51 protein-coding genes and 1 tRNA gene (2 of these 52 running past the window's edge) are annotated in these 56,083 nt (G+C 68.2%); 15 read left to right on the top strand and 37 right to left on the bottom strand.

Features of this window, described 5'->3' with window-relative positions; genetic code table 11:
- Both V5F66_RS17995 and V5F66_RS17990 read right to left on the bottom strand, forming a co-directional pair.
- Positions 1–157 carry the start of a hypothetical protein gene (locus V5F66_RS17995; protein WP_394094416.1) on the bottom strand. 257 nt of this gene lie to the left of the window's left edge, so the window shows 157 of its 414 coding nt (coding positions 1–157); it begins with the start codon at positions 155–157; its stop codon lies off the left edge, out of view.
- An 11-nt stretch (positions 158–168) separates the two neighbouring features.
- On the bottom strand, positions 169–1,197 hold the full coding sequence (locus V5F66_RS17990) for a winged helix-turn-helix domain-containing protein (protein WP_394094415.1): 1,029 nt from the start codon (positions 1,195–1,197) through the stop codon (positions 169–171).
- A gap of 216 nt (positions 1,198–1,413) precedes the next feature.
- Here V5F66_RS17990 and V5F66_RS17985 point away from each other — a divergent pair, with 216 nt between their 5' ends.
- Positions 1,414–1,647: a hypothetical protein gene (locus tag V5F66_RS17985; RefSeq protein WP_394094414.1), complete on the top strand. Its 234-nt coding sequence runs from the start codon at positions 1,414–1,416 to the stop codon at positions 1,645–1,647.
- A 181-nt stretch (positions 1,648–1,828) separates the two neighbouring features.
- On the opposite strand, the gene V5F66_RS17980 is transcribed toward V5F66_RS17985, so the two are convergent.
- The 8 genes from V5F66_RS17980 to V5F66_RS17945 all read right to left on the bottom strand — a co-directional run bounded on the left by V5F66_RS17980 (position 1,829) and on the right by V5F66_RS17945 (position 7,466).
- Positions 1,829–3,946 (bottom strand): AAA family ATPase, encoded by a 2,118-nt coding sequence (locus V5F66_RS17980; RefSeq protein WP_394094413.1) that lies wholly within the window; start codon positions 3,944–3,946, stop codon positions 1,829–1,831.
- 2 nt (positions 3,947–3,948) lie between these two features.
- On the bottom strand, positions 3,949–4,215 hold the full coding sequence (locus tag V5F66_RS17975; protein WP_394094412.1) for a hypothetical protein: 267 nt from the start codon (positions 4,213–4,215) through the stop codon (positions 3,949–3,951).
- Positions 4,212–4,514 carry a hypothetical protein gene (locus V5F66_RS17970; protein WP_394094411.1) on the bottom strand — a complete coding sequence of 101 codons (303 nt, stop codon included), beginning with the start codon at positions 4,512–4,514 and terminating at the stop codon, positions 4,212–4,214. The genes V5F66_RS17975 and V5F66_RS17970 overlap by 4 nt, the downstream gene beginning before the upstream one ends.
- Positions 4,514–4,708, bottom strand: a complete 195-nt coding sequence (locus tag V5F66_RS17965) for a hypothetical protein (RefSeq protein WP_394094410.1) — start codon at positions 4,706–4,708, stop codon at positions 4,514–4,516. Before V5F66_RS17965 ends, V5F66_RS17970 begins: the two co-directional genes overlap by 1 nt.
- Positions 4,709–4,787: 79 nt before the next feature.
- Positions 4,788–5,027 carry an excisionase family DNA-binding protein gene (locus V5F66_RS17960; RefSeq protein ID WP_394094409.1) on the bottom strand — a complete coding sequence of 80 codons (240 nt, stop codon included), beginning with the start codon at positions 5,025–5,027 and terminating at the stop codon, positions 4,788–4,790.
- A gap of 74 nt (positions 5,028–5,101) precedes the next feature.
- Positions 5,102–5,836: a hypothetical protein gene (locus tag V5F66_RS17955; protein WP_394009125.1), complete on the bottom strand. Its 735-nt coding sequence runs from the start codon at positions 5,834–5,836 to the stop codon at positions 5,102–5,104.
- Positions 5,837–6,010: 174 nt separating this feature from the next.
- Positions 6,011–7,216, bottom strand: coding sequence for a tyrosine-type recombinase/integrase (locus V5F66_RS17950; RefSeq protein ID WP_394094408.1), 1,206 nt, complete (start codon positions 7,214–7,216; stop codon positions 6,011–6,013).
- A 174-nt stretch (positions 7,217–7,390) separates the two neighbouring features.
- Positions 7,391–7,466, bottom strand: a tRNA-Ile gene (locus tag V5F66_RS17945).
- A gap of 226 nt (positions 7,467–7,692) precedes the next feature.
- Here V5F66_RS17945 and V5F66_RS17940 point away from each other — a divergent pair.
- Complete coding sequence (locus tag V5F66_RS17940; protein ID WP_394094407.1) at positions 7,693–8,448, top strand: SIMPL domain-containing protein; 756 nt, start codon at positions 7,693–7,695, stop codon at positions 8,446–8,448.
- A 239-nt stretch (positions 8,449–8,687) separates the two neighbouring features.
- Positions 8,688–10,082, top strand: coding sequence for an NUDIX hydrolase (locus V5F66_RS17935; protein WP_394094406.1), 1,395 nt, complete (start codon positions 8,688–8,690; stop codon positions 10,080–10,082).
- A 181-nt stretch (positions 10,083–10,263) separates the two neighbouring features.
- On the opposite strand, the gene V5F66_RS17930 is transcribed toward V5F66_RS17935, so the two are convergent.
- On the bottom strand, positions 10,264–11,061 hold the full coding sequence (locus V5F66_RS17930) for a DUF2189 domain-containing protein (RefSeq protein ID WP_394094405.1): 798 nt from the start codon (positions 11,059–11,061) through the stop codon (positions 10,264–10,266).
- Positions 11,062–11,172: 111 nt separating this feature from the next.
- A complete protein-coding gene (locus V5F66_RS17925) occupies positions 11,173–11,643 on the bottom strand; it encodes an Lrp/AsnC family transcriptional regulator (RefSeq protein ID WP_394094404.1) in 471 nt (156 codons plus the stop codon).
- A 159-nt stretch (positions 11,644–11,802) separates the two neighbouring features.
- Here V5F66_RS17925 and putA point away from each other — a divergent pair, with 159 nt between their 5' ends.
- A complete protein-coding gene (gene putA, locus V5F66_RS17920; RefSeq protein WP_394094403.1) occupies positions 11,803–15,468 on the top strand; it encodes a bifunctional proline dehydrogenase/L-glutamate gamma-semialdehyde dehydrogenase PutA in 3,666 nt (1,221 codons plus the stop codon).
- 21 nt (positions 15,469–15,489) lie between these two features.
- Here the strand turns inward: putA and V5F66_RS17915 are convergent, their stop codons facing one another.
- The 11 genes from V5F66_RS17915 to V5F66_RS17865 form a co-directional block, all read right to left on the bottom strand.
- Entirely contained in the window at positions 15,490–15,765 is a 276-nt protein-coding gene (locus tag V5F66_RS17915; protein ID WP_012115426.1) for a cysteine rich repeat-containing protein, read from the bottom strand.
- 132 nt (positions 15,766–15,897) lie between these two features.
- Positions 15,898–16,821 (bottom strand): L-threonate dehydrogenase, encoded by a 924-nt coding sequence (gene ltnD, locus V5F66_RS17910; RefSeq protein ID WP_394094402.1) that lies wholly within the window; start codon positions 16,819–16,821, stop codon positions 15,898–15,900.
- Positions 16,822–17,002: 181 nt separating this feature from the next.
- A complete protein-coding gene (locus V5F66_RS17905; protein ID WP_049775981.1) occupies positions 17,003–18,016 on the bottom strand; it encodes a polysaccharide deacetylase family protein in 1,014 nt (337 codons plus the stop codon).
- Positions 18,017–18,188: 172 nt separating this feature from the next.
- Positions 18,189–19,079 (bottom strand): ABC transporter permease, encoded by an 891-nt coding sequence (locus tag V5F66_RS17900; protein ID WP_394094401.1) that lies wholly within the window; start codon positions 19,077–19,079, stop codon positions 18,189–18,191.
- Complete coding sequence (locus V5F66_RS17895; RefSeq protein WP_394094400.1) at positions 19,072–19,920, bottom strand: ABC transporter ATP-binding protein; 849 nt, start codon at positions 19,918–19,920, stop codon at positions 19,072–19,074. Before V5F66_RS17895 ends, V5F66_RS17900 begins: the two co-directional genes overlap by 8 nt.
- Positions 19,921–19,930: 10 nt before the next feature.
- Complete coding sequence (locus V5F66_RS17890) at positions 19,931–20,974, bottom strand: ABC transporter substrate-binding protein (protein ID WP_394094399.1); 1,044 nt, start codon at positions 20,972–20,974, stop codon at positions 19,931–19,933.
- Between the two features lie 17 nt (positions 20,975–20,991).
- Entirely contained in the window at positions 20,992–22,179 is a 1,188-nt protein-coding gene (gene ssuD, locus V5F66_RS17885; RefSeq protein ID WP_394053066.1) for an FMNH2-dependent alkanesulfonate monooxygenase, read from the bottom strand.
- Between the two features lie 114 nt (positions 22,180–22,293).
- Positions 22,294–22,752: a tetratricopeptide repeat protein gene (locus tag V5F66_RS17880; protein ID WP_394094398.1), complete on the bottom strand. Its 459-nt coding sequence runs from the start codon at positions 22,750–22,752 to the stop codon at positions 22,294–22,296.
- Positions 22,749–23,531 carry an ABC transporter ATP-binding protein gene (locus tag V5F66_RS17875; RefSeq protein ID WP_394094397.1) on the bottom strand — a complete coding sequence of 261 codons (783 nt, stop codon included), beginning with the start codon at positions 23,529–23,531 and terminating at the stop codon, positions 22,749–22,751. The genes V5F66_RS17880 and V5F66_RS17875 overlap by 4 nt, the downstream gene beginning before the upstream one ends.
- Positions 23,532–23,555: 24 nt before the next feature.
- On the bottom strand, positions 23,556–24,407 hold the full coding sequence (locus V5F66_RS17870) for an ABC transporter permease (RefSeq protein ID WP_394094396.1): 852 nt from the start codon (positions 24,405–24,407) through the stop codon (positions 23,556–23,558).
- 71 nt (positions 24,408–24,478) lie between these two features.
- Complete coding sequence (locus tag V5F66_RS17865; protein ID WP_394094395.1) at positions 24,479–25,558, bottom strand: ABC transporter substrate-binding protein; 1,080 nt, start codon at positions 25,556–25,558, stop codon at positions 24,479–24,481.
- A 211-nt stretch (positions 25,559–25,769) separates the two neighbouring features.
- Between V5F66_RS17865 and V5F66_RS17860 the strand changes: the two genes are divergently transcribed.
- The 7 genes from V5F66_RS17860 to V5F66_RS17830 all read left to right on the top strand — a co-directional run bounded on the left by V5F66_RS17860 (position 25,770) and on the right by V5F66_RS17830 (position 32,798).
- Entirely contained in the window at positions 25,770–26,627 is an 858-nt protein-coding gene (locus tag V5F66_RS17860; RefSeq protein ID WP_394094394.1) for a transporter substrate-binding domain-containing protein, read from the top strand.
- Entirely contained in the window at positions 26,624–27,703 is a 1,080-nt protein-coding gene (locus tag V5F66_RS17855; RefSeq protein ID WP_394094393.1) for a cytochrome-c peroxidase, read from the top strand. Before V5F66_RS17860 ends, V5F66_RS17855 begins: the two co-directional genes overlap by 4 nt.
- 69 nt (positions 27,704–27,772) lie before the next feature.
- A complete protein-coding gene (locus V5F66_RS17850; RefSeq protein ID WP_394001283.1) occupies positions 27,773–28,858 on the top strand; it encodes an LLM class flavin-dependent oxidoreductase in 1,086 nt (361 codons plus the stop codon).
- 109 nt (positions 28,859–28,967) lie between these two features.
- Entirely contained in the window at positions 28,968–29,774 is an 807-nt protein-coding gene (locus tag V5F66_RS17845; RefSeq protein ID WP_394009240.1) for an ABC transporter permease subunit, read from the top strand.
- Entirely contained in the window at positions 29,771–30,496 is a 726-nt protein-coding gene (locus tag V5F66_RS17840) for an ABC transporter ATP-binding protein (RefSeq protein WP_394094392.1), read from the top strand. The genes V5F66_RS17845 and V5F66_RS17840 overlap by 4 nt, the downstream gene beginning before the upstream one ends.
- 22 nt (positions 30,497–30,518) lie before the next feature.
- On the top strand, positions 30,519–31,511 hold the full coding sequence (locus V5F66_RS17835) for an NrtA/SsuA/CpmA family ABC transporter substrate-binding protein (RefSeq protein ID WP_394009090.1): 993 nt from the start codon (positions 30,519–30,521) through the stop codon (positions 31,509–31,511).
- Positions 31,512–31,568: 57 nt separating this feature from the next.
- Positions 31,569–32,798 (top strand): acyl-CoA dehydrogenase family protein, encoded by a 1,230-nt coding sequence (locus V5F66_RS17830; protein ID WP_394094391.1) that lies wholly within the window; start codon positions 31,569–31,571, stop codon positions 32,796–32,798.
- Positions 32,799–32,840: 42 nt separating this feature from the next.
- Here the strand turns inward: V5F66_RS17830 and V5F66_RS17825 are convergent, their stop codons facing one another.
- The 13 genes from V5F66_RS17825 to V5F66_RS17765 form a co-directional block, all read right to left on the bottom strand.
- Positions 32,841–36,191, bottom strand: a complete 3,351-nt coding sequence (locus V5F66_RS17825) for an error-prone DNA polymerase (RefSeq protein WP_394094390.1) — start codon at positions 36,189–36,191, stop codon at positions 32,841–32,843.
- An 11-nt stretch (positions 36,192–36,202) separates the two neighbouring features.
- Positions 36,203–37,606, bottom strand: a complete 1,404-nt coding sequence (locus V5F66_RS17820) for a DinB/UmuC family translesion DNA polymerase (RefSeq protein WP_394094453.1) — start codon at positions 37,604–37,606, stop codon at positions 36,203–36,205.
- A gap of 52 nt (positions 37,607–37,658) precedes the next feature.
- Complete coding sequence (locus tag V5F66_RS17815) at positions 37,659–38,528, bottom strand: ImuA family protein (protein WP_394094389.1); 870 nt, start codon at positions 38,526–38,528, stop codon at positions 37,659–37,661.
- A gap of 285 nt (positions 38,529–38,813) precedes the next feature.
- The gene (locus V5F66_RS17810) at positions 38,814–40,313 is read right to left on the bottom strand and encodes an ATP-dependent nuclease (RefSeq protein ID WP_394094388.1); all 1,500 of its coding nucleotides are present in this window, start codon (positions 40,311–40,313) and stop codon (positions 38,814–38,816) included.
- A 409-nt stretch (positions 40,314–40,722) separates the two neighbouring features.
- Positions 40,723–41,301, bottom strand: a complete 579-nt coding sequence (locus tag V5F66_RS17805) for a hypothetical protein (protein WP_394094387.1) — start codon at positions 41,299–41,301, stop codon at positions 40,723–40,725.
- Between the two features lie 104 nt (positions 41,302–41,405).
- Positions 41,406–43,007, bottom strand: coding sequence for a GMC family oxidoreductase (locus V5F66_RS17800; protein ID WP_394094386.1), 1,602 nt, complete (start codon positions 43,005–43,007; stop codon positions 41,406–41,408).
- Between the two features lie 38 nt (positions 43,008–43,045).
- Entirely contained in the window at positions 43,046–44,434 is a 1,389-nt protein-coding gene (locus V5F66_RS17795) for an FAD-binding oxidoreductase (protein WP_394094385.1), read from the bottom strand.
- Between the two features lie 163 nt (positions 44,435–44,597).
- A complete protein-coding gene (locus V5F66_RS17790) occupies positions 44,598–45,362 on the bottom strand; it encodes an SDR family NAD(P)-dependent oxidoreductase (RefSeq protein WP_394094384.1) in 765 nt (254 codons plus the stop codon).
- Entirely contained in the window at positions 45,359–46,192 is an 834-nt protein-coding gene (locus V5F66_RS17785; RefSeq protein ID WP_394094383.1) for a shikimate dehydrogenase family protein, read from the bottom strand. Before V5F66_RS17785 ends, V5F66_RS17790 begins: the two co-directional genes overlap by 4 nt.
- Before the next feature lie 29 nt (positions 46,193–46,221).
- Positions 46,222–46,926, bottom strand: coding sequence for an ABC transporter ATP-binding protein (locus tag V5F66_RS17780; RefSeq protein ID WP_012113641.1), 705 nt, complete (start codon positions 46,924–46,926; stop codon positions 46,222–46,224).
- Positions 46,910–48,760 (bottom strand): branched-chain amino acid ABC transporter ATP-binding protein/permease, encoded by a 1,851-nt coding sequence (locus V5F66_RS17775; protein WP_394094382.1) that lies wholly within the window; start codon positions 48,758–48,760, stop codon positions 46,910–46,912. Before V5F66_RS17775 ends, V5F66_RS17780 begins: the two co-directional genes overlap by 17 nt.
- A 4-nt stretch (positions 48,761–48,764) precedes the next feature.
- Positions 48,765–49,637, bottom strand: coding sequence for a branched-chain amino acid ABC transporter permease (locus tag V5F66_RS17770; protein WP_012113643.1), 873 nt, complete (start codon positions 49,635–49,637; stop codon positions 48,765–48,767).
- Positions 49,638–49,903: 266 nt separating this feature from the next.
- Entirely contained in the window at positions 49,904–51,130 is a 1,227-nt protein-coding gene (locus V5F66_RS17765; protein ID WP_012113644.1) for an ABC transporter substrate-binding protein, read from the bottom strand.
- Between the two features lie 296 nt (positions 51,131–51,426).
- Here V5F66_RS17765 and V5F66_RS17760 point away from each other — a divergent pair, with 296 nt between their 5' ends.
- The 4 genes from V5F66_RS17760 to V5F66_RS17745 are packed head-to-tail and all read left to right on the top strand — an operon-like array spanning position 51,427 to position 54,727.
- A complete protein-coding gene (locus tag V5F66_RS17760) occupies positions 51,427–52,437 on the top strand; it encodes an NAD(P)H-quinone oxidoreductase (RefSeq protein ID WP_394094452.1) in 1,011 nt (336 codons plus the stop codon).
- The gene (locus tag V5F66_RS17755; protein ID WP_012113646.1) at positions 52,434–53,204 is read left to right on the top strand and encodes an SDR family oxidoreductase; all 771 of its coding nucleotides are present in this window, start codon (positions 52,434–52,436) and stop codon (positions 53,202–53,204) included. The genes V5F66_RS17760 and V5F66_RS17755 overlap by 4 nt, the downstream gene beginning before the upstream one ends.
- A 17-nt stretch (positions 53,205–53,221) precedes the next feature.
- Positions 53,222–53,962, top strand: a complete 741-nt coding sequence (locus V5F66_RS17750) for an SDR family NAD(P)-dependent oxidoreductase (protein ID WP_394053031.1) — start codon at positions 53,222–53,224, stop codon at positions 53,960–53,962.
- Between the two features lie 48 nt (positions 53,963–54,010).
- On the top strand, positions 54,011–54,727 hold the full coding sequence (locus V5F66_RS17745; protein ID WP_012113648.1) for a FadR/GntR family transcriptional regulator: 717 nt from the start codon (positions 54,011–54,013) through the stop codon (positions 54,725–54,727).
- A 542-nt stretch (positions 54,728–55,269) separates the two neighbouring features.
- Here the strand turns inward: V5F66_RS17745 and V5F66_RS17740 are convergent.
- Positions 55,270–56,083: the 3' portion of a serine hydrolase gene (locus tag V5F66_RS17740; protein WP_394094381.1), read on the bottom strand. 788 nt of this gene lie beyond the right edge of the window; only the last 814 of its 1,602 coding nucleotides appear in the window; the start codon falls outside the window, past its right edge; it ends in the stop codon at positions 55,270–55,272.

The following is a 56,083-nucleotide window of genomic DNA, read 5'->3' as shown; positions in this document are numbered from 1 at the left end:
ACAGGTCGGCCAGCGTCGCGCGGGCTTTCAACCTCTGCCGGGCACGGCGCCGACGTTCGGCGCGAGCTGAAGGCTTCGGCGTCCCATGGGGGGCGCTGGCCCAGTCCGCGACGGTGCGCAGGAGGGAAGCGAAAAGCGAGGTCTTGGTGGTGGGCATGGTTCGGTCTCCTATGCTGCCGGCTTGCGGGTACGCCGATGTGTGTTCACCGTCTGCGGCGACACCCCGGCCCGCCTGGCAATCTCCCGGTCGGACAGATCTGGATGGGTGTCCAACATGGACAACACGTCGGCGCGCTTCTGCGCGTTGGTGCGGCGGGTGGCGGGCTGAGGGGCTGATGCAGCCTGCGAACCGTTGGGGGCGGTGCTTTCCTGCCCGGCGGCCTGAGCACTCGCCTTGAGGAAGGCGAAATCGGCCTCGAGGCGATCAAGAAACGGATCATCGCGCGGGGTGGGATCGATCCAGGTGCGCTCTTCCGTGTACCGCTTCCAGTCGAACCGCGCCTGCAGGTCATCCCAGGACGCCGCGGGCCGGCCGCTCTTCAGTTCGTCTTCCAGAAGCGTCACGCGGCATTCCACCTCGGCATAGTGGCTCCATTCGCCGGGGCGGCAGAACAAACCACGGTCCCAGCGCAGACGGTCCCAATCCTTCACCTCGGAAAGGGCCTCGGCGAGCGTGGCAGGCCATGGGTAAGCGCTGGTGACTACTTCGCGGATTGCCGGCGTGATGTCCTTGACGTTCCAGAAGTCGCTGGCCACGCCGTCCAAGGCTTTTGCAAAGCGGTGCACCGTGCCGGCATCGTCGGTCCATTGATCCCACGTTGCCAACGGCGCAATGGCGGCCTCCAGCAGCGCCTCGCGCTCGGTGCGGATGAATAGGGCGGCTTCCGATCCATAGGCGGCCAGCACCTCGGCGCGGCGCCGGGCGTCCCGCGCATTGCGTTCCGCCTGCTTCGCCGCCTCGCGGGCCTTATACCCCGGCTCCTTCGCCTCCATCGCGTCAGCAAAGTCGTCGAACCAACTGCGAGGTTTCGGCTGAGCCGGGGCGTCCAACTTGGATAAGGCGACCTTCAGCGTCATTCCGGCGGCCTTGGCGATGGCCTCGGCGCGGGAGTGGGCGGCAGCGCGCTCGCCCTCGGTCGCGCCGCCGGTCATCAGGCCACGAACCTTTCGCAGCTTCTCGATATCGAGCGTCGCCATCAGGGCCTCGCGGTGGTGGTGTTGGTGGGCACAGACCAATTCCTGTTGGTCCAAATTGGACGCAGAGGCCGCGGCACGGATGTTGCTCGGTGGTGACGACAAATGACGACCACGGCCGCCTTCCTCGGAATTGTCACATCTCCCCCAAAGTGGGGGCGCGTTTCGCCACCAGAATCGCGATGACGGGGGCGACCGTTCATGCAGGAGAACCGAGCCATGCCGTGCACCGACATCCGCCCCATGCAGGTCGATGCCTTCCGGCCGACCATCGTCCTGAACTCGATGGATGAGGCGGTGGGCTTCTTGCGCACCCTGTCTATCGCCGAGCACACCGAACCGCTGATCGACGTAATGGAGGCCGCGGACGAACCGGAGATGGAGCGCCGTGCCTGGCAGGCGTTCGAGACGTTCGCTTGCGCGATGCAGATCCCGGTGCGGCTGGGGGCGTAAGGCGAGGTCGGAATTCCGACTTTGGCGAGCACCGATTTTGCCACACCTTGAAAATCGATCCTCGGGCGCCCCACCACACCACCCCACCCTCCTATAGAGGGTGTGGTGGGGCAGGTGTGGCGCGCCTTTTTTGCCCCACTTGCCCCACGTTGCCACACCACACGGTTCAAGGTGGGGCAGGTCATGATTCCCACCCCGCTCCGACCACCACAAACTCGCGCATCATTCGTTTGGCATCCGGCCGGCGCTCTTTGCCGAGGGCTTTGGAGGCGAACCACATGGCCAGCGCCCGCTTCACCTTCTCCTTGTCGGCCTTGTCGTCGATGTTGAGGCCCAACACGTCGGCGACGACGTGGCCGATCCAGTTCCCGGCCTGCACGTCCACCCGGTAATCCGGGTTCGCCTTCACGGCCGCTACGACCTTCTCGATATGCTCGGCGCGGACATTCTGGAGCGCGTCCGGCATCTCCCACGCCGTCACCACGCCCACGAAATCCTCGGTGGAGATGAGGCCGTAATCCTCGCCATTGCCGAGCCCGACAGAGGCCAGCCGGCGCCACACGGCGCGTTCCATCGGCGGCGACATGTTGGCCTTGCCGTTGTCCACCCGGAAGTGGAGCCGGCGGTGCTCGGGTTCGATCCCGGCCCGGTCCGCGTCATCCTGCGACATGACGTTGAGCACCCGGGCGGAGCGCACGGCGCCGATGAGCGCCGACGCGCCGCGGGCGTCCTCCACGGTGTAGGTGTGTTCGCCCATCGCCTTGCGGACATGGTGGACCAGCTCGATTGCGCAGTTGCACCGCTCGGCGATGCGGGCCCATTCCTTCGCCACCCGGTCCACCGCGCCGTTGTCGTTCTCGCCCACGCTGTGGGACGACACGAACGGATCGACGATGAAGGTGCCGATGTTGTTGCCGCGGATGGCCTCTTCGACATCCTCCACCACCGGGCGGGCGACGACGACGCGCTCACCCACCTTTTCCGCGATGACGATAGGCACCTCGCGTCCGCTGTCGATGAACAGCCGGTTCGCGATATGGGCGGGCTCGATCCCGTAATGCAGGCAGGCCGCGGCCAGGCGCCGGTCCAGCTCCTCCTTCGGATCCTCGCCGTTCCAGTACCAGACGTTCGTGCGCTCCTGCACCAGCACGTCCAGCAGCGCCCGGCCGGTGGAGATGGCCAGTGCCTCCGCGATAATGAGAGAGGACTTGCCGACGCCGCCCGGCGCTACGGTTCCGGTCACGAAGCGGCGGACATAGTGCTTGTCGTAGATCCAGCGCCGCGGCGGGATGGTCTTCGGATCGACCCATTGCCAGGGCGTCGCCGAGATGCGACGGCGCGGGGCCTCGGGCTGGGCAGGAATTACCCCGTCAGTGCCGGTGCCGCGCATCTCGTGGCGGTGCTCCTGCCTATCCGGAACCTCGCGGGGCTTCAGCCGCCCGGCCGCGATCCCGCTGTCGATGGTGGCGCACGTCGCGCGCTCGCCATCGTCCGCGATGAGACCGCAGGACGCCGCCGCGCTCATGAGCGAGCCGCGCGCGGTGTCTTCGTCCACCATGCCGGCGCCCACGAGCTGCCCGAGGCTGAAAGCAGCTGTGTTGAGCCGGTTGTTGCGCTCGCCGCGCCCGCTCTGAGCCACCGCCCAGCACTCGCCGGCAATGGCGGTCTGCACGTAGCGGTCCGGCGGTGCCTGACGGGAGGCGAAGTCCACGATTTTGGGGCTCTGCCGCGCTTCGGGCGCCGGCTCGGTCAACAGTTCATAGAGCCAGTCCCCGGCCTCGGCGAAATGGAAGAAGTCCATGGGATCTTCGATTTCGTAGCTGCGGCCGTCTGTCAGCCGGGAGCCGGCGGCGATGACATAGCCGCCTTCGCCGCGCACATTGATGCCGTGGATGCCGCGCGCCCGCAGGCCGCGTTCCGTGTTCGTCACCGGCCGGTCTTCGCGCCAGTGGAACAGCAGGTGCTTGCCGCCGCTGGGCGTGAGGTGGGCATGGGTGCGGATCGGCGGATGCTGGCGCGAGATGTTTTCCCATGCCTTGAGGCCGTCCGCGTCGCCCGGTTCCTTGGCCACGTCAGGGTCGATGGCCCAAACTCCATTCTCGCGGCCCATGGGTACGCCGATCAGGGCATCCGGCCATTGCGTCCACCATGCGCGGACCTGGGCGGCGTCCCGGCTCGCCGCCTTGAAGCCGGCGGAGATGAGGGGGCGCTTGGAAACGCCGCGCTCGGGCGAGGGGTTGCAGGGGAACACCTTCCACCCGCGCCGGGCATAGTCGAGAGCCAGGTCGATAGGCGTCATGCTCACCCCCAATCGTCCGTGGTGTCGTGGGAAGCGCCCTGCAGCTCGGCGTCCGGCACCGGCTCTTCGCCGGAGCTCAGGCGCTTCGCCAGCGCGCCGGCCTCGCGCTCGGTCGCGCAGGAGATGCGGCGGATCAGCCAGCCATTGCTGGCGAGGCGCTGCACCACCCACCATGGCCCGCCATCATGTTCGACGGCGAACGTCGTCTCGGCGCTGGCGTGTTCGTGGGAATGGACCGCAGAAGCGGGGAAGCTGACGACGCGGCTCATGCGGCGCCTCCATCGCCCATCTCGGTGATGATCGGAGCGCCGAAAGCCTGATGCTGGGGATCGCGATTGATCCGCAGGGCTGTTGTCAGGGCGCCGCCGAAGCTCGCGTGCTCATCTTCCAGCCAGCCGCCGCTATCTCGCTCGTGGTCCACCACAAGGCACTGGAAATGCGTGAGGCTGTCAGGGATCACATAGATGCGGTAGCGGTGCTGGCGCTCTTCCTTGATCTGGATCCACCCGCCCGGATGGGGGGTGACAACGCGACGAACGCGACCGGGATTGCAAATGCGCGCGGCCATCATTGCACCTCGCGGCCAAGGCCGGCGGCCTCGGCGTGGACGAGGGCGACGCTGAAGGGAACGCCGAGGGCGGACGCGAGCCGATGGGCCGCGAGGTGAAGGGTGTTTGGGAGGATCGAAGGCGCGGGCTTCGCGCTGCTGGTGGGCGGCGGACGCTTGCCCGCACGGCGGGCCTGAGGTATGGATTTGGGCATGATGCTTTTCCGGGAAGAAGGGCGTCAGACAAACGAAATCAGCGCCCCGTTGCTCGCCGGCAGCGGGGCGTTTCGTTTCTCAGGCAGCGGTGCGGGCGGGGAGGGCAGCGAGCCAGGCGTCGGCGTCGGTGCGCACGATCAGCGTGCGGTTTCCCGCCTTCCTCGCCGGGAGGCGGCCGGCCTTAATTTCCGCGAACAGCGTCGTCTTGCCGATGCCGAGGTAGCGGGCCGCACTGGCGGTGTCGAAGGCCGCCACCTCGGGCGTGGTGGAAACGATGGGGGCGGGGGCGGTGGAATTGAGAAGGGCGGCGTGAGCCATCAGCATCCTCGCTCATCTGAACCCGAGCGGATGCGCTCGGTTGATGAAGCGAGGATGGGGTCAGCAAGTGCGTACTAAGAGTAGGGCTTTTTACGCAACGGACGCGCGAGCTTTATCGATTTTTTCTCAATAGCTTGTGCCGGAATTGCTGGCGCTTCGACGACGATGTCGCGCATGAGCGCGTCAACCAAATCGGTGCCGGCGAGGGGGGCATAACGAGCGAACAAGTCCTGTCGTCGGTCGAACATCATCTGCTCTACCGATCCCGGTCTTTTGCGGACCGTTAGCATCCGGTGCCAGTTTTCCACGACAAACGGGTTATTATTTCCAGGCGTCGGAGAAAGTCGCGAAATCAGAGTTGCGTATCGGTCGCTTATAAACTGGCAGGCGGATCTGCGGCTAATTCCCTCTCGGCCCAAATGGTCCACGGCCGCCGCAACAACGGCGCGGGCGCTCCAGATGTCTCCAGGATCGTTAGCTCGCCCATCCAATCGTCCTGGCTTTAGAAAGCTGCGAACAACGCCGTCGCCCAGCTCATCCAGAGCCAAAGCGAGTTCTCGTAGTTCGGCTCCAACAGCCTCACTAAAGCCCGCAGCCTCCATGAAGTCCGTAATTTCTATCAGCGCATCAACATATTGTGCGCGGGTTCGGACAATGGAGTTTTCTCCGATTTCTGTGAGTAGAATTTTAGACAAGCGAGAAGAGCATAATTCAACCAATCCAGGGCGAGCGAATGAGCTGAATTTCGCAGATCCTGTGCCGGAATAACCCCAAATCTCGATCGCCCTATCTTCCACAATTTGCACCACGTCCGCACCAGATGGCGCGTGGGGCAACCGAGGGTGCATCTCGGCATTCGGCTGGCTCGGCCTAGCCCCACGTTTCACACACGCCGCAGATGTTCAGCGTTCGTTCTCACTCTGCCGAGGTTCGTGGGCGTTCGCAAGGGTTCGCCCGCCCACACATCGGGAAGTCCGAGCGACTTACGCCCCCGTGTTGGATCTGCTTCCCTTCAGCCCATCCAGGAAGTCCGCCCAATCGCACATCATCTGCCGCCGGCCGACGAGGTATTGCGCGCTGTTGTAGGCGCCGCGCACTTCGTTGCGTTCGTCATGCGCGAGCTGCCGTTCGATCCAGTCCGGATGGTAGCCAGCCTCATTGAGCCAGGTGGACGCCACGCCGCGAAATCCATGGACCGTCGCGCGGCCGTGGTAGCCCATGCGGTACATGGCGAAGAGCATCGTGTTGTTCGACATGAAGCCCTCCTTGCTGGGGGAGGGGAAAAGCTGAGGGCTGCGGCCAGCGAGGGGACGAAGTTCCTGCAGCACGGCGACGGCCTGCGGCGAAAGTGGCACGAGGTGCTCGAACCTCATTTTCATGCGCTCGGGCGGGATGCGCCACAGCGGCTCCGGCCCCTCCAGTCCTTCGAACTCGGACCAGCGCGCGGCGCGCAGCTCGGTGGTGCGCACGAAAGTGAGGACCATCAGCTTCAGGGCGAGCTTTGTCATGGGCTCGCCGTCGTAGGCGTCCAGGGCTTTGAGGAAGTCCGGCAGATCCTCACGGGGCAGGGCGCGGTGGTGCTTCTGCCGGCCAGGCGATTTCAGGGCGCCGCGCAGGTCCTGCGTGGGGTCCCGTTTGGCCCGGCCGGTCGCGATGGCGAACCGGAAGATCTGGCCGACCACCTGCATCTCGCGCTTGGCAAGCTCGATGGCGCCGCGAGCCTCTACCTTGCGAATGACCTCAAGGAGTTCTGGCGGCTCGATATCGGCGATTGGGCGATGTCCCAAGGTGGGATAAATGTCGGCCTCCAGCCGGCTCAAGAGCCGATCTGAGTATGAGGGAACCCATCCCGGTAGCTTCGCGGCGAACCACTCCTGCGCGACGACCTCGAATATCCGGCTGGAGTGAAGGCGAGCTGCCCGCTTTTCGGCCCTTCGCGCTTCGCTGGGATCGATCCGCGCTGCCAACTGCTCCTTTGCAGTCTCGCGGCCCTTCCTGGCGTCGGCGAGCGACGTGATGGGATAGGTGCCCAGAGCGAGGGTCTTCTGCTTTCCAGCAAAGCGATAATTGAGGCGCCAGTAGCGTGCCCCATCGGGGTTCACGAGTAGATACAGGCCGCCACCGTCCGCGAGTTTGTACGGCTTCTCGCGCCCCTTCGCACTTCTGGCGGCAGTGTCGGTGAGGGGCATGTTGGTATCTCAAAAAGGGTAGGGCAAACCGATCCCCCAAAACTACCAACAAATTTCCCGGATGCCAACGAACCCAAGCGAACTCAGGCGACGGCTTGATGGCTCCAACTGCCCGGTGTCGTTTGATTTTCCTGAACCCCGGCGAACCGGAACGAACCTCGGCGGAGGAGAAAATGGTGGGCCCGGCAGGACTCGAACCTGCAACCAGACCGTTATGAGCGGTCAGCTCTAACCATTGAGCTACAGGCCCACGACAACGGGCGGGCGAGGGGTGCCGCCGGTTGCGCTTCTCGTCTAGCAATCCCGTCGTCGGCGAACAACAGGAGACCGCGCGTGGCGCACACGGGCGGGCGGAAAACGAGTGGATGGCGCACGGGCGCCGATCTGCCTGCCCCATTGGCGCCGCCTTCGCGGCGTCGTCTCCCGCCGAAGGCTCAGGCGGCTCCGAGCCGGTCAACAGTCCGAGGGAAACAACCATGCGTCTTGCTTCGTCTGCTCCGGCGTCCGTCATCCGCGCCCCGCGCCGCGCTGCCGCAGGCGCGGTGGTGGCGGCCATGGCGGCCCTCCTGCTCGCGGGCGGACCCGCCGCGGCGGCGGCGACGCTTACCGTGGTGGGTGAGGCCCGCGTCTCCGCGCCGCCCGACATGGCGGTGCTCACCACAGGCACCCTGACCACCGCCAAGACCGCCGACGACGCCCTCGCCGCCAATTCCAAGGCGGTGAGCGACGTGATCGCCGCGCTCAAGGCCGCCGGCGTCGAGCCGCGCGACATCGCCACCGCGAACTTCTCCATCCAGCCGCAATATTCGGTGCCCCAGCAGAGCTCGCGCGAGGCGCCCAAGCTGATCGGTTTCGAGGTGCGCAACTCGGTGCGCATCACGGTGCGCGATCTCGCCAAGCTCGGCCCGCTGCTCGACAAGGTGGTGCAGTCGGGCGCCAACCAGGCCTCGGGGCTCGCCTTCGCCCTCGCCGAGCCGGGGCAGCTCGACCGTGAGGCACGGGCCGCCGCGGTGAAGGATGCCATGGAGCAGGCCAAGGCGTTGGCCGCCGCCGCCGGCGTCCGGCTCACCCGCATCACCTCGATCCAGCCCGAGACCCAGGGCGGCTTGCCCATGCCGGCGGCGCCCATGATGATGAAGGCCGATGCCAGCCGCATGTCGGTGCCGGTGGAGGCGGGCGAGATCGAGGTGCGTGCCCGCACCGTCATGGTCTATGAAATCGAGCCCATGTAGGGTCGGGACCTTCACAGCCGACGCCCATCGCCCGGCCCCATGATCGGGCCGGGGTAGGGGAGCGCGGAACTGGCGGTTCGGATGCCCCGGCGGGGCATCTGCGGGACGGCCGGAGCTTGTCCGTGTGCCGCGCTGTGATAGATCAGAAATGGTAACCGATTCGGGCGTGCGCCGGGATTCGGGCGCGCGTTTCGCCGTGTTTTCCCTGACCTGCCTTCGGGTCTGCCGCAGGACCGCCCATGTCGCCATCCCCGGTATGGCCAGCGCTTCCGGTCGCAACCGGCGGGTCATCCGGCCGGCGGGTGCAATATGCAGCGTTGCCGTATCGCGTGCGGCGCGACGGCGAAGTGCAGATCCGCCTCATCACCTCCCGCGAGACCCGGCGCTGGGTCATTCCCAAGGGGTGGCCCATGAAGGGCCTGTCCCCACCCAAGGCGGCCGCGCGCGAGGCCTATGAGGAAGCCGGGCTGGTGGGTGTGATCTCGCGCGAGCCGCTGGGCATGTACACCTACGAGAAGCGGCTCGGCACCCGCTCGGTGCTGTGCGATGTGCTGGTGTTTCCCCTCAAGGTCAAGCGATTACTGGAGAAATGGCCCGAGCGTTTCCAGCGCTACGGCTTCTGGTTCTCCATCGACAGTGCCGCCGCGGCGGTCCAGGAGGAGGACCTTTCCGAGCTGATCCGCAGCTTCGGCGAGATCATGGCCCGCAAGTGGGAGGCCGAGCGCCTCGAGGCCGAGCAGAAGACCAAGGCCAAGGCCGCGAAGGACAAGCCGGCGAGCGCCGAGCGCGGCGACGAAGTGCCGACCGGGGAGCGCGAGTCCGCGGCGAATCCGGCCAAGGCAAGGGGCACCCAGGCCAAGCCGGACAAGGCCAGGTCGCAGAAGACAGCGCAGGTTGGGGCCGATGTGGCCACGGGCCCGGCGGTCGAACCGCAAGCCGCGAGCAAGGCCAAGCCGGACAAGATCAAGGCCGATAAATCGAAGCCCGACAAGGTCAAGGCGGAGAAAGCCAATCCGACCAAGGGCGTGAAGGCCAAGTCGGAGAAGGCGGCCAAGGCGAAGGCCCGGGCCGGCGGGGGCGCAACGGTTGCCGCCGCGCCAGCCGGGCATGACGCCGGCATGGCTTCGGAGCCAATCTCTACCGCGAAGAAGGCGGCCAAGGGCAAGGGGGGCAAGGCGGCCCGAAAGGGCGCTCAGGCCAGTCTTCCTGCCACGCCCGATGAGCCGCCGCCTGTCGTCGTGAAGGCGGGCCGGGACGCGGCGACGGTCGCGGTGGCGAAGGCCCGTGGCCGGCCGATCCGCAAGGCGGCCGTGCCGAAAAAGGCGGAGACGGTCACAAAGCCCGGATGGATGCCGGAGAAGCAGGCGCCGTCGGCCAAGAAGGTGACAGCGTCGAAGAAGGCGTCGTCGGTGAAGAAGGGCGCTACTGTGCGCAAAGCGGCGCCGGCAAAGGCTGCTGCGGCCAAGTCCACCGCGAAGGCATCCGCCGCGAAGGCGTCCGCCGCGAAGGCGCCGGCCGGGGAGGCGGCCAAGGGGGGCGCGGCGAAGGGGGGATCGCGCAGCCTCCCGAAGGGCGCGTCAGCCGGCAAGCGCAAGGCGAAAGCGCCGCCCCCGTCGGAGAAGCCCGGGTCCTGAACGATCATGGCGGAACGAGCGGCAAGAGTGGTCCGCAATCGGGCCATACCCAGCTGGGTAAGAGCCAGCTGGGTATGGGAAAAGGCCCGGTCCTAAAGCACCCATCCAGCGCGCAGGCAAAATGCTTCCGGCGCCGGTTGGTGAACCGGCGCCGGAAGTGTCCACTCTGCCTGACTGCGCCCTAGGCGGCGGGGACCACCGCCTTGCGGTAGATGTGCCAGGTGGCGTGGCCGAGCACCGGCAGCACCACGATAAGCCCCAGGAAGAACGGCACCGAGCCGGCGGCGAGCAGGGCCACCACGATCAGCCCCCAGGCGATCATCGGGCCGGGGCTGGCGATCACCGCCTGCACGCTGGTGATCATGGCGGTGACCACGTCGATGTCGCGATCCATCAGCAGCGGGAACGACACCACGGTGAGGGAGAACAGGCCCAGCGCCAGCGCCGCGCCCACCACATGGCCCACCGCCAGGAAGGTCAGGCCGTCCTGGGTGGTGAACACCACGTGCAGGAACTCGTTGAGGGTGCCGAACGAGGAGTAGCCGAGGAACAGCGCCAGCAGCAGGCGCACCTGGTACATCCAGATGATGAAGGCGAAGATGGTGACGAAGGCCATCCAGCCCAGCTCCCTCTGGCGCTGGGCGAACATGGTGGACATCACCCCCTTCAGAGTCGGCTGGCGCCCGGCCTCGATCTCCCGGCTCACGTCATAGAGCCCGGCTGCCACGAACGGGCCGATGAGCACCGAGCCTGCCAGCAGCGGATAGGCGAGATAGCTGAGGTCCAGCGCGAACACACAGGACAAGAGGAAGATGCCGCCGAAGGCGTAGACTGCACCCAGAAGGGCGCCGATGACGGGTGCGCGATTGAAATCCTCGACCCCCGCGAAGAGGGCCTCCTTCACGTCCGTAAAAGAAATGGCCCGGACAACGGGCGCCACGGGCGCCGCTTGCACCGGCCGATCAAGAACAGTGGCCATATGTCACTCCCGGAAGGCCGCGTAGGGCCTCTTATGTTTTGTGGAGAGAGTGAGGTCGCTTCGGCCGGTTGTAAAGGGCAACGAAGGGTCAAGGCGCACGATTGCCGCAGCTCATGCCCCGTCGTCCTTCACCGGTTCCATGACCACGTAGGTGGAGGTGCTCGCCACATGGGGCAAAGCGGAGATCTTTTCCCCCAGCACCTCGCGGTAGCGTCGGATGTCGCGGGTGCGCACCTTCAAGAGATAATCGAACGATCCCGCGATCATGTGGCAGGCCTCCACCTCCTTGATGCGCAGCACCGCCGAGTTGAAGGCCGAGAGCGCCTTCTCCGTGGTCTCGGAGAGCTTCACCTCGGTGAAGGCGATGTGCTCCAGCCTGAGCTTCACCGGATCGAGCACCGCGCGGAAGCCGCGGATATAGCCCTCGTCCATCAGCCGCTTCAGCCGCGCCTGGCACGGGCTGCGCGACAGGCCCACCCGCGCCGCGAGGTCGGTCACGGACATGCGCCCGTCCTCCACCAGAGCGGCGATGATGCGGGCATCGAAGGAGTCGATTTGGCTGTCATTGGCGTCATTTTCCATCAAAGTGATCTCATGATACGATCATTTAAAGTCACTATGATGTGTCATGCGGCGCATGAAAAGCCGGAATGTCTTCCACCTCTGGATTAGGATGTAAGCAGTCGTCGAAACCGTCCCGTGCCGCGGTCATCCGCCGGCCGGGGGACGAGGAAACACATCATGATCCCCGCCGTCGCCGCGCCCCGGTCCGTCCCTGAAACCGCGCCGCTCTTTGCGGAATTTGCGCCGCGGTCCGGCCCGCCCACCCCCCTGCGCGCGGCCTTCGCCGCAGCCCACCGCCGCCCCGAGCGCGCGGCGGTCGCCGATCTCCTGCCCGCCGCCCGCCTGCCGCCGGACCTGCGCGAACGCATCGCCGCGCGGGCGGGGGATCTCGTCACCCGGCTGCGGGCCAGGCCGCGCGGCTCGGTGGTGGCGGCGCTGGTGCAGGAATATGCCCTCTCCAGCCAGGAGGGCGTCGCCCTCATGTGCCTTGCCGAGGCGCTGCTGCGGATTCCCGACAGCGCCACCCGCGACGCCCTGATCCGGGACAAGATCGGCCATGGCGACTGGCAGGCGCATCTGGGCGGCGGGCGCTCCCTGTTCGTGAATGCGGCCACCTGGGGCCTCGTCCTCACCGGCAGGCTCACCGCCACTGCCGACGACGGGCGGCTCTCCTCGGCGCTCACCCGCCTCGTGGCGCGCTGCGGCGAGCCCCTGATCCGGCGGGCGGTGGACATGGCCATCGGGCTGATGGGCGCCGAGTTCGTCATGGGCCGGACCATCGAAGAGGCGCTGCACCGCGCCGGCAGGCGCGAGGCGCAGGGCTTCTCCTATTCCTTCGACATGCTGGGCGAGGCGGCCATGACGGCAGCCGACGCGGAGCGCTATTTCGCGGCCTATGCTGCCGCCATCGAGGCCATCGGCAAGGCTGCGGGCGGGCGGGGCATCCACGCCGGGCCGGGCATCTCGGTGAAGCTCTCCGCGCTCCACCCGCGCTATGCCCGCGCCAAGGCGGGCCGGGTGATGGCGGAGCTGCTGCCGCGCCTTCAACGCCTCGCGCTGCTGGCGCGGCGCTACGACATCGGCCTCAACATCGATGCGGAGGAGCAGGACCGCCTGGAACTCTCCCTCGACCTGCTGGAGGCGCTCGCCGCCCATCCCGGTCTTGCGGGGTGGAACGGCATCGGCTTCGTGGTGCAGACCTATGGCAAGCGCTGCCCGGCGGTGCTGGACTTCATCATCGATCTCGCCCGCCGCACCGGCCGGCGCATCATGGTGCGCCTCGTGAAGGGCGCCTATTGGGATGCCGAGATAAAGCGCGCGCAGGTGGACGGGATGGCGGATTTTCCCGTCTTCACCCGCAAGGTGCACACCGACCTCTGCTACATCGCCTGCGCCCGCAAGCTGCTGGCCGCGCGCGATGCGGTCTTCCCCCAGTTCGCCACCCACAATGCCCAGACGCTGGCGGCCATCCATGAGCTGGCGGGGCCGGATTTCCGGGTCGGCGACTATGAGTTCCAGTGCCTGCACGGCATGGGCGAAGCTTTGTACGAGGAGGTGGTGGGGCCGCTTGCCCGGCCGTGCCGCATCTATGCGCCGGTGGGCACCCACGAGACGCTGCTCGCCTATCTGGTGCGGCGGCTGCTGGAGAACGGGGCCAATTCCTCCTTCGTCCATCGCCTTGCCGATGACAGCGTGCCGCTGGCAGAGTTGATCGCCGATCCGGCCGAGACCGTGGCCGCCATGGCCGACCCCGGCGCCCCCAGCCCCGCCATCGCCGCCCCGCGCGATCTTTATGGAAGCCGGGCCAATTCCGCCGGCCTCGACCTGTCGAGCGACGCCGTGCTGGCCGCCCTGGGCGAGACCCTTGCCGCCAGCAGGGCGACGCCATGGCGGGCGCAGCCTGCGGGGGACGGCGGGCCGGCGCGGGTGGTGCGTAATCCCGGCGATCATCGCGACGTGGTGGGTGAAGTGCGCGAGGCCGGCGCCGAAGACGTGGCGCGGGCGGTGGCTGTGGCGAGGGGCGCTGCGCCCGGCTGGGCGGCGCGGACGCCGGCCGAGCGGGCCGCGCCTCTGCGTGCCGCCGCCGACATGCTGGAAGCCCAGATGCCGCATCTGCTCGGCCTCATCATGCGCGAGGCGGGCAAGTCCGCCGCCAATGCGGTGGCCGAGGTGCGCGAGGCGGTGGATTTCCTGCGTTATTATGCCGACGAGGCCACCGCCCGCCTCACCGGCGCCCATCGCCCGCTCGGGCCGGTGGCCTGCATCAGCCCGTGGAATTTTCCCCTCGCCATCTTCACCGGGCAGGTGGCGGCGGCGCTGGCGGCGGGCAATCCCGTGCTGGCGAAACCAGCGGAGGAAACGCCCCTCATCGCCGCCGAGGCGGTGCGCCTGCTGCACGCCGCCGGCATACCGCAGGACGTGCTTCAACTGCTACCGGGCGACGGAGTGGTGGGTGCGGCGCTGGTCGAGGCGCCGGAGGTGGCGGGCGTCACGTTCACCGGCTCCACGCAGGTGGCGCGGGCCATCGCCGGGGTGCTCGCGCTCCGCCTGTCGCCCGCCGGACGGCCGGTGCCGCTCATCGCCGAGACCGGCGGGCAGAATGCCATGATCGTGGACAGTTCCGCCCTGCCGGAGCAGGTGGTTGCGGACGTGCTCGCCTCCGCCTTCGACAGCGCCGGCCAGCGCTGCTCGGCCCTGCGCGTGCTGTGCCTGCAGGAGGAGGTGGCGGACGCCATGCTCGCCATGCTGAAGGGCGCCATGGCGGAGCTGGAGATCGGCCGCACGGATCGGCTCGCGGTGGATGTGGGGCCGGTGATCACCGCGCAGGCGCAGGCGGGCATCGAGGCCCATGTGGCGGCCATGGCGGCGCGGGGCTGTCCCGTCCATCGCCTGCCGCTGCCGGCGGAGGCGGCCAACGGCACCTTCGTGGCGCCGACGCTGATCGAGATTTCATCCATGGCCGATCTCACCCACGAAGTATTCGGCCCGGTGCTGCATGTGCTGCGCTGGCGGAGGGCCGATCTCGGTCGCCTGGTGGATGACATCAACGCCACCGGCTACGGCCTCACCTTCGGCCTGCACACGCGGCTGGACGAGACCATCGCCGCGGTGACGAGCAAGGTGGAGGCTGGCAACCTCTATGTGAACCGCAACATGATCGGCGCGGTGGTGGGGGTGCAGCCCTTCGGCGGCCACGGCCTCTCCGGTACCGGGCCGAAGGCCGGCGGGCCGCTTTATCTCAGCCGGCTGGTCACCGGGCCGGCCTTCGCGCTGGGCGCGGGCACGGCGGACCACGCGGCGCTGGCCTTCGCCGACTGGCTGGACGAGCGAGGACGCGCGGACGACGGGGCGGCGGTGCGGGCGCTGGCGCAGGCCGTGCCCCTCGGCCTGTCGCTGGACCTGCCCGGCCCGGCAGGCGAGCGCAACACCTGGCGGCTGCGCCCGCGCGGCTCGCTGCTGCTGCTCCCGGCGAGCGAGAGGGGGCTGATGCGCCAGATCGGCATGGCGCTGGCCACCGGCAACCGGGCGGTGGTCGAGGCCGAGGCGGGGCTCTTGAGCCAGCTCGCGGACCTGCCGCCGGCGGTAGCCGCGCGCATCCGCACCGAAGGCGGGGACGGACCCTTCGCGGCGGCGCTGGCAGAGGGGGAGGGGCCGCGGCTCGTGGCCGTGGCGCAGCGTCTTGCCGCCCTGCCGGGGCCGATCGTGCCGCTCCATGGGGCGACGGGGGAGGAGATCGCCGCCTCTCCCTTCGCCTTCCCGGCGCACCTACTGCTGGAAGAGGTCTCGCTGAGCGTGAACAGCGCGGCGGCCGGCGGCAATGCCAGCCTCCTCGCCGTGGCCTGAGGCAGGGTCGCCCGGACCGGCCTATTGCTTGCGCAGGCTGGCCGCCAGGGCGCCGAGGGTCGCCTGGCAGGGGGGCGTCACCTCTTCCTTGTGCTCCTTGAGGCACTGGACGAGGCGCCCACCGCCCGGCTGCACACCTGCGCACAGCTTCTGCACGTCAGCCTCGCAGGCGGTGCGCAGGGCCTTGGCCTGTTCTGGCGACACAGTCTGCGCACGGGCACCGGGGGCGAGGCCCAAAGCGAGGCCGAACGCAAGGAGCGGCAGGGTGAGGACGCGGGCGAGACGGGCTCGGGACATGATCTTTCTCCACATCTTCCGGGCGTCCTTGCCTTCGGACGGCCGCTGGATGGCGCGACCCTCGCGCGTGCAGGTTACGGCGGCATGCCGGACGCGTGACGATCTGTTACGAAATATATCGGGCCGTCGGCCTCATACACCCGGCAGCTTCGTCCCGGTGATCTGCGCGTAGAGCCGGGCCACGGAGGCGTCGTCGTCTCGCCCCATGCCGGAGGCGGAGGCGGCGAGGAACATCTGCAGCGCGGCGGCGGACACCGGCACCGGGAACTTGGCGCTGCGGGCCATGTCCTGGACGATGCCGAGGTCCTTCACGAAGATGTCGACCGCGCTTTTCGGGCTGTAGTCGCCGGAGAGCACGTGGGGCATGCGGTTTTCGAACATCCAGCTGTTGCCGGCGGAGGCGGTGATGACCTCATAGACTTTCTTGAGGTCGAGCCCCTGCCGCGCGGCAAAGGCCATGGCCTCGCAGGCGGCGGCGATGTGCACGCCGGCGAGCAGCTGGTTGATCATCTTGAAGGCCGCGCCGGCGCCCGCCGCATCGCCCAGGGTGTAGAGCTTGGCCGCCATGGCGTCCAAGGCCGGCCGCGCCCTGGCGAAGGCCTCCGGGCTGCCGGAGGCGAGGACGGTGAGCGCGCCCTCCGCCGCGCGCTGGGCGCCGCCGGAGATGGGTGCGTCGAGATAGAGCCGCCCGGTGGCTTCGAGACGCGCGGCAAGGGTGCGGGCCACGTCCGGGTCCATGGTGGCGCAGGAGATGAACACGGCGCCTTCCGGCAACGTCTGCGCCACGCCTTCGGGGCCGAACAGGATGGCCTCGGTCTGCGCGGCATTCACCACCACGCTCACCACCATGTCGGCGCCCTGCGCCACCTCGGCGGGGGACGCGCCGCCGCGCCCGCCCTGCGCGACGAAGCGGGCCACGGCTTCAGGTCCCACATCGCAGCCGGCCACATCGATTCCCGCCCGCAACAGGGACTGCGCCATGCCGAAGCCCATGGAGCCAAGCCCCACGACGCCGGCGCGTTTGGTGGACTGCGGCGTTTCCCCGGTGCTGCTCATGGCCTGCTCCCTTTTCGCGTCGCCGGCCGCGATTGCCGGCGCATCTTGCTTTTGGCCTTTGTAGGAGTGCTGGCTGGAACCTTCAAATCGTTTCAGCCGGGCCGGCGGCCCGCCACACGCACAAATGAAAAGAGCCCGTTCCGGGAGGAACGGGCTCTCAGGTCTGAAACGACTGGCTGCCTCAGTAGACGCCGCCGGCGCGCTGCTGCGGGGCGGCGCTGGCCGCGGGCTTCGCAGGCTTGGCATCCGGCTTGGCGGAGGCCGTGGCGGGCTTCGGCTTCTTGTCCTTCTGGTTGGCCTGCTGCGGCTTGCCGTTGGGCAGGGCCGCCATCAGCTGCACCTTGGGTGTCTTGTCCCGGGCGATGAGCTCGGAAATGGTGCCGAACTTGTAGCCCTTGGCGATCAGCTCATCGAGGATGCGCGGCATGGCCGCCACCGTGGTGGGGTAGATGTCGTGGGAGAGCACGATGGCACCCGGCGTCACCTGGGCCATGATGGCGTCATGCACCTTCTGGCTGTCGCGGAACTTCCAGTCGTTCGGATCCACGGCCCAGTTGACGGTGGTGAGGCCGTACTTTTCCTCGATCATGGCCCGCAGCGACGGCTTCATGGAGCCGTAGGGCGGGCGCAGATACATGGGCCGCTTGCCGGTGACCTGGAAGATGGCCTCCGAGGTATTGCCCAGCTCCTTCTCCACAGCCGCCTGGCTGATGCGCGTCAGCTGCGGGTGGCTCCAGGAGTGGTTGCCGATCTCGTGGCCCTCGTCGGAGATCATCTTCAGCACTTCAGGGTGCTTGGCCACCATGTTGCCGAGCACGAAGAAGGTGGCCTTGATGCCGCGCTCCTTGAGGATGGCGAGCAACTGGGGCGTCGTCTCCGGATTGGGGCCGTCGTCGAACGTCATGGCGATGTAATTGCCATCCACGTTGAACGACTTGTAGGTGTAGTTCTTGCGCGGCGTCACCGCCGGCGCGGGGGCCGGATCCGGCGCCGGGGCGACGGCTTCAGCCTGCTGCGCGGGCTTGCCCTGCGCGCCCTTGGCCTGCCCGCCGGGGCCGTTCTGGGAGATGGACTGCGTGGTGGCAGGTCCATCGTCCCTCACGGCCTTGGCGGACGTGAGCATGGGGGAGATCGCCACGCCTGCGCCAACGGCGCTCGCGACCAGAATACCAGAAACGATCAGGAGCGGCTTCACGGTGGCGGCTTCCCAGCTGTAATTTCCATCTGGGTACAGCCTCACGCGTTTTTGTGGATAAATCGTGAAGCGCAGCCGTCCCGGGCGTCTTTTCCTCTGCGACGGCACTTTATTCCCGCCCGTGACGGTGCGGAATACCGGCAGTGGTATTTTGCTCCGTAATGCCGCAGCGTCAGCGCTGGAGGCCCCAGCGGCGTACGGTCTTCTGCTCCACCGCGCGGAACAGCACTTCCACCGCCAGCCCGATGACGATCACCGTGACCAGCCCGGCGAAGACGCGGTCGGTCAGCAGTTCATTGCGGTTGCGGTAGATGAACCAGCCGAGGCCCCCGGCGCGGGAGGAGACGCCGAACACCAGCTCCGCCGCGATCAGGGTGCGCCAGGCGAAGGCCCAGGCGATCTTCAGCCCCGACAGCAGCGAGGGCAAAGCCGCCGGAATGAGGATGAGTGCCACGTAGGGCAGGCCCTTCAGCCCGTAGTTGCGGCCGACGAGGCGCTGGGTCTCCGGCACCTGCTCGAAGCCGGTGAGGGCCGCGAGGGCGAACGGCCACAGCACCGCGTGCACCATCACCAGCAGCAGGCTGGCCTCGCCCAGGCCCAGCCACAGCATCGCCAGCGGCAGAAGCGCGATGGCGGGCAGGGGATTGAACATGGCGGTCAGCGTCAGCAGCACTTCTTTCAGGAAGGGCACCGCGATGGCCGCCGAGACCAGCACCAAAGCGAGCGCCACCGCCAGCACATATCCCTTGACCAGCACCGCGAGGGAGACAAGCGCAGCGGGCAGGAGGTCGCCCTCGGAGAGGGCCGAGGCGAGCGCCGACATGGTGTCGGTGAAGGTGGGGAACAGCAGCGGGTTGTTCTGCCACACCGCTGCGACCTGCCAGAGGGCCGCCAGCGCCGCGAGCACCACGGCGCGGCGCACCACGGTGAAGCCCCACAGCCAGCCGAGGGCGGCCTTCGGCGACAACCGCGCGGGCGCCGCGGTGCGGGGGCGGACGGTCTCGGCGCTGCGTGCGTGCGCTGTGTCCGCCAGGCCGGTGCCGGACACGGTGGTGTCAGTCATGACGGCCTCCATCGGCGAAGATGAGATCGTGGACATCGCGCACCACCGCCTCGAAGGCCGGGGTGCCGCGCGCCGAGATGCCGAAGGCGGCGGTGTCGAAGGTGGCGAGGGTGCGCCCCGGATGGGCGGCCAGCAGGTGCAGGCGCGTGCCGATGAGCACCGCCTCGTTGATGGCGTGGGTGACGAACACCAGGGTGAAGCCCTGCTCCTCGGCCAGCGCCAGCAGGTCGTCCTGCAGGGTGCGGCGGGTGAGGGCGTCGAGCGCCGCGAACGGCTCGTCCATGAGCAGCACGTCGGGATCGGTGGCGAGCGCGCGGGCGATGGCGGCGCGCTGCTTCATGCCGCCGGAAAGGGTGTGCGGATAGGCATCCAGCGCGCGGGCAAGGCCCACCTTCACCAGCGCCGCCTCGGCGCGGGCGCGGGCCTCCTGCTGCGACATCTTACGGGCGACACGCAGGGGAAAGGCCACGTTGTCGCGCACGCTCTTCCAAGGCAGGAGCTGGTCGAATTCCTGGAACACCACGATGCGGTCCGGCCCTGGCCCGGTGATGGCCTTGCCGCGGATCTGGACCGTTCCCGCCGCCGGCTTCAGGAAGCCGGCCAGCGCCTTGAGGATGGAGGACTTGCCGCAGCCCGAGGGCCCCAGCAGCACCAGCCGCTCGCCCGCCGCGACGGAGAAGCTCACGTCCTCCACCGCCCGGTGCCGGCCCTTGGCGCCGGCATAGTCGAGGGTGAGGCGGCGGGCCTCGAGGACGGGGATGGCCTGAACCGCAGCCTGTGCCGGGTGCGGCGCGGGTTGGAGATGCGGGGGGACTTCGAGACGTGCGACGGCGACGGTCATGGTCGTGCCCTCAGCTGCCGGAGGCCGCGTGCAGCTCTTCGAAGGTAAATTCCTTCCAGCTGGTGGGCTTGTTCTTGATGGCGCCGATCCGGTTCATGAAATCCGCGAACTTCACCGTGCCGAGGGGCACCAGCGTGTAGCTCACCTCGGGATCCGACAGGACTTCGGCGATGAAGGCGGGATCAAGCTTGGACTGCTCCACCTTCACGTAGATCTCGGCCGCTTCCTTCTTATTGTCCTCCACCCATTTGGTGGCCTCGGCGAAGGCGTCCTGGAAGGCCTTGTAGGTCTTGGGATTTTCCTGGCGGAACTTCACAGTGGTGTAGGCCACCGTGGGCGTCGCCGGGCCGCCGAGGATGTCGTAGGAGGAGAACACCTTGTGGACCTTGGGGTCCTTCAGCGCCTGGTTCTGGAACGGCGGGTTGGACAGGTGGGAGGTGATCTCGGTGCCGCCGGCGATCAGCGCGGCGGTGGCGTCCGGGTGGGGCAGGGTGACCATCAGCGGGTCGAGCGTCTTGGCCTTGCCGGGGCCGAAGGCCTGCTCCGCCGCCATCTGCAGGATGCGCGCCTGCACCGAGACGCCGGCCGCTGGCGTCGCGATCTTGTCCTTCTCGGTGAAGTCCTTGATGGTCTTCACGTTCGGGTTGTTGGTGAGCAGGAAGTTGGGCTGCGCCCCGAACGCGCCGACGATCTTCACCTCCTGCGCCGTGCCGCGGGTCTTGTCCCAGATGGTGAGGAACGGCCCGATGCCGGCGGAGGCGATGTCGATGCTGCCGGAGAGCAGGGCATCATTCACCGCGCCGCCGCCGGACAGGCGGATCCATTCCACCTTGATGTCGATGCCCAGCGCCTTGCCGTGCTTCTCGATGAGGCCCTTCTCGCGCAGCACGTGGAAGGGCGTGTAGAGGGTGCCGAACTGCTGGGCGATGCGCAGCACGCCTTCCGCCCGCGCCGGCACGGCGGCGAAGGCGGCGGACAGCACCACGCCGGTGGCGGCGAGACGCGTGAAGGAGCGGCGCGAGAACATGCCGCGCGAGAACTTGAGGGTAGTCATCTTCATCTCCTCGGGGCTCAGGACACGGCGGCGCGACGCCGCTCCGCGAGGTGGGAGCCCACGGCGAATTCATTGACAATGTTGTCGGACACCTTGCGGCGGCGGCCGTCGATGCCAAGCTCGGGGAACAGCAGCTCGGCGACGCGATAGGCCTCTTCCAGGTGCGGATAGCCCGAGCCGATGAAGGTCTCGATGCCGATCTCCTGATATTCGCGGATGCGGGCGGCGACGCTTTTCGGATCGCCCACCAGCGCGGTGCCGGCGCCGCGCCGCACCAGGCCGATGCCGGCCCACAGGTTGGGCGCGATCTCCAGCTTGTTGCGGTCGCCGGGCTGGAGCGCGGCCATGCGCGCCTGCCCCACCGAATCCATCTCCACTTTGAAGCGCTTCTGCGCGCTTTCGATCTGCTCGTCGGAAACCTGGGAAATGAGACGGTCGGCGGCGGCCCAGGCCTCGGCCTCGGTCTCGCGCACGATGAAATGGATCCGCAGGCCGAACTTCAGCTTGCGGCCGCGCCTGGCGGCCCGCGCCTGCACGTCGGCAAGCTTGTCTTTGAGGATATGGGGCGGCTCGCCCCAGGAGAGATAGACGCTGGTGTGCTCGGCCGCGACCTCGTGGCCGGCTTCCGACGAGCCGCCGAACCACAAAGGCGGATGGGGCTGCTGCACCACCGGGAAGTCGAGCCGGCCGTGCTCCACCCGGTAGTATTTGCCCGAGTGATCCACTGTCTTTCCGGCCACCAGATCGCGCCAGATCTTCAGGAATTCATCGGCCTGGGCGTAGCGGGCGTCGTGGTCGAGGAAGATGCCGTCGGCGGCGAGTTCCGCCGGATGGCCGCCCACCACCACGTTGAGCAGCAGCCGGCCGTCGCTGAGCCGGTCGAGGGCCGCCGCCTGCCGCGCGGCGAAGGCCGGCGTGGTGACGCCGGGGCGCAGCGCCACCAGGAATTTCAGCCGCTCAGTGGCGGTGGCAAGGCCGGCAGCGGTGATCCAGCTGTCCTCGCAGCTCTGGCCGGTGGGCAGGAGCACGCCCTTGAAGCCGAGCCGGTCCACCGCCTGCGCCACCTCGCGGAAGTAGGCGAATTCCGGCGGGCGTTGCCGCGTCTCCGAACCCAGATAGGCGCCGTCGCCGTGGGTCGGGATGAACCAGAAGATGTCCGGGCTCTGTGCGGCGGGGGTGGCGGGAAGGGGAACGGGGTGACTCATTGGAAGCTCCGTCATTTCCCTGAAAAGGACCGGCAATTCTGAATAATGTCAATAGAACTTGTTGAATTAGGTGTGATCCGTGCCGTCGCAGCCCTTTGCAGGGCGCGCGGGCCTTCAGGATGCAGGATTCCTTCCGGCCGCGCGCAGGGCGTCGCGCAGCTTGTCGGCCTCCTCGCAACCCTTCGGGTAGCAGAGCAGGCGGATCAGCTCGAGGTTCTTCTCGGCCTTCCTGAAGTCGCCGATGGCGATGAAAAGCTCGCCTTGATATTCCAGCGCCGGGCGATGGGCGGGATCATAGAACAGGGCTTCCTTGTACCAGCGCGCCGCCTCGTCGTAGCGCTTCAAATTGCGGTTGGCGAAGCCGATGAGATTGTAGAGGTCGGCATGGCGCACCGTGGCCGTCAGCGGCATCAGCAGCGCCAGCGCCCGCTCATAGTCGCCGGCATAGATGGCCGCCCGGCTCTGCGACAGGTCGGGCAGGTCGGTGGAGGGGGCGGTGTCCATGGCGGCGGCCGGCAGGGCGGCCAGCAGCATGGTGGCGAAGGCGGCGCCCCGAAATCCAGCGCCGGTCACGCCGCGTCCCGCCCGCTGCCGCCATCCTCGCCCATGGCGGCGAGGATGCGCCGCTTCAGCGCGACGAACTCGCCATCCGCCCGGTCGCGGGGGAAGGACAGGTCGATGGTGAGGTCCTCCACCACCCGGCCGGGATTGGCGCTCATCACCACCACCCGATGGCTGAGATAGACCGCCTCCTCCACGTCGTGGGTGACGAGGATCATGGTGGTGCCCTCGGTCTCCCAGATGCGCTGGATCTCGGCCTGCAGATGCACGCGAGTGAGGGCGTCCAGCGCGCCCAGGGGCTCGTCCAGCAGCAGGATTTCCGGCCGGCTGGCAAGGCCGCGGGCAATGGCGCCGCGCTGGGCCATGCCGCCGGACAATTCGTGGGGATAGGCCTTCTGGAAGCCGGAGAGGCCCACGAGCGCGATATGCTCGGCCACCGTCTCGGCCTTCTCCTTCGCGCTCCAGCCGGAGTTTTCAAGGCTGAGGCCGATGTTCTGCTCCAGCGTCAGCCAGGGCAGCAGGCGATGGTCCTGGAACACGATGCCCCGCGTGAGCGAAGTGCCGGTGATGCGGCGGCCGTTGAGCAGGATGTCGCCGCGATAATCCTCGTCGAGCCCCACCACGAGGCGCAGCAGGGTGGATTTCCCGCACCCGCTTGGCCCCACGATGGTGACGAAGGCGCCGGGCTCGACGTCGAAGCTCACATGGGACAAAACGTTGACGAGGGGCCGACCCGGCAGGGCATAGGTCTTCGACACATTACGGAATTCAAGATGTCCGGGGGTGGCCATGGTCTGGCTCCTGAGGTTCTGGGGTCAGCCGTCGTAGCCCTGCTTCCACTTCAGCACCCGCTTCTGGGCGACATACATGGAGCGGTCGATGGCGAAGCCCACGAGACCGATGATGACCATGCACACCAGCAACTGGTCGGTGAGCAGCAGGCCTTGGGCACGGAAGATGAGGAAGCCGAGGCCCTCCAGCCCGGAGAGGCCTTCCGCCACCACTACCAGCGCCCAGGCAAGGCCCGCCGCATAGCGCAGCGAGACCATGATGGAGGGCATGGCGGCGGGCAGGATCACCTTGCGCACCAACTGCCAGCGGGTGAGGGTCAGGACCTTGGCAAGCTCGATATAGTTCTTTTCCACGTTGCGGATGCCCTGCAAGGTATTCAGGAACACCGGGAAGAAGACCGACTTGGCGATGACCAGCACCTTCGCCGGCGCGCCGATACCGAGCCACAGCACGATCAGGGGCAGCCACGCGATGCCGGGAATGTGGCGGATGGTGTCGAAGGTGGGCCCAAAGAACTGCTCCACCTTCCGCGAGAGCCCGGCCGCGATGCCGAGCACGATCGCCGCCACCGAGCCGTAGAGGAAGGCTTGCCCCACGATCTTGATGGAGGCGAGGAAGTCGAGGGCAAGGTGTTGCTTGGTCAGCATCTTCCAGAAGGCGGTGACCACCGTGACCGGTGCCGGCAGGAACACCGGGTCGATCCACCTGTTCGCCGCCGCGGTCTGCCACAGCACCAATATGGCGAAGGGCAGGATGAAGCCGATGAGATTGGGCCGCCGCGCGCCGAACAGGCCACCGGCAAACCGCGGCGCCGGGCGATCGACCGTGCCGGCCTCGACCGCCGCGGCTTCGATGGTGTCCGATGTATTGGCCATGTGCTGTGTGTCCAGATCGCGCAGAAAAGCTTCAACGAAGAGCGTCGGGAGCGTGTCCCGGCGCCATTTCGTCAGTTGTAGATGGAGTATTGGCCGCCGACGAAGAAGCGCCCGTCGATGAAGGCATCGATCTGCGCGCTGGTGAGGCTGCGCTCGGCGAGGATGTCATCGCCGTTTTCCACGTACCAGGCCTGGAAGGTCTTGATGGCATTGCGGGCGCGGTCGGCATTGGGCTCGCCGGCCATGAACTCCCACTCGCCCGCATGGGTGATCTGGAACTTGGCCACTTCCAGAGGCACGCGGGTCTTGTCGGCGACGATCTCGGCGGCCTCGTCCACGTGGTCGGAGGTCCATTCGCGGGTGCGCTCACGGGCGGCGAGGAAGGCTTTGACCACCTGCGGATACTTGTTCACGAAATCGCGGCGGGCGAAGTAGGTGACGCGGCCGGCGTTGTTCACATAGACGCCGTCGTCCGGCGAGCGGCCCACCACCTTGAGCTTGCCGGAGAGCCACGCCCCGGCAAAGGCGCCGGCGGCCAGATGCGCCGTGGTGGCATCCGTCGCGCCCGAGAGCACGGAGGAGATGGCCACCGCCGCATTGTCGATGGAGGTGTAGCGGATGCGGCCCGGCTTATCTCTGGAATCGAAGGGCAGGCCGGCCTTGGTGGTCACCTCGAACGGCGAGGACCAGTAGCAGGAGATGCGGCTCGAGCCGAACTTCTTGCCGTCGAGATCGGCCACCGAATTGATCTTGTCGTTGTCGGCGCGGGCGAGGATGGGCGCGCGGTAGCGGTTGGAAGGCTCGGACGCCCAGATGATGACGCCGTCGAGGCCGTTGGCCCGGTGCACGGTGGCCGGATAGATCATGCGCTGGGCGATGGCGATGGCCCCGCCGTTCACCGCCGCCGCCTCGGCGCCGAGGAGATCCGCCGCACCGGAGGCAATGAGGTTCACCTTGGTGGTGCCGATCTTGTCGAAGGCGTCTTTGAAGAAGCCCTTCTCCTGCGCGATCACGGTCCATGGCGTGAGCTGGAGATTGATGGAGGGCAGCGCCTCCTCCGCCCGCGCCGGGGTGAGGGTGAGCGCGAGTGCCAGGGTTGCGGAGATGAGGCCGGGCCGGACGGCGCGGGCAAGGGAGGGCTGGTGGGGCATGGGCGTCTCTCGGGGATGAAATGAGGCGGGCAGGCCAAGAATGGCTTGCAATGTACATATAATCGACAGATTTTATATAAAATAGCAATCCGGCTTTCAAGCCCTGATCTGCCCCCGCGTCCATCATGGCGCCGGGGCGGTGGACGGGTCGGGGAGGCGGTTCGCAATCTCTTCTGTCGCTTGGCGAATTTCCGCTTCGGGTGCCGTGCCCATGTCCTTGATCCTGTTTCCGCGCCGGTCTGCCTTCCGTCTGCTGCTCGGCGGCGTCGCACTGGTTTTTCTCGTCGCGGCGGCCCTGGTGGCGGCGGGACTTGCGGTGGTCTCGGCTGGGGCGCGGGGACCTGCGCCGGATTTTTCCAGCCGGCCGCTGCGGGTGGGCGTCGGCTGGCTGCCGCCGCCGGACACGCCCGACATGCGGCTCTACGTGGAGGAGGGATTCGAGCTGGATCTGGCCGCCGCGCTCGCCAGCGCCCTCGCCGCCGAACTTCGGCTGGTGCGCGTCGCGCCCGAGGCAGCCGAGCAGGCGCTGAAGGCCGGTGAGGTGGATCTGATGGTGACCCGCGCCGGCGCCGAGGATCCCCTGCGCCGCCGCGCCCGGGTGGTGGAGACGGGCTTCTCCTCCGGCCTCAGCCTCGCCATGCGCGCGGACCGGCCGCTCACGGCGTGGAGCCGGCTTCAGGGCCGCACCGTCTGCGTGACCGAGGCCAATGCCCACGGCCTTGCCCTCGCGGTGCGGCTGGGGGCGCAGGTGCGGGTGCTGCGTGCTCCGGCGCAGGCGCTGATGTTAGTGCGCACCGGCGAATGCGACGCCGCCCTGCATGACCGGGCGCTGCTCGATCCTCTGTTCGGCAGGATGTCGTGGCAGAAATTCTCCGCCACCCTGCCGCCGGTGGAGCCGACGGATCTGGTGGTGGCCGTGGCGCCGGACGATCCTGGCCTTGCCGAGGCGGTGGAAGGCGCGCTGCGTCCGCTTTCGAGCCCGCAGACCTGGCAGGCGCGGCGCGAGAAATGGGCTGCCACTGTATCGTTCGAGGTCTATCGCGATCAGGTGGCGGCGGATTGCCATTGAGCCGACGGCTGACCCGCGCGGCGGCCATCGCGGCGGCGCTTGTGGCGCTGGCCGGTCTTCTCCTCGCGCTGGCGCAAGAGCGCGCGCCGGATCTGCGCGCCGCGTATGCCGGGCCGCCGCAGACATGGCCGGCACCGTGGATCGATCCCGGCGTCGCCTTCGTGGAACTTGCCGCCGCGCCGCCGCCACCGCCGTCCTCCCCGGAGGCGGAACTGGGCCAACGGCTGTTCCGCGATCCGATGCTCTCCGCCGACGGGCGCATCGCCTGCGCCTCCTGCCATGATCTTGCCCATGGCTTCAGCGTGCCGGAGGCGGTGGGGCGGGGCATCGGCGGGGCGGAGGGGCGACGCAATCCGCCGGCGCTGTTTGCCGTCGCCGGCCGTGCGCGCCTCGATTGGGACGGCGGCGGCGGGACCCTGTCCGCTCGCGTGCTCGCTCCTCTCACCGCCGCCGACGAAATGGGAAACGCCGGCCTTGTCCCGGTGATGGCGCGCCTGTCCGTCAGCGCCCATGCCGCCGATTTCACGCGTCTTTTCGGGACGGAGGGCGCTTCCCCGCGCACGCTTGCAGCGGTGCTGGTCGCCTATCTGGAGACGCTGGATACGCCCACCCGATTCGACCGCTTCATGGCCGGCGACCGGGCGGCGTTGAGCGAAACGGAAGTGGCCGGCCTGCACCTGTTCCGCACGAGGGCGCGCTGCGCCAATTGCCATTTCGGCCCGCGCCTCACCGACGAGAAATTCCACAACCTGCGCCTCTCCTCCTTCGGCGAGCCGGCGCAGGACCTCGGCCGCTTCGCCATCACCGGCTCTGCCGATGATGCGGGGTGCTTCCGCACCGCGTCTTTGCGCCATGCGCGCGAGAGCCCGCCCTTCATGCACAACGGCCTGTTCCCCACGCTGGAGGGGGTGGTGAACCTTTATGACCGGGGCGGCGGCGAAGTGTGGGCGCGCAATGCGCGGGAGGCCGCGCGCCCGCTGTACCGCGAGGCCGCCCGGCGCTCCCCGCACCTGCGCCCGTTGGGCCTCACCACTGGGGAAAAGGCGGCGTTGGTGGCCTTCCTGAAGGCGCTGTAACGCCGATGCGGCTTGACAATCACATTATATCAATCTTTTTTATCAAAATAATTGACTAAAGGGTAAGCCATGTCCGTTCCTCCCCTCCGTATCGGCGTCTGGGCGCCTGTCCACGGGCCGCGCGCGGCGCTGCAGGATCCGGCCGAGCCGTTCAATGCATCGTGGGAGCACAATCGCGACACCGTGCTTCAGGCCGAGGCGCTGGGATATGACGCGACGCTGGTGGCCCAGCACACGGTGAACCCGCACCTGCCGGACCACGACCAGCTTGAGGCCTGGACCGCCTCCGCCGCGCTGGCGGCGCTCACCAGCCGCATCGAGATCATCGCCGCCATCAAGCCCTATCTCTACCACCCGGTGGTGCTGGCGAAGATGGCGCTGCAGATCGAGAACATCTCGCGCGGGCGGTTCGCCTTCAATCTCGTCAATGCGTGGAACCGCGCGGAATTCGAGAAGGCCGGCATCCCCTTCGGCGAGCACGACGAACGCTATGCCTATGGCCGCGAGTGGATCACCGTGGTGGAGAAGCTCATCCGCGGCGAGAGCGTGACCCACACCGGCGAGAACTTCGCCCTCACCGATTATCAGCTGACCCCGAAGGACCTCCACCGCGCTCGCCCGCGCATCTATCTCGGCGGGGAATCCGAGCCCGCCCGCGCGCTGGCGGCGGATGCGGCGGACGTGTTCTTCATCAACGGCCAGCCGCTGGAGGACGTGACCACCTTCATCGCCGACCTGCGGCGCCGCCCGCGCACGCTTGCGCCTTTGTCGTTCGGACTTGCCGCCTTCGTCATCGCCCGCGACACCGAGCGGGAGGCGCGGGAGGAATACCAGCGGCTCGCGGCGCTGGCCGCCCGGGATGCGGGCGTGCGCGCCGCCCAGGCCGCCCGCACCGATCCCAACGTGGTCATGGTGAAGACCTTCGCCAAGTCGGAGCGCGTGGGCACCAATGGCGGCACGGCGGCGGGGCTGGTGGGCAGCTACGACCAGGTGGCCGAGCGCATCCGTGCCTTCCATGCCGCCGGCATCGAATTGTTCATGCTGCAGTTCCAGCCGCTCACCGTCGAGCTTGCCCGCTTCGCGCGGGAGGTGTTCCCGCGCCTCGGCCGCGCCGCGCCGCCGCGCGTGGACCTGCGCCAGTCGCAGGCCGGCTGAGCTCTCTCCATTCCTTCGCCCCGAGGTCATCGTGAGCCAAGCCGACCACACCGCAATTCTCGCCCTGCCGGGCCTCGCCTCAAGGGAGCCCGCGGCGTCCTCCGCGCCCGTGCGCGGCCCCCGCGTGTTCGCACCTCGCGTCTTCGGGCCGCGCGCTCTGCTGGCTTTGTCCTGGCTGGCGCCGGTGCTGCTGGTGCTGGTGTGGGAAATCCTCGCCCAGACCGGCTATGTCACCCCGCAGGTGCTGCCGGCACCCAGCAAGGTGGTGCGCACGGCGTGGCGGCTCGCCACCACCGGCTCGCTGCTGACCGATCTCGGCACCAGCCTGCTGCGCGCGGCGGTGGGCTTCGTCCTCGGCGGCAGCATCGCTTTCGGGCTGGGCATTCTGGTGGGCTTCTCCCGCCTGGCCGAGGCGCTCATCGACCGCAGCGTGCAGATGGTGCGGGCCATTCCCTTCCTTGCGCTGCTGCCGCTGGTCATCGTGTGGTTCGGCGTGGGCGAGGGGCAGAAGATCTTCCTGGTGGCGCTGGGCGTCGCCTTTCCCATCTACATCAACACCACGCTCGGCATCCGGCAGGTGGACGGCAAGCTCCTGGAACTGGGCCGGGTGCAGGGCCTGTCCACTGCGCAGATGATCACTCGCATCATCCTGCCGGGGGCCTTGCCCTCCATCCTCACCGGGGTGCGCTATGCGCTGGCCACCGCATGGCTGGCGCTGGTGGTGGCCGAGACCATCGGCGCCCAGGCCGGCATCGGCTTCCTCGCCATGGACGCGCGCGAATTCCTGCGCACCGACGTGGTGGTGCTCACCATCGTCATCTACGCGCTCATCGGCGTGGCGGCGGATTCCCTCGCCCGGCTGCTGGAGCGGCGGCTTCTGGCCTGGCACCCCAATTTCGGTGGAGCGGCCCGATGACCGCCGCCCTTCAGGACGTACCTGCCCAGGACGCCCCCGCGGCGGTGCGTGTCTCCGGCCTGCGCCGGGCCTATGGGCAGCGCGTGGTCATCGACCGGCTCGACCTCACCATCAGGCGCGGCGAGTTCGTGGCCCTGCTGGGCGAGAGCGGCTGCGGCAAGACCACCCTGCTGCGCGCGCTGGCGGGTCTCGATCCCATCGACGGCGGCCGCATCGAGGTGCCGAAGCGCCCGGCCGTGGTGTTTCAGGAACCGCGCCTGCTGCCGTGGGACAGCCTGTGGCGCAACGTGGCCCTCGGCCTGCCCGCCGAGGGCGCGCGCGAGAAGGCCGCCGATGCGCTCGCCGAGGTGGGCCTCGGCGGTCGGCTCGACGACTGGCCGCGCAACCTTTCCGGCGGGCAGGCCCAGCGGGTGGCGCTGGCCCGCGCGCTGGTTCAGCAGCCCGAATTGCTGCTGCTGGACGAGCCGTTCGCGGCGCTCGACGCGCTCACCCGCATCCGCATGCATGTGCTGGTGAAGGACCTCGTCGCGCGGCACCGGCCGGGCGTGCTCCTCGTCACCCACGACGTGGCGGAGGCCATCGCGCTGGCCGACCGCATCCTCGTCATGCGCGGCGGCGCCATCGCGGCCGAGCACCGGCCATCGGCGCCGGGCCTGCCGGCCGCCACCCGCGCCACCCTCCTCGCCGAGCTCGGGGTCGTCGACGACCTCAAGAGCGCCTGATCCCCTTTTTGGAAGAGAAGCCATGTCCGCCTTCCTGACCCCCTCCCGCCGCCAGTTCCTCGCCCTCGCCGGCGCGGGCGCCGCCTCCGGTCTGCTGCCGTTCGCCGCGCATGCTGCGCCCGACACCCGCAACACCGACACGGTGCGCCTCACCTGGGGCTTCCATGGCCTCACCCTCATCGCCAAGGAGCGCGGCACCTTCGAGAAGGCGTTGGCCGAAAAGGGCATCAAGGTGGAATGGCTCGGCCCGTTCCCCAACCACGCCCCCACACTGCAGGCGGTGACCGGCGGCAGCGCCGATTTCGGCTTCGGCGGCTCCACCACCCCCGCGCTGGCGGCCATCATCGCCGGCTCGCCGCTGGTGTTCAGCCAGTTCGTGCTCTACGAGCCGCGCACCACCGCCATCATCGCCAAGGACGGTTCGGGCATCGACACGGTGTCGGACCTGGTGGGCAAGTCGGTGGCGGTGAACCGCTCGGGCCTGGGCGAATTCCTTTTGGTGGCGGCGCTGGAGAAGAACGGCATCGACCGCTCCAAGGTCAAGTTCGTCTATCTCAACCCGCCGGACGCCGCCCCGGCGCTTGCCTCCGGCAAGGTGGACGCGTGGTCCATGTGGAGCCCCGGCGTCGATATCGCGCGGCTCGACTACAAGGCCCACGACATCTTCCTCGAGGGCCGCGACCTCGAATTCTATATTGATTACAGTTCTTACGTGACCAGCCGCAAGTTCTCGCAGGAGAATTCGCAGATCGTCCGCGCCGTGGCCGCCGCCTATGAGGACGAGGCCAAATGGGTGAACGCCAACACGGTGGAGGCCGAGACCATCGTGCAGAAGCGCGCCGGCTATTCCGACGTGATCCGCGACCAGTTCATCGAGCGCCGACGCACCTACAAGCTCATCCCGGTCACCGACAAGGCCTTCGTCGCCGACCTGCAGAAGGCAGCGGACTGGCTGGTGGCGCGCAAGATCCTGCCCGAACCCATCACCGTGTCGGATCATCTTGCGCAATTCTGATTTCGAGCCCTTCGCCCGGCCCCTTCACTCTGCCCGTTTCAAGTCTTCGAGGACCTTATGAACAAGCCCGTCACCGATGTGTCCGTCCGCCTCCCGGGGCCGCCCGTGGCAGATCCTGCGCCCTGGCGGCGCCTTATCGCCCATATCGGGCGCGGCTCGTCCGAGCGCGAGCACCAGCGCATCCTGCCGTTCGAGGCGTTGGACCTGCTGCGTGAGGCCCGCTTCGGCGCCCTGCGCCTGGCCAAGGAGGATGGCGGCGCCGGCGCCTCCTTCCGCGAGCTGTATGCGCTGGCGCTGGAGCTGGCGGCGGCGGATGCCAACGTCGCCCACATCTTCCGCAACCATTTCACCGTGGCCGAGCAGTTCACCCGCATCCCCACCGATGCGCGCGCCCGCGAATGGCAGCAGCAGGTGCGCGACGGCGCGCTGTTTGGCCTCGCCAGCACGGAAGCCAATGCCAGCCCCGCCGGCGGCGGGGTACCCACCGACACGGTGCTGTCGCCCGACGGCGACGGCTTCCGTCTCGACGGCGTGAAATATTACAGCACCGGCACCCTGTTCGCCGACGCCATGCTGGTGCGCGCGGGCACGAAGGATGGGCGCGTCGCCTCGGTGATCATCCCCACCAGGCGCGAGGGGCTGGAGGTGGTGGACGACTGGGACGGCTCCGGCCAGCGCCTCACCGGCTCCGGCACCACGCGCTTTCATGGCGTGCGGGTGGAGGCGGACGAGGCCATCTTTGACACCCCGGACCGGGGCTATGGCCTGGCCTATTCCAACACCCAGGCCCAGCTCTTCCTCACCACCGTGGTGGCGGGCATCGTGCGCGGCGTGCTGGAGGATGCCATCGCGCTGGTGACACGGCGCAAGCGCAGCTTCTATTACGCGCCCACCCCGAACCCGGTGGATGACCCCTTCCTGCAGCAGACCATCGGCCAGATCGCGAGCCACGCGTTTGCCGCCGAGGCCATCGTGCTGGCCGCCGCCGATGCCCTCGACCGGGTGAGCCGCGCCCGCGACCGCAACGAGCCGGCCGATGCGCTTGCCGCCGATGCGGCACGGGCGGCGGCGCAGGCCAAGATCGTGGTGGATGAGCTGTCGCTGCGCGCCGGCACGCTATTGTTCGAGGCGGGCGGGGCCTCCGCCACCGAGCGCAGCGTCAACCTCGACCGCCACTGGCGCAACGCCCGCACCATCGCCGCCCACAATCCGGCGAGCTACAAGGCGCAGGCCATCGGCGCCCTTCTGGTGAAGGGCACACCCCTGCCGTCGAAGGGGTTTTTCTGAGGGTGCGAGCCGGGAGGGGAGCGACCCCTCCCGGCTTGGCCGTCAATGAAAATCCCGCGATTTCGGCAGCACCCGCACGTCGCGGGGATGCCGGCGGGGATGCTGGGGATGGGCGAATTCGTCGGCCCGCGACAGCTCCATCTGCGGCTTGCGCACGCACGAGAGCAAGGCGAGGTCGGCGGTGCGGTCGATGAGGCTCTCGGCCATGAGGTGCACCACCCCCTCCGGGCTCTTCTGCACCCGCCCTTCCACCAGGAGCAGGCGCGCGCCCATCACCGCGCGGCGGAAGCGCTCCAGCGTGCGCGCCCATAAAACGACGTTGGTGATGCCGGTCTCGTCCTCCAGCGTGATGAAGATGGCCTTGCCGTTGCCCGGCCGCTGGCGCACCAGCACCACCCCGGCGGTGCGGGCGAAGGCGCCGTCCTTCAGCGCCGTCGTCTCGGCGCAGGAGAGGATGCGCGCGGCCCGGAAATGATCCCGCAGCTCGCCCATGGGATGCCCCTTCAGGGAGAGCCGCACGGTTTGGTAGTCGGCGACGATGTGCTCGGAGCGGGCCATGTCCGGCAGGCGCACCTCTTCCTCCTGCCCCAGCTCGCGCGCGTCGGCGGCGGCGAACAAAGGCAAGGCGTCGTCGTCGGGCAGGCGGCGGGCGTGCCACAGGGCCGCGCGCCGGTCGAGGCCGAGGGAACGGAACCCATCCGCATCCGCCAGCAGCTTCACCGCACGGGTGGGCAGGCGGGCGCGCCGGGCCAGCACCTCGACGCCGGAAAAGCCCGTCCCCCGCGCCGCGACGAGGCGCTCGCCCCATTCCTCATGGAAGCCGTCCACCTGCCGGAACCCCAGGCGCAGGGCCAGCGCCCCATCGGCGCGGCGCTCCAGCGTGTTGTCGTGGTGGCTGTGGTTGATGTCGATGGCGCGCACCTCCACGGAATGCTCGCGGGCGTCGCGCACGATCTGGGCGGGGGCGTAGAAGCCCATGGGCTGGGCGTTGAGCAAAGCGCAGGCGAACACCGCCGGGTGCCGGCACTTGATGTAGGACGAGATGTAGACGAGCTTGGCGAAGGACGCGGCATGGCTCTCGGGAAAGCCGTAGCTGCCGAAGCCCTTGATCTGCTCGAAGCAGCGCTGGGCGAAGGCGCGCTCATAGCCGCGCGCCACCATGCGCTCCACCATCAGCGCCTCGAATTCGTGGATGGTGCCGAGATTGCGGAAGGTGGCCATGGCCCGGCGCAGGCGGTTGGCCTCCGCGTCGGAGAAGCGGGCCGCCACCATGGCGAGCTTCATGGCCTGCTCCTGGAACAAAGGCACGCCCAGTGTCTTCTCCAGCACCTGGCGCAGTTCGTCCGGCGGCCCGTGCTCCGGCGCGGGGGAGGGGTAGTCCACCTTTTCCTGCCCGTTGCGGCGGCGCAGATAGGGATGCACCATGTCGCCCTGGATGGGACCGGGCCGCACGATGGCGACCTGGATGACGAGGTCGTAGAATTCGCGCGGGCGCAGGCGCGGCAGCATGTTGATCTGGGCCCGGCTCTCCACCTGGAACACGCCGATGGAATCCCCGCGCGCCAGCATGGCGTAGACATCCTCCTGCGCGCCCGGCACGTCGGCGAGGGCAAAATTGATCCCCTCATGGGCGCGCATGAGGTCGAGGGCCTTGCGGATGCAGGTGAGCATGCCGAGCGCCAGCACATCCACCTTCATGAGGCGCAAGGCGTCGATGTCGTCCTTGTCCCATTCGATGAAGGTGCGGTCCGCCATGGCGGCATTGCCGATGGGCACCATGTCGTCCAGCCGGTCGCGGGCGAGCACGAAGCCGCCCACATGCTGGGAGAGGTGGCGCGGCGCTCCCATGAGGCGGCGGGCGAGGTCCACTGCCCGGCGGATGAGCGGGTTTGCGGGATCGAGCCCGGCCTCGCGGATCTGGCTGTCGGCGATGTCGCGGCCCCAGCTGCCCCACTGGGTGGAGGCGAGACGGGCGGTGATGTCCTCGGTAAGGCCCAGCGCCTTGCCCACGTCGCGGATGGCGCTCCTCGGGCGATAATGGATGACGGTGGCGACGATGCCGGCGCGGTGGCGGCCGTATTTCTCGTAGATGTGCTGGATCACCTCCTCGCGCCGCTCGTGCTCGAAATCCACGTCAATGTCGGGGGGCTCGCGCCGCTCGGTGGAGATGAAGCGGGCAAACAGCAGGTCGTTGTCGGCGGGGTCCACCGCGGTGATGCCGAGCACGTAGCACACCGCGGAATTCGCCGCCGAGCCGCGCCCCTGGCACAGGATGCCCCGGCTCTCGGCGAAACGGACGATGTCGTGGATGGTGAGGAAATAGGGCGCGTATTCAAGCTGGCTGATGAGGGCCAGTTCGTCCCTCAGAAGCCGTTCCACCTTGGGGGTGAGGCCGTTCGGATAGCGCACCCGCGCGCAGCGCCAGGTCAGCTCCTCCAGCCAGGCCTGCGGGGTCCAGCCGGGGGGCACCGGCTCCCGCGGATACTCATATTTCAGCTCGCCCACGCTGAACTCCACGCGGGCGAGGAGGTGGCCGCTCTCGGCGATGGCCTCGGGCGCGTCCCTGAACAGGCGCGCCATCTCGGCGGCGGGCTTCAGGTGCCGCTCGGCATTGGCCTGAAGCCGTCGGCCGGCCTCGGCGATGGGGATGCCCTCGCGGATGCAGGTGAGGATATCCTGAAGGTCGCGCTCGCGCGGGGTGGCGCACAGCACGTCGTTGACCGCGAGCAGCGGCACGCCATGGGCGCCGGCCAATGCCTTCAGCGCGGCGAGACGGCGCCGGTCTTCGCCGGCAAACGGCATGTCGGCGGCAAGCCACACCGCGCCGGGGGCGGCCTCCTCAAGGCGGGCGAGGGCGGGGGACAGCCGCTCCGCCAGCCCATCCATCCCCGGCCCGGGCATGAGCACCAGCAGCAGGCCGCCGGGATCGGCCAGCAGGTCGGAGAGGGCGAGGTGGCATTCGCCCTTCTTCGCCCGGCGGTTGCCGGTGGTAAGCAGCCGGCATAGCCGCCCCCAGCCGGCGCGATCCGCCGGATAGGCGAGGATGTCCGGCGTGTTATCGCAGAAGACGAGGCGGGTGCCGGTGGCGAGGCGGAAGGCGCGGGCCCGCGCGGCAAGACGGGACCTGGCGGCGCGGGTTTCCGCGTCGTCCTCATCCCCGGCGTTCTCGTCCGCGTCGAGGCGGCGCAGCTCTTCCAAGGCGCTATAGGCCCGCACCACGCCGGCGACGGTGTTGCGATCGGCGATGCCGAGGCCGCAGTGGCCGAGGCGGACGGCGACCTCCACCAGCCGCGCCGGCGCGCTCGCCCCGCGCAGGAAGGAGAAATGGGAGGCGGCGCAAAGCTCCGCATAGGCCGGCGCCGGGGCGATGGCGTTCATGGCAGGCGTGGTCATGGGCGACGTGCTCACGGGAACAGCCCGTGCAGGAACCAGCGCGGCTCCGATGTCTCCCGCCCGTAGGTGCCGGCGCGATAGAGCCAGAAACGGCGGCCTTCCTTGTCCTCCACGCGGAAATAATCGCGGGTCAGCGCTTCCGACCCGGTCCACCATTCGGCGGCGATGCGCTCCGGCCCCTCGGCGCGCACCACCTCGTGCAGCATGCGCCGCCAGCGGAAGCGCAAAGGCGGGCCGTCCGGCACCTCGGCCAGGGTCTCCACCGGCTCGGGATGGGCGAACAGGGCCGGCGGGCGGGGCAGGGGCGCGCCCTCCGCCGCCGCTGCGGGCCAGGCGGCGAGGCCCGCCACGGCCCAGCCCTTCTGTGCCGGCACGCGCGCCGCCGCCCGCTCGGGCACATGGCTGTCCTGCGGCTGAAGGCACATCACCCGGCGCGGGCCGAGGCGGGCGGACAGCACGTCCACCAGCTCCGACAGGGCGGCTTCCTCAGGCGGCGCGCCGAAGGCGGCCTGGGTGGCGGTAAGCTGCTCGCAGGCGGTGACCGACAGGCGGATCACGTCATAGCCGAAGCCGGGGTCCAGCGGATCGGCCAGCGCCGCGAGCCGCTCGCGGAACAGGCCGGCGAGGCGCGCGGCATCGCGCAAAGGGGCGGCGGTGCCCGCCTCCACCCGCCGCACGGCGCCGTCGCTGCGGAAGAAGGCCGCCGCAAAGCGCCGCCCGCCTTCCCCGTGCCGCTCCAGCACGCCAGCCAGCTCGCGGGCGAGGTCGGCGATCACGGCGCGGGCGGTGTCCTCATCTCCCATGGGCTCGGCGAAGCGCCGTTCGGCCACGTAGACGGGCAGGGGATTGAGGGGGGAGATGGGGGCATCCGCCGCGCCGGTGATCTCCTCCAGCCGGCAGACGATCCGGCTGCCGAAGCGGGCGGCGAGCGCGGCTCGGGGCTTGCCCGAAAGGTCGCCGATGGTGGCAAGGCCGAGATAGGCGAGGCTGCGCTCGGCCTCCGGATCCAGCTCCAGCGCGGCCACCGGCAGGCCGGCCACGGCCTGCCCCTCCGTCCCCGGCGCGGCCACGAGGCCGGGGCGCCAGCGGGCCAGCGCCAGCGCCGCGCGCGCGGTGCCGGCCACCGCGCCCTGGACCGCGAAGCCCTGGGCGGTGAGGCGCGCCACCATGGCGGCGAGCATGGCCTTTTCGCCGGCAAACAGGTGGGCGCAGCCGGTGATGTCGAGCACGATGCCATAAGGCAGCGCGAGCGCCACGAACGGCGTCCAGCGCTCGCACCAGCAGGCGATGGCGGCCAGCAGCGCGCCGTCCGCCGCCGGGTCCGCCTCCACCGCCTGAAGCTGTGGCACGCGAGCCTGCGCATCCGCCAAGGTCAGGCCCGGATGGAGGCCGAGGCGCGCCGCCGCCGCGTCCACCGCCTGGAGGCGGCGGGCGTTGGCGAGGGTGTGCACCACCGCGAGAGGCGCCTCATCCGGCGCGGCGCTCGAAGGAGCCGACGACCACGGGGGCCGGGCCGTCCGCGCGTGCCGGGCCTTGCGATGCAGCCGGTCGGTGGACAGGCGGGGCAGCAGCAGGGCGGCGAGGCGCCGGGGCGAAGCGTCGGGCATGGGCATTCCATTCCACAATCCAGCGGCCGGTGGGCCCGGCCCGGTTGCGGGCCAGCTCCAGAGCGAAGGCGGGCGGCCCGAGGCAGAAGGCCGGCGCTCCCGCCGCGCCGGAGGGGGCGGCCGAGGCCAGCCAGCGGGTAGCGGCGGCAGAAGGCACGGGCTCCGCCGCCGAACGCAGCAGCAGGGCCGGCACCCCCGAGCGCTCGGCCCTCAGCGCGAGGCGGCGCGTGGCGGTGAGGTCGAGGCGGGCGGGCATGCCCCAGGGCTCCACCACCACCAGTCCGAGGACGGCATGGCGCAGTGCCTCCTCGGCGGCGGCGAGGGTGTCGGTGGCATCCGCTCCCTGGACCACGATGAGCCGCGCCGGATCGAGCCCGAAGGCGGCGCAGCCCGGCCCGTAGAGGTCGCCGCCCTCCAGCGCGGCGAGGTCCTGCCGCACCCACACCACCGGCCGCCGTGTGCCGGCGGCAAGGGCCAGGGCGAAGCCGAGGGCGGCGGCGCCATTGCCCTTGTCGCAGGCAAACACCTCGTGCAGCGCGCCGAGGGGGAGCCCCCCGCCCAGCGCCCCATCCAGCGGCGCGCCGAGGGCCATATGCCCCCGCGCCGCCCCTGCCGCCGGGGTGCCTGCGTGCTGGATCTCCTCCACCCGCCGCCGCAACGCGACCAAGGCATCCCCATCGCTTCCCTGCCGCCCGATGCCCTCGCGCCCGATCCTTTCGCGCTCATGCATGATGTTCCTCTTTTGTTCTTATAAAAGGACTCCGTTGGGGGCGAATGTCAACGGGGAGGGGGATGGGGTGACCCAGTGCAGCCACTCGGCTGCTTTCCTCCTTATATCCGCTTGCGACCCCATTCCGGACACTCAGAGGTAGCGATCGGACTCCCGAAAGCTACCACCGCACTTTCGTCGGAACTGGTTGGAATGGACCTGCCATAAGCGGCCCACCCATTGCCTGCCGATCACCGCTTGGTGCAGGGGGTGTCGATGACAAGGTGAAGTGGGCAACGGCAAGGTCTACACGAGACCGCCGAGCAGAGTCATGAAGCTCGCTTTGTGCGTAGGCCAAGACGATGTGGCAAACACTCCAGACAGTTTCTCTCTGATCACTTCGTCTGTTCCTTGGGTGCGCGTCTTCAGATACTCCGTCATCTCCTCGACAATGACTTTCGCAGCCTTCCTCTGGGGGGCTCCTTTCAGAGTTGCGTCGTATTTCAAAATAATGTTTCTTACCTGTAGCAGATTGTCTCCAAATCTTTCGCGCAGCTTCTGTTCGAAGGCCACAGGATTTCCGGCCGCAAGCTCCATCAATCCAACCTCGGGAGTGAACGGCAGAAACGCGATCTGCTTCCTCAGCTCATCGTACTTGGCCAGCTTGGAATGATTGTTCGCTTTTGTCCAAGCCGAAATCACCTCACTTGAAACGTCACTGTCGAGCACGGCCATTTGCTTGACCGAAACCGGAAGCACGGAACGATTGCGGTCCAAGAATCCGATCACTTCGTTGAATCCTCCCACGGGCACGATCTTTGCCGATGGACGAAGAGTGGGGTCGGTGTATTTCTCGTTTACGAAGAGCTCGTAGAACGAGTTCAAGACATCTCTGGCGAGGAGATCTTCCACGTATAGCATAATATCGGGAAGGGCCTCCTCGTCCGATGCGATGTTGCCAATCGCGTATGTCGGGAAGCAACCCACGATCGGTCTGATCTCGCCGTCGTCCTGCTTCTCCAGATAGATGATTCGAGAGCGGTCGATCGTCTTGAGCAGGGTAACGGAGTGGGTCGAGAAGATCACCGTCAGCGATTTGTCTTTGGCTTGCCGCTCCAGATAGCGCAGCAGTTCCACCTGCGCGCGCGGGTGGAGGGCCATCTCCAGCTCGTCAACGATGATCATGCTGTTGTTCGCAACGTTCTTCAACAAACGCAGAAGTTTTAGAACGCACAGCTCACCAAGGCTGAAGTGCTTTTCCGAGTGATAGGTCTGGGGTGACGTGCCCAAGGACAACACAAAGGCATCATTGCCGATGCCCCGGGAGAGATTGATCGAGCGCAGATTCAAGAATTTGTGGGTCTGGAAGATTTGGTTGGCCGCGGCGATGATTTGCTTGTCGACGGTTTTGATGTGTCGCGTTTCGAAGTCCTCGGGCCTCGGCGTTATGCGATCTGCCGTTGCACCAATGTAGGTGACCGAAGAATAGCCGAAGCTCTTGAACATATGCGATGCGCTGCGGGGGCGTGGGGTCCAACGCTTGCCCCGATAGGCGTACTCAACTGTGGATCCGTTGACTTCGTAGGTCACAGTTCCCGTTGCGTGGTTGTCGAGGCGATCGGAACGCAGGGACGACGGGAAGTGCACGGGAAAGGCGTTGCGATTACCCAGCCGCCGAATGCATGCCAGCAAAGAGGTCTTCCCTGCTCCATTGGCACCGGTCAGCAGCCACACGCCTCGATCGGGAATAGGGAACCTTAAACGCTGAATATTGCGCAGATTACAGATTTCGATCGAGCCAGGCATCCGTCCCCCAAACGATATTTTCAAGTCAAGACAGCACTCATAACTGCAATTTTGTCAGGAGCACCAGAACGATCTGCGCCGGCTTGCGCCCTTGGGCACCTTTGTTCGCGTCTCAAAGCGTCCATATTAAAATTCTACGAGTCCTCAGTGGTAAGCCGCCCAGCGTTGAAACCTCTTCTCACTACAATCCAAAATCTCCGGCGACACCAGTTCATATTATGCCATCATGAGGTTGCGTCTCCGGAATGCCAAGTCCTCTGCCACGACCGAGGCGCCGCCGATTTGGATCAATGGCAGGTAACTAAAACGGCTTACGCAAAACGGCCGGTCTGTTTTCCACCCCAAAGGAGAAATTGGTTGCCATCTCAGCGAACGGCCGCATCTGGCGGATCCAAGCACTACCTCCCCCCTAAACCCGCCTCTCCCAAGGGTGCTGTGCAAACTTCAGCCTCCCTTCCCCCACATCATGCCGGGCGAGGATCTCGTCCAATGCCGCCCGGCCGATGGACAGGGTGTCGACCAGCGTCGTCGCGATGTCCGCGATGGCGGACTGGGCGTTGGGGTGGAGGACGATGCGGCTCGCCTTGTCCGTGCAATAGCCCATGAACATGGCCTGCTGCTCTGGGCCCAAAGCGAAGTGGGATCGCAGCTGTTGGATCTCGGCGTCGTCGGTGCGGTGGGAATCGATGCGCGGGATGTAGAGCGGGGCGAGCTGCTTCCAGTAGTGCGCCTCGGCGATCTGCCCGGCCAGGAGGATGACGATGGCATCCTCGATGAAGTGGCGGTCGGCCTTGGCGTTCAGGTCCAGCACCAGCTCGCCCGCGCCCGCGAAGCGGGTTTCCCCGCTGAGGCCGTGGGGCGGGTGAAGGGCCGCGCCGGTCACGTCGCGCTTGTGGAGGAGGGCGACCAGAGCATGCCCGGCCTCGTGGACAGCCACCGCCTTGCGCCGGATGTCCAGGGGGATCTCGTGGGCCGGCGTGGCAATCATGAAGCGGTTCGCAATGGGTGAGAACGGGCTAAAACGCTCTTATACCATTGCGCAGGCGGTCTCCTCCAGCGGCTTGTGCCTCAAGGGGCGCGGGGGCGCGGCGCCTACCGCGCGTCGGCCCTGATCATGTCGGCGGCCTTCTCGGCGATCATCATCACCGCCGCCGCCGTGTTGGCGGAGACGATGGTTGGCATCACCGAGGCATCCACCACGCGAAGGCCCTCAAGGCCGATGACCTTGAGGCGCGGGTCCACCACCGCCGCCGGTCCCGTGCCCATGGCGCAGGTGCCCACCGGGTGGTAGATGGTCTGGCCGGTGCGGCGGGCGAATTCCAGGAAGTCGGCGTCGCTGCGCACATCCGGGCCGGGGTTCATCTCGAACGCCCGGTAGGGGTCCATGGCCGGCTGCTCGATGATGCGCCGGGCGAGCTTCATGCCCTCCACCAGGCAGTCGCGATCCTCCTGAACCGCAAGGAAGTTCGGCCGGATGGCCGGGGCCTTGAACGGGTCCGGCGAGGTCACGTGGATGGAGCCGATGGATTGCGGGCGCAGCTGGGTGACGCCGATGGTCATGCCCGGCTGGCGGTCCAGCGCACGGTCGGCGGCATTGGCGTAGCTGGCGTGCATGAAGAAATATTGCACGTCCGGCCCCTCCAAGCCCGGCCGCGTCTTCACGAAACCATGGGCAAGACCGGTTCCCAGGGTGAGAATACCTTTGCGCGTCAGGAAATACTGCGCCACGGCCTTGGCGAGGGCGAGGCCGCGGGTCTGCTCGTTGAGGGTCACCGGCTGCTTGACGCGCCAGTTCATGCGGGTGGCGAAGTGGTCGCGATAATTGTTGCCGACGCCGGAAAGGGCATGCACCACCGGGATGCCCGCCGCCTTCAGCGTCTCCGGATGGCCGATGCCCGACAGTTCCAGCAACTGGGGCGACTGCACCGCCCCGGCGGCGAGCAGCACCTCGGCCCGCGCGGTGGCCGCCACCTCGCGTCCGCCCTGCCGGTAGGTCACCCCGGTCACCCGCCGGCCGTCGAGGGTGAGGCAGAGAGCCTGGGCGTGGGTCGCCACCTTGAGGTTGGGACGGGAGAGAGCGGGGCGCAGATAGCCGTCCACCACGGTCCAGCGGCGCCCGTTTTTCTGGTTCACCTGATAATAGCCGAACCCGTCCTGAACCTTTCCGTTGTAGTCGGGGTTGCGCGGGTAGCCGGCCTGCTCGGCCGCCTTGATGAAAACCTCAGACAGAATAGGGCGTTCGCCCACGCGGACGATGTTGATGGGGCCGTCGGTTCCGCGCTCGCTGGTGTCGATGTCGGAGGCCTCGAAGGTCTCGAACTTCTTGAAGTAGGGCTTCACGTCGTCCCAGCCCCAGCCGGTGGCGCCGAGCTGGGCCCAGCCGTCATAATCCTGGCGCTGGCCGCGCACGAAAATCATGCCGTTGATGAGGGTTGAGCCGCCCAGCCCCTTGCCGCGCGGCACCACGATGGGGCGGTCGTAGGTATTTTCTTCCGGCTCGGTGTGGAAGCGCCAGTTGAAGGCGCTGCCGGCCAGAAGCTTGGAGAAGCCGGCGGGAATGGGCACCCAGAAGCCCCGGTCCGTACCGCCCGCCTCCAGCAGGAGGACGGTGCGGCGGGGGTCTTCCGAGAGGCGGGCCGCAAGGATCGCGCCTGCGGTTCCGCCTCCCACGACGATATAGTCGAAGCTGTCCATGGCCTTGTTCCAGCGTACCTTTTTGTGCGGCCGGGGGATCAGCCCCCGGCTGGCAGGACCTTTCCGGGGTTCAGGAAATCGTCCGGGTCGAGGGCGGTCTTGAGGGTGCGGGCGAGGGCGATCTCCGCCGGTGCGCGGCGCAGGAGAAGCTCGTCCACCCGGTACTGGCCGATGCCGTGTTCGGCGGAAATAGAGCCGGCAAAACGGGCCACCACGTCATGGACGAGGGTGTTGATGGCGGCGCCGTCCTGGCCCGGGGCGAGCACCACGTTGTAATGGATGTTGCCGTCGCCCAAGTGCCCGAAAGCATTGACCTTTGCGCCCGGTGCGCCGTTCTCGATGGCGATGTCCGCGGCCTCCAGGAAGGCAGGAACATCGACGATGGGCACGGAGACATCGTGCTTCATGCTCTTGCCCTCGCGGGCCTCGCCATCGGTGATGTGCTCGCGCAAGGCCCAGAGCTGGGTGGCCTGCGCCCCGGTCTCGGCGATGACGCCGTCCAGCGCCGTGCCGTTCTCCAGCGCCGCTGCCAATGCCGCCTCTGCGGCCTCCCTCAGGCCGGATAGGCTGGCACCGGCCTCCAGCAGCACGAACCAGTCGCCGGAGGCGATGGGCGGGGTGAGGTTGAGGTGCCGCTTGAGCAGGTCGAAGGAATAGCCGCTCATCAGCTCGAAGGCAGAGAGGGTGTCGCCCAGTTCCTCCTGCGCCAGCGCCAGCAGGTCCAGGGCGGCCTGGGGGCTGGGCACGGAGAGCAGGGCGGTGACCGTATGGCGGGGCCGGGGCACCAGGCGCAGCACGGCGCCGGTGACGATGCCCAGCGTGCCCTCGGTGCCGATGAAGAGCTGTTTGAGGTCGTAGCCGGCGTTGTCCTTGCGGAGCTGGCGGGCCATGTCCACGATGGTACCGTCGGCGAGCACCACCTCAAGGCCCAGCACCAGTGCGCGGGCCATGCCGTAGCGCACCACATTGACCCCGCCCGCATTGGTGGAGACCACCCCGCCCACGGTCGCCGAGCCTTCCGCCGCAAGGCTTATGGGCAGCAGACGGCCGGCCTCGGCGGCGGCGTCCTGCGCCACCTTGAGGATGCAGCCGGCATCGGCGGAGATGGTGAGGCCCACCGGGTCGACGGCGCGCACCTTGTTCATGCGGGTGAGGGAGAGCACCACCTGTCCGCCCGAGGCGTCCGGCACCGCGCCGCCGGCAAGGCCGGTATTGCCGCCCTGGGGCACGATGGCGGCGCCGGCCGCGCGGCAGGCCTTCACCACCTCGGACACCTCGGCGGTGGAGGCGGGGCGGGCGACGCACAGCGGGCGGCCGGGAAACAGGCGGCGCCAGTCGATGGCATAGGAGGCCATGTCGGCCTCGTCGGCGAGGAGGCCGGAGGGGCCGAGAATGGCGGCAAGGCGGGAAACAAGATCGGCGCTCATGAGGCAGCCCTCAAGACATCTGGCATGAAACGGGTGCGGGCTTCAGCCGGATGGCCCCGCCCGCGCGGTGGCGAAGCGGATGCATCCGTTGGCCGCGCGCCGCAAGCCCCTTTCTCCCGCAAAGGCCGTGTCCTTGCCGTGGAAAGCCGGGACACGCGTGCCGTCACACATAGCCGTAGGCGGACCAGCCGCCGTCCACGCCCATCACCTGCCCGGTGACGGCGCTTGAGGCATCGGAGGCGAGAAACACCGCCATGCCGGCCACTTCGTCCGCCTCCACCAGCCGGCCCATGGGGGTGCGGGCCTTCAGGCGGTCGAGGTCGAGACGGCCGCGGGCGGCGAGGTCGTCGAGCAGCGCGGTGCGCACATAGCCGGGGGCGATGGCATTCACCCGTACCTTGTCCCGCGCCCATTCGCAGGAGAGGGCCTTGGCCATCATGGCGACGGCCGCCTTGGAGGCGCAGTAGCCGATGCGCTCGGGCGCGGCCACCACGCCATACATGGAGGCCATGAGCAGCAGCGATCCGCCGCCTTGGGCGATCATGCGCCGCCCCGCCTCCTGCGCCGTGAGGAAGGTGCCGGTGAGGTTGATGTCGATGACGCGCTGCCACTCCTCCTCGGTGACCGAGAGGGTGGGGGCATTCTGGGAGACGCCGGCATTGGCGACGCAGATGTCCACCGGGCCGAAGCGGGCCTCGGCGGCGTCGAAGGCGCGGACGATGTCCACCTTGCGCGTGACCGATCCCTTGACCGCGATGGCATTGCCCAGCTCCTGCGCCCGCGCCTCGGCGGCGGGGTCGAGGTCGAGCAGCACCAGCGCGGCGCCCTCGCCCCGGAACGCCTGTGCCACGGCAAGGCCAAGTCCGGAGGCGCCGCCGGTGATGAGGGCGCAGCGGCCGGCGAGGGTGCCAGTGCCGGGGCCGCTCACTTGCCGGCTCCCGGGAGCGCGCGCATGCCGAGGAACTCGGCCATGAGGTCGAGCTGGCAGGCCAGCATGGGCTTGCCGAAATGGATGCGGCAGCCCTTCGCCTTGGCGGCGCTGAGGAGGGCGGTCTCCTCCGGCTGCATGATCACCTCGGCCACGATCTGCTCCGGCGACAGGCCCGCGGTATCGAGCGGCAGGGCATCGCCATCCTTGAGGCCGAGGGAGGTGCCGTTCACCACGATGTCGTGGCCGGAGGGGCCAGGGTTGCCGATGTCCACCTGCGCCTTGGGATAGGCCTCGGCGAGGCGGACGGCGAGGTCTTCCGCCTTGGCGCGGGTGCGGTTGGCGATGGTGAGGCGGGAGATGCCAGCCTCCACGAAGGCAAAGGCGATGGCGTTGGCCGCCCCGCCGGCGCCGGCGAGGTAGACGCTTTTGTCCTTCGGATCGATGCCCGCCGCCAGCAGGCCGCCGACGAAGCCCTTGCCGTCCAGCATCTCGCCGATGAGCCGGCCGTCCGCCTCGCGGCGCACCGTGTTCACCGCCCCGATGCGGCGGGCGCTGTCGGAGACAGCGTCGCACAGGTCCACGATGGCGGTCTTGTGCGGCACCGTCACCACGAAGCCGCCGAGGCTCTTCATGGTCTTGAGGCCCGCGACCAGCGTTGCGAGGTCGTCCGGGGCGACATGGAACGGCACCATCACCCCGTCGCGGCCCTCGCGCGCCATCAGCGCGTTGAGCATCTGCGGCGTCTTCACGTGATGGATGGGGTCGGCGAGAATGCCATAGACCCGGGTGTGGCCGGTGATCTCGCGGGTGGGCTGGGGTGTGGTCATGGGGCAGGTTCCGGGGGTGGCCCGAAGGCTCAGATGCCGAGGTAGGCGGTCTTGATGTGCGGGTCGGCGAGCAGGCCGATGCCGGTGTTCTCGAGGGCGATCTGGCCGTTCTCGATCACATAGGCGCGGTCGGCGATCTTCAAGGCGTGGAACGCCTTCTGCTCCACCAGCAGCACAGTGGTGCCGGTCTTGCAGATGCGGTCGATGACGTCGAACATCTGCTGCACGATGATGGGGGCAAGGCCGAGGGAAGGCTCGTCCAGCATCAGCAGCTTGGGCTTTGCCATCAGCCCGCGGGCGATGGCCACCATCTGCTGCTCGCCGCCGGAGAGGGAGCCGGCGAGCTGGTCGAGGCGCTCGCGCACGCGGGGGAAGATGTCCAGCACCTCGTCGAAACGCTGGGCCATGCCGGCGCGGACCTTGGGGTGGTAGCCGCCCATCAGCACGTTGTCGCGCACGCTCATGACCGGGAACAGCTGGCGCGCCTCCGGCACCATGATGAGGCCTGCGCCGACGATCTCGTCCGGCGGCAGGCGGTCGATGCGCTGGCCGTCGAACTCGATGCTGCCGGCGGTGGGCTTCACGAGGCCCGAGATGGCGCGCAGCAGAGTCGTCTTGCCGGCGCCGTTGGAGCCGATGATGGTCACCACCTCGCCGCGCCCGACCCGCAGCGAGACATCCTGGAGGATGACGGTGCGGCCGTAGCCGGCGGTGATCTCAGAGACCTTGAGCATCGACGAAATCCTCTCCGAGATAGGCCTCGATCACCCGTCGCTCGCGCACCACGGTATCGGGCTTGCCTTCGGCGATCACCTTGCCGCTGTCGATCACCACGATGCGGTCGGACAGGCTCATGATGGCCTGCATGTTGTGCTCGATGGCGATGACGGTGACGCCGGTGTCGCGGATGGCGCGGATCAGCTCCACCATCTTCAGGGTGTCGGACTGGCTCTGGCCGGCCATCACTTCATCCAGCAGCAGGATGGTGGGCTCGGTGGCGAGCGTGCGCGCCACCTCCAGCCGCTTCAGGCCGCCGATGGGCAGGGTGCCCGCCTCCACGTCCTTCACGTCGTCGAGGCCCATGAGCTTGGCCACCCTGAGGGCAACGGCGCGGGCATCGTCCACGGAGCGATGGCGCAGGAAGGCGCCGATCATGATGTTCTCCAGCACCGAGAGCTTGCCGAAGGGCTGCACGATCTGGAAGGTGCGGCCGATGCCGAGCCGGGCGAACGCATCAGGCGAACTGGGCTGATGCCACTTGCCGTCGGGGCCGAGGATCTCGATGGTGCCGGCATTGGGGGTGAGGAAGCCCGAGAGCTGGGCAAAGACGGTGGTCTTGCCGGCGCCGTTGGGGCCGATCACACCCAGGATCTCGCCCCGCTTCAGGGTGAGGGAGACGTTGTCGGTGGCGGTCAGCCCGCCGAAGCGCTTGACGAGTTTCTGCGCCTTCAGCACCACCTCGCCGGGCGTGCCGGTGATGATCTTGGTGGCGGGCGCGACCACGTCCGCGCGGGTCCGCCCGCCGCCGGGCAGCCTGTCGATGAGGCGCACCACGAACGGGCCGAAGGTGCCGACCAGCCCGCCGGGCAGGGTCAGCGTGATGATGACCAGCACGGACCCGTAGACGAAGCCGTGCAGGCCATTGGCCGAGGCCCCGAGCCAGCCGCGGGCGAGTTCCGCGAGCGGAACCACCAGCACCGTGCCGAGCAGGGGCCCCGCCACCGTCCCGAGGCCGCCTATCAGGGCAAACATGGCGATCTCGATGGCGGTGGCGAGGGAGAACAGCGTCGCGGGCTCCAGGAAGGTCATGTACATGGCGTGGAAGGTGCCCACCAATGCGGTGAGCGCCGCCGAGATCGCCATGGCCCAGAGCTTGACGCCGTTGATGTTGATGCCCGCCGCCTGGGCCGCGCTGTCGCGTTCACGAACAGCCGTGAGCGCATAGCCGAGGCGAGAGTGGCGGATCGCGTAGGACACCGCCAGGCAGAGCACCAGAAGCCCGAATGCAATGTAGAGATAATTGATCTTCTCGCGGAAGATCATCCACGGCCAGCCAATCTGCAGCGGCACCACGAGGCCCGCGGAGCCGCCGGTGACCCCGTTGAAGTGGATGGACAGGAGCCGCACCACCTCCAGGAAGGCGATGGTGGCGAGCGAGAAGAACGGCCCGCGCAGGCGGAAGCAGGGATAGCCGATGCCAAGGCTGACGAGGGCCGCCAGCGCCGCGCCGGCGATCATGCCGATCCAGGGCGAGAGGCCGAAATGGGTCAGCAGCAGCGCCGCCGTATAGCCGCCCAGCCCGTAGAACACCGTGTGGCCCAGTGAGAGCTGGCCGGCATAGCCGCCGAGGATGTTCCACGCAGTCGACAGCGCCCCGAACACGCAGATGGTGACGAACACGTGCACCATGAAGGTGGAGCCCGACCAGGCCGGGATGATGAGCAGCAGCGACAGGGCGATGAGCGCGCAATAGACGCGCGGGTCGGTGAGCCGGGACAGGACCGAGAGCCCGCCGGGGGCGGCCTTGGCGGCGCGGGAGTCCTTGAGCGAGGAGTCGTGAAGGCTCATCGTGTCACTCCGTGCCGCGGCCGAGGCCGAACAGGCCGGTGGGCTTGAAGATGAGGATCAGGAGGAACAGCGCGAAGTAGACGACCTCTTTCAGGTCGGGCGCGATGTAGTAGCCGGAGAGGCTGTCCACGAGGCCGATGATCATGGCCCCGAAGAAGGCGCCATACATGGAGCGCATGCCGCCCAGTACCACCACCACGAACGCGGTGAGCACGAAATAGGTGCCGATGGTGGGCGTTACCGGGTAAAGCGGCATCACCAGCGCGCTGGCAAGGCCGACGCAAGCCGCGCCCATGCCGAAAGCGATGACGTAGATCTTGTCCACTTTCACGCCCATCAGCAGCGCCGCGTTGCGGTTCTGCGCCGTGGCGCGGATGGCACGGCCGAGCGCGGTGGACTGCATGAACAGGTGCAGCCCCGCCACCAGTGCCAGCGCGCAGACGAACATCACGATCTGCCCCTTCACCAAAGTGAAGCCGGCGACCTGGACCGAGCCCTGCGCAGCGGAGGGCGGCACCGAATAAAGGTCGGCACCGAACAGCAGCAGGGCGAGGTTCACCAGCGCGGTGGAGAGGCCCACCGTGGCGAAGATCTGGATGTGTTCATCGGCGGACAAGAGCGGCTGGATCAGGAAGCGCTGCACCAGCGCGCCGAGGGCGAACAGCAGCAGCACCACGGGGATCGCGGACGCATAGGGATGCAGGCCGAACTTCGCGGCGAGCAGGTAGGCCGCATACATGCCGACCATCAGGAACTCGCCATGGGCGAAGTTCACCACCCGGACGATGCCGAAGATGAGTGTGAGGCCGACGCTGATGATGGCATACATGCTGCCGAGCAGGATGCCGTTGAGCACCAGCTGAATAAGAACGTCCATCGCGCTCGCTCCGATGAGTACGCGGGGCTTTACGGTGCGGTCCTTCGGCTGGAGCCATTTCCATTCCCATCTGCGAGCGGGAATGGCTCCAGCTTTCTACAATGACGCGCATTCTTCATGCGAACCGGTAGCCACTTCGCTTGAAAGCGCTCTGGAGCCGGACACGCGGGAGGCGAATTGTCGGGAACTACGGCCCCCGCGCGAGGCCAGATCGCGCGGGGGCCGGGCGGCGGCCCTTCCGGGCGCCGCGGGGCAGTCGGGACGGATCAGTTGGCGCCGACGCCGGTCTTCAGCTTGGCGACCGCGGCAGACTCGGGGAACACGGTGACGAGGTTGCCGCCCTGCCACTGCATGAGGAACGGCTGGGCACGGGTGTTCTGGCCCTGCTCGGAGAACTTGGCGCCCCAGCCGGTGGCGGTCTCGCCCACGGGGATGTCCACCTTCAGCACGGCGGCGCGCACCTTGTCGGCGTCGGTGCTCTTGGCGCTGGCGATGGCGTCGAAGAACACCTTGGCGCCCATGTAGTTGGCCAGCGAATGGCCAGAGCGCGGATCGATGCCGTACTTCGCCTTGTACTTGGTCACGAATTCCGCGAGGCCGGGGGTGGCCTTGGGGTTCGTGTTGAACTGGGTGAAGTCCACGTCGAGGGCGCCTTCCATGTTCTCCGCGCCCACCGCAGTCATGGTGTCACGGGTGGAATAGCCGCCGCCGGCGCCCATCACCGCCTTGGGCTTGTAGGCCTGATCCTTCATCTGGCGGAAGAACAGCACGGTGTCGTTCTGGTAGGAGGTCTGCAGCACTACGTCCACGCCTGCGGACTTGAGGCGCAGGATGACCGGGGTGAGGTCGACGGACTTGGCCGAATAGGGCAGGACCTCGACCACGTTGAGGCCCTTCTCCTTGGCGCGGGTCTTCTGATAGCCGGAGACCGTCTGGCCGTAGAGGCTGTCCTCGTGGATGATGCCGACCTTGAGGTCAGCCGCCTTTACGCCGAGGGCCGGGGCCACCGCCTCGATCACCGAATCCACCATGCGGTTGGCGAAGTCACGGGCCGTGGCGTTGGTGCGGAACACGTATTTGAAGCCGCGCTCAGTGATGGGATCGGACACCGCGCCAAGCTCGAAATAGGGCACGCCGGCAAGCTCAGTCACCTGCGTCGCTGCCAGCGACAGGGACGAGGAGTAGGTGCCGAAGATGGCCGAGACCTTGTCCACCGAGGTCAGGCGCCGAGCCTCGCCAACGGCTTGGTTGGGGTCGACCGCGTCGCCTTTGATGAACTCGATCTTCTTGCCGTCGATGCCGCCGGCCGCGTTGCGCTCCTCCACCGCCAGCTCGAAGCCGCGGAAGCTCTCGTCGCCCAGAAGGGCGAGGCCGCCGGAGAAGGGATAGAGGGCGCCGAACTTGACCGTGCCCTGGGCCGCCGCGGGTCCCGCGAAGGGGGAGGCGGCAACAAGCAGTGCGGCGGCCAACGCCGCCCGCGCGAAACTCTTCATTGTCTCCTCCCTCGTCCGGCGCGTCTGCGGCCGGCCCTTGTAACCCGTTAATCGGGAACGATTTTTAAGCGCCTGATGGCGGACGGTCGGACATTGCCGCCCGTCGGACGCTGCGGATAATGCAGATAACCAAGTTGCCTGACAAGTAGGACTTATGTAGTTTTCCCGCACCAAGGCTCCCGCCGCGAACAGGTATCGGCCAAGTGCCGCGCGGCAGGTTCTGAACGCCACAAAAGACAGCGCACCCCCCGGATCTGCCAGCGATGCAGGACGATGGGCGCGTGACCCAGGGAGGAATGCCGGTGGTTGAAATTCCCAGTTCCATGCGCCAGGCGCGGTTCACCGGTGCCGGTGGACCGGAGGTCATTGCCATCGAGACCGCGCCGGTGCCGCGTCCCGGGCCGGGGCAAGTGCTGGTGGAGGTGGTGGCCGCGGGCGTCAATCGCCCCGACTGCCTCCAGCGCGCGGGCAATTATCCCCCGCCCCCCGGCGCCACGGAGATCCCGGGCCTCGAAATCGCGGGCCGTGTCGTCGCGCTCGGCGAGGGCGTTGATTCCCTCAAGATAGGCGACGAAGTCTGCGCCCTGGTGATCTCGGGCGGCTACGCCGAGTATTGCGTGGCGGAAGCCCCGCTCTGCCTGCCCATTCCCAAGCCGCTTTCGCTGCTTGAAGCCGCCGGGCTGCCGGAGAACTATTACACCGTCTACGACAACGTCTTCACCCGTGGCCGCCTGAACGCGGGCGAGACCATCCTGATCCATGGCGGGTCGAGCGGCATCGGCTCTACCGCCATCCAGCTGGCGCACCATGCCGGCGCGCGCGTCATCGCCACCGCCGGCTCGCCGGAGAAGTGCGACTTCTGCCTGAAGCTCGGCGCGGACGCCGCCATCGACTATCGCGCCAAGGACTTCGTCGCCGAGGTGAAGACACTGACCGACGGGCGCGGCGTGGACGAGATCCTGGACATGGTGGGCGGGCCCTACGTGGCGCGGAACCTCCAGGCGCTGGCCGTGGAAGGGCGCCTCGTGCAGATTGCGTTCCTCCAGCCGAGCGAGGTCACCATCGACCTCATGCCGGTGATGCTGAAGCGCCTGACCTTTACCGGCTCGACCCTCCGCGCCCGCTCCGTGGCGCTGAAATCCGCCATCGCCGAAGCGCTGAAGCGGGACGTGTGGCCGCTGCTGGAGGCGGGTAAGATCAAGCCCTTCGTCCACGCCACTTTCCCGCTGGAACAGGCGCGGGAGGCCCATGCGCTCATGGAATCGAGCGCCCACCTCGGCAAGATCATGCTGGAGACCGGACGGTGAGCCTGTCGTCTTCCCCCGTCGTTTTCGTCACCGGAGCAGGGCGCGGCATCGGCCGCGCCATGGCGGATGCCCATGCGGATGCCGGGGCCGCCGTCGCCTATGTGGACTTTGATCCCGCCCTCGCCGAGGAGGCGGCCAACGCCGCAGCCCTGCGCGGGGTGAAGGCCGTTGGCCTTGCGGCGGACGTGGCGGACTATGCCGCCGTGGAAGCTGCCGCCAGCGCCGCTGTTGCAGCGCTGGGGCCGGTCACGGTGCTGGTCAACAATGCCGGCATCTCGCCCAAGGGCGGGGCCGACGGGCGTCGCGCCGAGGCGCCCGACATGGACCCGGCCGAATGGCGGCGGGTGATCGACGTGAACCTCACCGGCGCCTTCAATTGCGTGCGGGCGCTTTCGCCGGGCATGAAGGCACTGGGGCAGGGTCGCATCATCAACATCTCGTCGGTGGCCGGGCGCACCTATTGCGACATCGTGGGGGTGCATTATGCCGCCTCCAAAGCCGCCCTCATCGGCTTCACCAAGCATCTGGCGGGGGAGCTGGGGCCTTATGGGATAACGGTGAACGCCATCGCCCCCGGCCGCATCGACACCCCCATGGTGCGGGGCACCGCCACCGCCGCCAACGAGGCGGTGCGGCTGGTGACACCCCTGCGCCGCCTCGGCCAACCGGAGGAGGTGGCGGAGGTCTGCCGCTTCCTGTCCTCGGACGCCGCCGCCTTCGTCACCGGCCAGGTCATCGACGTGGCCGGCGGCTGGCTGATGACCTGAAGTTCGGGAGGATCTCCATGTTCGACTTCAGAAATCGCACCCTGCTGCTCACCGGCGCCAACGGCGGCATCTCCCGTGCCATCGCGCAGACCTTCTTCGCACTCGGCGCCAATTGCGTGCTCACCGACCTGGACGAGGCCGGCATCGCCGCCTTCGCCCTTGAGCTCGACCCCACAGGCGCCCGCGCCGTCGGCATCCGGCAGGATGCGGCCGACCCCGCCGACGCCGACCGCGCCCTCGCTCTGGTGAAGGAGCACTTCGGCGCGCTCGACGTGCTGGTCACCTCCGCCGGCCTCTACCGCGACCGCAAGGTGGCGGAGATGACGGACGCGCACTGGCGCACCGGCATCGCGGTCAATCTCGACGGGGTGTTCTACACCTGCCGCGCCGCCATCCCCCATTTCTCCGAGAGTGCCGCCATCGTGAACGTGGCCTCCATGGCGGGGCATCGCGGCAGCGTGGGGCATGCGGACTATGCGGCGGCCAAGGGGGCGGTGCTCAACTTCTCCCGCACGCTGGCCATGGAACTGGCGCCCCGGGTGCGGGTGAATTCTGTCTCCCCCGGTCTCATCGACACGCCCATGGTGCGCGGCCTGATGGACGCCAACGGCGCGGCGCTGATTGCCGGCACGCCGGCGAAGCGGCTCGGCACGCCGCAGGAGGTTGCCCGCGTGGTGGCCTTCCTCGCCTCCGACTGGGCCAGCTTCGTCACCGGCGAGACGGTCCACGTGAACGGTGGTCTTTATATTGCCAGTTGAGTCGCGCCATCTTGTGTGTGGCGCAGCCGGCTGAGCTAGGAGCAACGGATGGCCCAACCCCGCGACATCATCGGCCGGGCGCCCTCCCTCGCCGAGACGCTGGCGCACCGGCTCCGGGAGGAGATCGCCTCCGGCCGCCTCCAGCCGGGCGAGCGATTGCCCACCGAGCACCAGATGGCGGAGACCTACGGCGTCAGCCGGCCCATCGTGCGCGAGGCGGTGGGGCGGCTGAAGCATGACGGCCTCGTCACCACGCGCCAGGGCGCGGGCGCATTCGTGGCCGAGCCGGGGGCAGCCTCCACCTTCCGGCTCGACATCGCCGATTTCAGCGACAAGGTGGAGATGCGCGCCATCGTGGAACTGCTGATGGCGGTGGAGGCCACCGCCACCGCCCATGCCGCCGTGCGCCGCTCGGAGGCGGATCTCGCCCGCATCGGGGAACAGCTCGACGCCATGCAGGAGGCCGTCGACCGCGGCGAGCCGGGCGTGGACGAGGACATGGCCTTCCACCGCGCCATCGTGGAGGCGACGGGCAATCCCTATTTCCGCGACCTGTCCCAGTTTCTCGACCACCGGGTGCGCCATTTCATCCGCACCGCGCGGGCGAACTCGGCGCGGCTCGGCGGCTTGCCCCAGGCGGTGCAGCGCGAGCACGAGGCCATCTTCGCCGCCATCGAGAAGAAGGACCCGGTCGCAGCCCGCGCCGCCGCCGAGGAGCACCTGCGCAACGCCGCCGCCCGGCTCGCGGTTTATCTGGGGCCGTAGCGGGCCGGAGCATTTGATCGGCGTGGCGTGCAGCGGCGCCTTGTTGCGCTGCCGCTGAACCCCTTCCCGCCGTACGGGGGAGGGCAGGGTAGGGGCTGGAAGTTTCCGCGATCGCGACCCTGCGGGGCAGATGCGCGTTCCATTTCGGTACACCCGCTTGCCCATGGCCGATACGCAGCCGGAACGCAGCGTGTCCGAATCGGCTCTTGCCGTGGTTTCCCGGTTCGTTCTTTCCGGGGGTTTTGGTTCAGCGCCGGAGGTTTTGCCCTCACCCCAGTCCTCCCTCGCAGGCGGCAAAGGGGGACGCGCCGGCGCTTGCCGACCCGTTTCTCACCATCGTCGCCCTCCGGCTTGACCGGAGGGCCCATCTCGCCGCTTTCCAAGTCTCGCCGCTTTCCAAGTCTCGGCAGCATTCCAAGTCCCTGCCGCGTTGTCCCTGCCGCGTTGTCCCCGCAGCGTTGTGCCGGCCGGGCCATGGGCCGTCCGGTCACGCCGGACGGCGACGGTGCTCTATGTATGGCCTTATGGCGCCACCCCGGCCCTCACCGCCGCTCGAAGGTGCCGAGCCCGTTCTCGTTGAAGAATTCCACCTTCATTCGCCGGTCGGAGAAGGTCACCTGCGATACCGATCCCGCCGGGGCCGTCTCCTCGCCCTCGGGGCGGAAGATGAAGTCGTCCCCGCTCCAGTGGTCGAGGGTGAAGACGCGCGGCTTCGGCCCCACGGTGAGGATGAGGTGGCCCTTGTCCTCGCTCACCCGCGCCTCGCCGAAATAGGCATTGGCATAGGTGCCCACATAGGTGGCAAGCGGCTTGGCCGGCGTGGGCCTGGCGGGCGCGCTCTTGCCGGCGAGGGTGCCGAGCGGCGTGTAGAGCGGATCGATGAGCGGGCCATAGGCCGTGAGCCAGTCCCGCGTCACCGTGCCGAACTGGGCAAGGTCCATGAAGCTCGCGGCCAACGCCTCAGGCACGCCGGTGGGCTGGGCATTGGTGAGCACCACGATGCCCAGCTTCTCGGACGGCAGGAGCACATAGGTTGTGCCGGCGCCGAGGATGAAGGCGCCGGAATGGTCGATCATTACCCGGCCGGCGGGCGACACGTTCACCCCGAAGCCGTAGCCGTAGAAGCCGGCGCGGGCATCGGCGGCATAGGCGGGCGAGGAGATCATCTCCGGCCGCATGGCGGGCAGCAGGGCCTTCTCGGGCACGATCTGCCGGCCCTCATAGCTGCCGCCGCCCAGCACGAAGCCGAGCCAGCGGGCCATGTCCCGCACCGACGAACTCACCCCGCCCGCCGGGGACTGGGCCTGCGGATCGCGCTGGAACTTGGCGGCGAAGGTCTTGCTCTCCCCGATCTTG

Source organism: Xanthobacter versatilis (genome assembly GCF_043193975.1).
In the GTDB taxonomy this organism is placed as follows: domain Bacteria; phylum Pseudomonadota; class Alphaproteobacteria; order Rhizobiales; family Xanthobacteraceae; genus Xanthobacter; species Xanthobacter autotrophicus_E.
The sequence above is the reverse complement of the archived record's forward strand: the minus strand, read 5'-3'. Positions and strand labels throughout refer to the sequence as shown.

What these genes read in the sequence shown, in the direction of transcription:
- V5F66_RS17990 (WP_394094415.1), bottom strand. Translation starts at nt 1,197, where the DNA reads ATGGCGACGCTCGATATCGAGAAGCTGCGAAAGGTTCGTGGCCTGATG.
- V5F66_RS17985 (WP_394094414.1), top strand. Translation starts at nt 1,414, where the DNA reads ATGCCGTGCACCGACATCCGCCCCATGCAGGTCGATGCCTTCCGGCCG.
- V5F66_RS17980 (WP_394094413.1), bottom strand. Translation starts at nt 3,946, where the DNA reads ATGACGCCTATCGACCTGGCTCTCGACTATGCCCGGCGCGGGTGGAAG.
- V5F66_RS17975 (WP_394094412.1), bottom strand. Translation starts at nt 4,215, where the DNA reads ATGAGCCGCGTCGTCAGCTTCCCCGCTTCTGCGGTCCATTCCCACGAA.
- V5F66_RS17970 (WP_394094411.1), bottom strand. Translation starts at nt 4,514, where the DNA reads ATGGCCGCGCGCATTTGCAATCCCGGTCGCGTTCGTCGCGTTGTCACC.
- V5F66_RS17965 (WP_394094410.1), bottom strand. Translation starts at nt 4,708, where the DNA reads ATGCCCAAATCCATACCTCAGGCCCGCCGTGCGGGCAAGCGTCCGCCG.
- V5F66_RS17960 (WP_394094409.1), bottom strand. Translation starts at nt 5,027, where the DNA reads ATGGCTCACGCCGCCCTTCTCAATTCCACCGCCCCCGCCCCCATCGTT.
- V5F66_RS17950 (WP_394094408.1), bottom strand. Translation starts at nt 7,216, where the DNA reads ATGCCCCTCACCGACACTGCCGCCAGAAGTGCGAAGGGGCGCGAGAAG.
- V5F66_RS17940 (WP_394094407.1), top strand. Translation starts at nt 7,693, where the DNA reads ATGCGTCTTGCTTCGTCTGCTCCGGCGTCCGTCATCCGCGCCCCGCGC.
- V5F66_RS17935 (WP_394094406.1), top strand. Translation starts at nt 8,688, where the DNA reads ATGTCGCCATCCCCGGTATGGCCAGCGCTTCCGGTCGCAACCGGCGGG.
- V5F66_RS17930 (WP_394094405.1), bottom strand. Translation starts at nt 11,061, where the DNA reads ATGGCCACTGTTCTTGATCGGCCGGTGCAAGCGGCGCCCGTGGCGCCC.
- V5F66_RS17925 (WP_394094404.1), bottom strand. Translation starts at nt 11,643, where the DNA reads ATGGAAAATGACGCCAATGACAGCCAAATCGACTCCTTCGATGCCCGC.
- putA (WP_394094403.1), top strand. Translation starts at nt 11,803, where the DNA reads ATGATCCCCGCCGTCGCCGCGCCCCGGTCCGTCCCTGAAACCGCGCCG.
- V5F66_RS17915 (WP_012115426.1), bottom strand. Translation starts at nt 15,765, where the DNA reads ATGTCCCGAGCCCGTCTCGCCCGCGTCCTCACCCTGCCGCTCCTTGCG.
- ltnD (WP_394094402.1), bottom strand. Translation starts at nt 16,821, where the DNA reads ATGAGCAGCACCGGGGAAACGCCGCAGTCCACCAAACGCGCCGGCGTC.
- V5F66_RS17900 (WP_394094401.1), bottom strand. Translation starts at nt 19,079, where the DNA reads ATGACTGACACCACCGTGTCCGGCACCGGCCTGGCGGACACAGCGCAC.
- V5F66_RS17895 (WP_394094400.1), bottom strand. Translation starts at nt 19,920, where the DNA reads ATGACCGTCGCCGTCGCACGTCTCGAAGTCCCCCCGCATCTCCAACCC.
- V5F66_RS17890 (WP_394094399.1), bottom strand. Translation starts at nt 20,974, where the DNA reads ATGACTACCCTCAAGTTCTCGCGCGGCATGTTCTCGCGCCGCTCCTTC.
- ssuD (WP_394053066.1), bottom strand. Translation starts at nt 22,179, where the DNA reads ATGAGTCACCCCGTTCCCCTTCCCGCCACCCCCGCCGCACAGAGCCCG.
- V5F66_RS17875 (WP_394094397.1), bottom strand. Translation starts at nt 23,531, where the DNA reads ATGGCCACCCCCGGACATCTTGAATTCCGTAATGTGTCGAAGACCTAT.
- V5F66_RS17870 (WP_394094396.1), bottom strand. Translation starts at nt 24,407, where the DNA reads ATGGCCAATACATCGGACACCATCGAAGCCGCGGCGGTCGAGGCCGGC.
- V5F66_RS17865 (WP_394094395.1), bottom strand. Translation starts at nt 25,558, where the DNA reads ATGCCCCACCAGCCCTCCCTTGCCCGCGCCGTCCGGCCCGGCCTCATC.
- V5F66_RS17860 (WP_394094394.1), top strand. Translation starts at nt 25,770, where the DNA reads ATGTCCTTGATCCTGTTTCCGCGCCGGTCTGCCTTCCGTCTGCTGCTC.
- V5F66_RS17850 (WP_394001283.1), top strand. Translation starts at nt 27,773, where the DNA reads ATGTCCGTTCCTCCCCTCCGTATCGGCGTCTGGGCGCCTGTCCACGGG.
- V5F66_RS17840 (WP_394094392.1), top strand. Translation starts at nt 29,771, where the DNA reads ATGACCGCCGCCCTTCAGGACGTACCTGCCCAGGACGCCCCCGCGGCG.
- V5F66_RS17835 (WP_394009090.1), top strand. Translation starts at nt 30,519, where the DNA reads ATGTCCGCCTTCCTGACCCCCTCCCGCCGCCAGTTCCTCGCCCTCGCC.
- V5F66_RS17830 (WP_394094391.1), top strand. Translation starts at nt 31,569, where the DNA reads ATGAACAAGCCCGTCACCGATGTGTCCGTCCGCCTCCCGGGGCCGCCC.
- V5F66_RS17825 (WP_394094390.1), bottom strand. Translation starts at nt 36,191, where the DNA reads ATGACCACGCCTGCCATGAACGCCATCGCCCCGGCGCCGGCCTATGCG.
- V5F66_RS17815 (WP_394094389.1), bottom strand. Translation starts at nt 38,528, where the DNA reads ATGCATGAGCGCGAAAGGATCGGGCGCGAGGGCATCGGGCGGCAGGGA.
- V5F66_RS17810 (WP_394094388.1), bottom strand. Translation starts at nt 40,313, where the DNA reads ATGCCTGGCTCGATCGAAATCTGTAATCTGCGCAATATTCAGCGTTTA.
- V5F66_RS17805 (WP_394094387.1), bottom strand. Translation starts at nt 41,301, where the DNA reads ATGATTGCCACGCCGGCCCACGAGATCCCCCTGGACATCCGGCGCAAG.
- V5F66_RS17800 (WP_394094386.1), bottom strand. Translation starts at nt 43,007, where the DNA reads ATGGACAGCTTCGACTATATCGTCGTGGGAGGCGGAACCGCAGGCGCG.
- V5F66_RS17795 (WP_394094385.1), bottom strand. Translation starts at nt 44,434, where the DNA reads ATGAGCGCCGATCTTGTTTCCCGCCTTGCCGCCATTCTCGGCCCCTCC.
- V5F66_RS17785 (WP_394094383.1), bottom strand. Translation starts at nt 46,192, where the DNA reads ATGACCACACCCCAGCCCACCCGCGAGATCACCGGCCACACCCGGGTC.
- V5F66_RS17780 (WP_012113641.1), bottom strand. Translation starts at nt 46,926, where the DNA reads ATGCTCAAGGTCTCTGAGATCACCGCCGGCTACGGCCGCACCGTCATC.
- V5F66_RS17775 (WP_394094382.1), bottom strand. Translation starts at nt 48,760, where the DNA reads ATGAGCCTTCACGACTCCTCGCTCAAGGACTCCCGCGCCGCCAAGGCC.
- V5F66_RS17770 (WP_012113643.1), bottom strand. Translation starts at nt 49,637, where the DNA reads ATGGACGTTCTTATTCAGCTGGTGCTCAACGGCATCCTGCTCGGCAGC.
- V5F66_RS17765 (WP_012113644.1), bottom strand. Translation starts at nt 51,130, where the DNA reads ATGAAGAGTTTCGCGCGGGCGGCGTTGGCCGCCGCACTGCTTGTTGCC.
- V5F66_RS17760 (WP_394094452.1), top strand. Translation starts at nt 51,427, where the DNA reads ATGCCGGTGGTTGAAATTCCCAGTTCCATGCGCCAGGCGCGGTTCACC.
- V5F66_RS17750 (WP_394053031.1), top strand. Translation starts at nt 53,222, where the DNA reads ATGTTCGACTTCAGAAATCGCACCCTGCTGCTCACCGGCGCCAACGGC.
- V5F66_RS17745 (WP_012113648.1), top strand. Translation starts at nt 54,011, where the DNA reads ATGGCCCAACCCCGCGACATCATCGGCCGGGCGCCCTCCCTCGCCGAG.